Origin of the sequence: Streptomyces corynorhini, assembly GCF_003346515.1 — a bacterium.
Taxonomy (GTDB): Bacteria; Actinomycetota; Actinomycetes; order Streptomycetales; family Streptomycetaceae; genus Streptomyces; species Streptomyces corynorhini.
Genome location: NZ_QQNA01000080.1, coordinates 1 through 54504, shown reverse-complemented (window position 1 = coordinate 54504; position 54504 = coordinate 1). Strand labels below are relative to the sequence as shown.

Genomic DNA, 54504 nt, shown 5'->3' with positions numbered 1-54504 from the left:
TCTGGAATACCTGCGTAAGCGCAGGCGTGAGGTCTTCCCCGAGGGGGTGGTCACGCTCACGACGGGGTACATCGAGGGCTGGCTCCCCAATGGCCCTATCTCGCTCTTCTGAGGGGTTCTCCCCTACCAGGCCACGAGGATCCTCCCGGTACGAGACCAGGTGTAGCTCCGCAGATATCGTGCAGCGCTTGACCAGAGATCACGCAGAGTGGATTGTCAGTGCCCGCTTGCACCTTGGCCAGCATGACTAAACCTGAAGCCCGGGGCGATGCCTCGCGCCGGACCGCGGTCGAAGGCGAGCTGCGTCGCCTCGGAGAGAGCACCGTCTGCAGCGGACCCACCACCGGCCGCCCGCTCCCCGATCAGGTCAGCGAGATCCACTTCGAGAAGGTGACCTTCACGTACCCCGGCACCGCCTCGGAACCTGCCCTGTCCGGCGTCGACGTCACCATTCCCACCGGCTCGATCATCTCGACGACACCACCAGAGCCTTCCCTCACCAGGACGGCAGCCTCACACCGTCCAACAACGGCCAGCCGCAGGCGCGCTGACGCGGCGCCCCGCAAAACGACTGGGGCGGCTTGTAGATCATGATCTCCAAGCCGCCCCAACACCGCTGCGGTACCCACACGTCCCACCTGGCGAAGGCGGACTCGCCTACCGCCGACCGCTGCCGTTCTCCACGTCTGTCCACATGATCCGCCCCTCAAAGCCACCACGTTCGGCGGCCTTTTCCGCACGGCGGCGTTCAAGATCTTCCAGCGTCATGCCCAGATCCCGCGCAAGCGCGTGAACCACTTCGAGCACGTCGGCGAGCTCCTCCTTGGAATGCTCTTCCTCGGCCTCAAGGAACTCACCAACCTCCTCACTCAACTTGTCACGCAACCGCTTCCGATACTCCGGCGCACCGGCGACGTATGTGGCAGGCTCCTCCCCGTTCCGCCGGATGATCTCCGGAATCCTGTCCCGTACGAGCTTCACCATCGTACTCATCAGTGGCGCTCCGCCTTCTGGATCATCGAAACTCTCGCCCCGGCCTGATCTCCCAGGGCCCAGTCGAGACGATCCTGACCTCATCGAAATACTTCAGCCACTCAGCGATGTTCTCCGCCGCACGCTGAGCGACTTCCTCCCCGCAGCCGTCCGCTTCTAGGATCGACTGCTCAAGGTCCACCTGGTTGAGGCTGCCTTTCCTCGCGAGCGCGGCAACCTCTGGTAGCCCGTACAAACAGGTCCGTACGGCCCGTGAGAAGGCTGTCTCGTCAAGACCGGGCGGTACGTCGAGATGGGCAAGGTCCCGTACAACTCCAGCAAGAATCTCGCTCGGGAAGTCGCACTTCAGCCCGCGATAGACCCTGTAGAGACGTTGTGGCGTCCGAGTCTCTGGACGCCACAACGTGCGGATCGACTCCGCCTCATCTGCGATGACGACAACCTGAGGACGGTCTTCATCGCCAGCCAGCAGATTCGCCTGCTCACGAAGTCTCCGACCCATCTCGGCATCCGCAGGCACCGCCGATTGCTGGATCTGTTCGAGAACGGATTGCACCTCCGGGTGCTCGACAGGAACCTCTACGAGCAGCTCGAGGTTCTTCGGGATCCTCCGCCCTGTTGCACGTCCCGTGAGGTTGGCTGACCCCACGAGGCAGCGTTCGTCCGCCACATACACCTTCGCGTGTAGGTCGTGGCAAAGCACGATAGAGACTCGAGGATCCCGCTCTGCGATCTCCGCGATCTCCGGATCTGAGACGCCTGCCGCAATCTCCATGACCCCCCAGCGGGTCACACAAAGCAGTTCGACGTCTCGGTCACCGAGGGCGGCAACTGCCGCAGCGAACACTTCCTTCTTGATGAAGGGAGCTACCAGCACCACGCGTTCGCGTGCCGAGCTCAGCAACTCATGTAGCTGTCCCCAGACGTGGTCCGGTCTCACTCATCGTCCTCTTCATCAACAGTGAAGAACTCTCGGGCCATGCGACCCCAGTCCTGTCGGAAGCTCTTGATGCGATCCTTGGTGATCGGTTTCGTCGTCTCGTCCTCGAAGCGCGCCCAGGAGAACAGCAGCAGCTTGAAGGCGCTCGAGGCTCGCTCCAGACGGTCCTTGAGTTCGCTCGGGCTGGAGTCCTCCTGGTACTCGTCATCCAGGACTTCCACCAGGTCGTCATAGACGGGGTGATCCATGTTCAACGAGACCTGGAGTACGCCCCCGTAGTACTTGATGTTGAAGAACGCTGGCGAGTCAGGGGCGTGGCTAGTGATCAGGCGAACGTGTCGGTTCTGCGCCATAGTCTCGGCAACGATGCGCTCTGCATCGCGTGGCGTGTAGTCGTACTGCTTGACCAAGTCATCGATCTGTTCCCGCCGGCTTTCCTCGACCGTCTTCTGGTTCTCCAGCAAGTCCGTCTCGCTCGGTCCGGCTTCCTCTCGCCGACGCCGCACGGCCTGCTCAGCCTGTTTCTCAGCTGACTCATGGCGACTTCGGGCCTTACGCGTACCGCGCGTCTGCTGCTTGAGTTCATCCCTGAGCAGCTTGAGGAGCTTGTCCCGTACATGGAAGACGATCTCCATCAGCGGGACACGGCCGTCACCTTCCTCCTTCAGTAGCTCCTTGAACTCCAGCTGGGTGAGCCCCTCCCCTTCCTCCGTCCAGTCGAAGTGTGAGAGGGCCGTGAACTTTGTGGCTGACTGCTTGTTGTTCGTGACGCCGAAGATTTCGTCGAGCTGAGGCGGGAAGTCGATCTCGATCCCCCACCACCGTTCAACCGGGTCGTACGTACTGGTCCATCCGTTGTCTAGATCAAGCTCCCGGTCCGCCCGCATGAGCGAAATTCCGAGATTCCGCGCCGCGTGCTTGCCCCAGGAAGTTCGGCCGGGGTCCAGAGTGGGAGTCACGTCATCTGGCCAAGGCTCCTCCTCAATGTCCGAGCGCCGAGCCGCATCCCTAGCGATCGAGGCGCGGACCTTGACCGGGTACGTCTTCCCGTCCACCCCCTTGACCATGAACTGTTCGACGCCGATCTCCCCTGTCGACCCCGCGCCGATCGGCTGGAACATCGGCTTCACGTCGAAAGGTGCAGGGGCCGACGAGCGTGGGGTCAGGTACAGCGGATCATTAGGGAGGGCATCAGCTGCCCCAGGGAGTTCGTCCCAGCCGTGGACCGGCACGAGACGGATCCTGCACCGCCCATCCGTGATGTACCTGCGGTAGATGCGGCCAATGAGCCACTCAGTGTGCTTGAGGGTTGCGTCGGTCCCGATCCATTGGACTCGGTCGAGATCGGTCCAGAGAACCAAGGTGCCGGACGCCCCAAGCCCCTGGCTGAGCTTCTGCCATTCCTGAGGAACAGGGTTCTGCACCGGCTCCGGCACCTGTGCATCGGTGCCCTCGATCCGGTGCAGATCGAGGTATGTGTGCAGGGCGTTCTCGGGTCCGTTCTGCCACGACCAGACATCTACACGGGTGCACTGGGACATGCTGGAGTTGGGGAGGCCGACACCAAAACGCCCTATGCCCTTACGCTCCTGTCGGCTACCGACCCCGAAGCGCAGCGACTTCCGCAGGGTTTCCCTGTCCATCCCGGTGCCGTTGTCCATCACCGCGATCTTCGCGATTGGGTAGCGCGATCGCTCAGTGGGCCGCTTCGTCGCTTCAACGGCGAAGAGCTCGACGACGTCCCCCTGCGCTTCGATGCCGTTGTCGATGAGCTCGGCGATCGCATGCGCGGTGGATTTGTACCCGCTGTCACGCATCGCCTTGACCGTCATGTCCGCGCTGACAATCGGGTAGCTCTCGACATCGATCATCTGCTGCTCCACACGTCCTCCCAGTTGGTAAACGCATCTGCTACATCGCCAAACCCCGGAAGCTCAGGGTCAATTACGGTTACGACCTCGCACGTTGAGGTTCCGCCAGCCTTCGGCCCGCGGATCACCCTCCCCACCATCTGGCTATACAACACCAAGGACGTTGTAGGACGTGCGACTACGGCAGCACTGGCGGCCGGAGCATCAAATCCAGTAGTGAGTACGCCAAAGTTTGAGAGCACCATGGGGCGGTTCGACTTCCCCTTGAAGCGAGCGATCACCTTCGCCCTGTGCTGCTTCGATGAATCGGCGGTCACCTGCTCCGCGTCGAGGCCGAGCGCGGCCAACGTGGACACCAACAGCCGGCTGTGCTCCACCGATGCGGCGAAGAGAAGGATCCTCGTGTGCTCCTTCGAAAGCTCGAGGACGGTCCGCACGACTTGCAGGTTCCACTGCGCATTCGTTGACAGCTCCGTCAGAACCCCTTCGGGAACGTCGAACGCATCCGCGAGCGCATGCCGGTCGTTCCTGCTCAGTTTCATACCGGAGTTGGCAGCTACGGTGCGGAATGTGGGGCGCGCCAGGTAGCCGTCCTCGATCAAGGCGCTGACCGGGTTGTCATGCCCCTCTATCTCCAGCATGACCTTGTGCTGAGCGAAGTACTCCGAGAGTCGCCTGTCCTCGTCGATGTTCGCCCAGGTGCGCCCCGGGGTTGCGGTCAGCCCCAACAAACTCGAGTCACGGCGAAGGGTCAGCGCATCTGTGACCCTGCGGTACGTCGGCGCAATAGCCTGATGCGCCTCGTCGAAGACAGTCAAGGTCGCCTTGAGGGCCAACCGGTCGAGGAAGTCCCGGTCCCTCTTGATCGCTGCCACCGCCTTGTCGAGCCCAAGGACGACGATTCCGTCGGTGACGCCTGTCAGATCGGGTGTTGCGTCTCCCCACATGCGTGCCACGTGGACATCCCTGTTCCCCAAGGACGCCCATGCCCGTTCGAACTCCGAAGCAGCCTGCTCCAGAAGTTCACTTCCTCGCGCCAGCCATACGACGAGAGTGGGCTCGTGTGCACGCAAATGATCGCTGATCATATTCATCGCGGTCCGGGTCTTGCCCACCCCTGTTGGGAGGTGGAGTACGACCCTCCGTTCATCTGCGTACAGCCGCTCATGGGCCCGTGTAGCCGCGCGACGCTGATGAGAGAAGAGGGCGTAGCCCGCTTTCGCTGTGCCCCGGAACGCAGGAGGGGCCTTTGGCGCCCGCTCGACAATCAGGCCGAGAAATCCCAGAAGGATCTGCCTCTGCCCTGCCACCCATTCGCATTTTTCCAGAAACGCTGAAGCTGGGCCGCTTTTATTCCACCCCAGCCTCTCTGCAAGCTCACCCTCCTTACCCGCGGGCAAATATTCCAGAAAACTCTTTCGCCGATCAGAGTCGGACAACACTTGTTCGGGCGAGACCGCAGCCGCTGCTACGGATCGGAGCATGGGCTCGTCGGCGGTACCTCCGCTCAGGAGGTCAAGGAGCGTGCACGCCTCCTCGCCGAGGAGCCCGCGCACGTATCCAAGGGGGGCTACATCAAGGACGCGCGCGAACGCGACGCCGGGTGAGCTCATTCCGCCTCCGCCCTCTCGCACCTCAGGTGAGGCGCCTCAGCGCCTCGCACGTCCTCACCGCGCACTTTCCGTCCTTCCGTCACGTAACACTGTCAGATCTCCGCTGTTTCCGTGACTCCGATCACGACGTGCGGTTAACAGTAGGGCCGACCACTGACAACGGGCCGAAGAATGTGCATCCGTGGCTCGCTGAGTGTACGTACGCCCTGATCAGACGCCTGTGAACAAAGAGGAGCACTCTTCGGAAGGGGATGCTCACGCACCGCTCACGCCTGCCCTTCCTGCGGCGCGGCAATCCCACTCGGCTCGAAGATTCGCTAGGATCCCAGAGCACTCCTGGTGGAACATGAGCTACCGGTCGCGAAGACTCACCAGGAGCAACATAAGGAGCGAATCACGTCGAGTGGGGGCATTCAATGGAACTAGGCACAAATGAGACGCAGTCTGTGTACCTCGACTACAACGCCACCGCCCCCATGCGCCCGGCGGCACTCAAAGCCATGGAAGAGGCGCTCCACTCCGTGGGGAACGCCTCCAGCATCCACCATCAAGGCCGCGACGCCGCAGGCAGGGTCGACCAATCCCGCCGGTTTCTCGCAGACCTACTGAACTGCTCCGCCAGCGAGATCATCTTCACCTCCGGTGCCACAGAGGCCAATAATCTTGCCCTGCAAGCTGCTTACGCCGAGGGCGGGTTGATCGTCACTTCGGCCGTCGAGCATCCGGCTGTCCTGGAGGTGGCACGGGCACTGACGAGTGAGATTCCGGGCTCCTTGAGCGTCCTGCCAGTTGACCGTCTGGGGCAGATCGACTTGGAGGCGTTCACTGAGTCACTCCAGCGGTACGACGTGACTCTCGTCTCCCTCATGCTCGCTAACAACGAGACCGGCGTGATCACGGATTTGCGACCTGTAGTCGAGGCCGCCCACGCTGTCGGTGCACTGGTTCACACGGACGCGACGCAGTATGTCGGCAAGCTGCCCGTCGACCTGGAGGAGCTCGACGTAGACCTGCTGTCGCTGTCGGCCCACAAGTTCGGAGGGCCGCAAGGCGTCGGGGCGCTATTCATCCGTCGCGGCATCCGGCTTTCACAGCGCCCCCTGGTCTTCGGCGGCGGTCATGAGCGTGGATGGCGAGCAGGCACGCTCAATGTGCCCGGCATCGTCGGCCTGGGGGCGGCTGCCGAGGCCGCGAACCACCGTCTCCTCGACGAAGCCTCGCGCATCGCCAAGCTGCGCGACCTCCTGGAGGGAGAGCTGCTCGCCCGACTCCCCGGCAGCTACGTCAACAGTTCCCGAGCCCCTCGACTGCCCGGCGTCGCGAGCATCACGTTCCCCGGCGCCCCTGCCGACGCGATTCTGGCCTCAATGCCTGGCGTCGCCGCGTCCGACGGCAGCGCCTGCTCCGCAGGTGCTCCCAGTCCGAGTCATGTCCTCGTCGCCATGGGGCTCAGCCGGGAAGACGCCGACGCCACGATCCGATTCTCGTTGGGGCACTCCACCACAGAGCAGGAAATCCGCCGCGCCGTTGTCGCCGCAGTCCGAGCAGTAACACACGTACAAGCGCTCATGAACGCCACCGCCGGCCCTTGACCGGACCTCCAAAGACCTTTTACCCACTCCTTTAAATGAAGGGCTCGACCGTAATGCCAGAAGGACGCCTCTCCGACGTTGTCGGACTCAAATTCAACCGCCACGAAAGCTTCCCCCCTCGTTTCGGCTGGCTGCACAAGGCGTACCTTCAGGTCAAGAAGGATGAAATGCTCTTCCATGCTCCGGACGCGTTGGTGCGTCTCGGCGTCGGTAAGAACATGGTCTATTCAATGCGGTACTGGTCGCAGGCATTCAAACTCACTCATGAGTACAACAGCGCCGAGAACCAGTCGCGGTCGCTCGCGGCCGCGCCGACCTGGCGGGCCCGTTGGCTCCTGGACGAGGACGGTGCCGACCCCTATCTAGAGGACACCGGCAGTCTGTGGCTGTTGCACTGGTGGCTCGTCTCTGGTGACAAGGACGCCCGGTGCCTCGCGCCGAGTTGGTACGTGATGTTCCACCTCGCCCCGCTTGCCCGGGTCACCGTCGAGGAGATGACCACACTCATCACCCGCGAAGTGCACAGCAGCTTCCCGCGCGAGAAGTGGCCGGCAGCGGAGTCCATCACCCGTGACGCCGAGTGCTTCATCAAGATGTACGCCCCGGACCCCGACGCGAACCCGCTCTCTCCGGGCAGCTTCGAGGACTCTCTCCTCTGCCCCTTCCGTGAGCTCGGCCTGCTGGAGTACCAGGGAGGGCGCGGCAAAGAACGGACATACCGCTTCACCAGTGGAATCCGCCCCAGCCTCCCGCCCCGTGTCCTCGTACATGCCTGCCTGGACTACGCAGCGCGTTTCTCCCGCAAGCCGGACTCCATCTCACTGGCACGGCTCGCCAGCGAACCCGGAGCACCCGGACGCGCCTTCCACATGCGCGAGCCGGAGCTCTCCCGATCGATCGAAGCCTTTGTCGAGAGCCACCCGCAACTGGAGATCGTGGAGTCGCTCGGCCAGCGGAGCCTGCGCTTCGCGGACAACCCCGAGGCCCTCGCATGGGAAGTCCTCGATGAGCAGTACGGCCATGTGCGCGAGCGCGATGGTTTCCCGACGCCTGCAGAGTGGGCGCTGCAGAAGCCCGGCCTGAAGAAGACCACGGACGACGCTGAGGCCACGCAGGGGCTGTTCCCCCAGCGGGCTGACATGAACGAGGAGCTCGCGTGACCACGGCGACCCAGCCTTCCCCGCGCACCAAATCGCAGAGCACTGGTGCGCAGATCCCTTCGGGGATCAGCTTCGTTGGTACGGAGTTCCGCTCCACCAATCTGGAGCGCGATGTCCAGGACTCCGACCTGCACTCTCCGTATGTAGGCGTCCGCGCCCAGGACGTACTGGAGCGAGTGGGAAGCGCCCTGCGCGACCCCAAGCGTTCCCGCGCATGGTCCTTCACGGGACCGTACGGTTCCGGCAAGTCGACGCTCGCGAACCTGATCGACGCCTTCCTTGGGCACGATGCGAAGCGCGGCAGTGCTGCTTACGAGGCAGTCTCTGCGACTCACAACGCACTGGCGCAGGAAATCGCTGAGACCCGGAAGGCGCTCACCGGCGACGGCTTCCTGGGTGCGGTCACCACCGCGCGCCGTGAGCCCTTGGCTGTCACGATCCATCGGGCTCTGCAGACCGCGGTGGAACGCAAGTGGAAGAAGCGCGTTCCGAAGGACGTATCCGCCGTTATGAGCGCCTGCGCTGAGACGGACGTACCGACATCGGACAGCTTGCTAGACGCCGTCACCCTGCTGTGCGGCAAGGCGCCGCTGTTGCTGATCATCGACGAATTCGGCAAGACGCTGGAGCACCTGGTCTCGGCAGAAGAGAGCGGAGATGCAGGGAGCGATGTCTTCCTCCTCCAGCTGCTTGCGGAAAAGGGCGCTGGCGCCAGGGGTCTTCCGCTCTTCATCTTCACCCTCCAGCACCTGGCGTTCACTGACTACGCCTCACGGGCAAGCTCGGCCCAGACCCAAGAATGGGCCAAGATCCAGGGGCGTTTCGAGGACGTCACCTTCGCGCCCAACCTCGGCGACGCGGCCTATCTCCTCCAGCGAAAGCTGAACCACGCGGGGGTGTCGAAGCAGAACCGCAAGATGATCGAAGCCCAGGCGCAGGCCGCTCACGGCATCTGGCATGAGCAGTCGCTGCACTCGGTGGTCGACATCTCCGTCGAGTCGTTTGCCAACCTGTATCCCCTGCACCCGCTCACGGCCTTCGCCGCTCCGCTCATGGCATCGCAGATCGGTCAGAACGACCGTAGCCTCAGCGGCTTCCTGGTCAACGATGAGCCGTTCACTGTGCGGCGCAGTCTGGACACCTTCGCTGACGCATCGCCGGAGCGCGCCTCTACCCTCCGCATCCCCCAGCTGTACGACTTCTTCTTTTCTGCGGGGCGCACGACGATCCTCGCCTCATCGAAGGCGAGCCGGTGGCTGGAGATCGATGCTCGCTTGGAGGAGGCCCACGGTCTTCCGGAGGAGGACCAAGAGCTCCTCAAGGCCATCGGCGTCCTGAATCTCATCGATGCGGACGGTCTGCTCCGGGCTACCCCCGCGATGATCCAGTTCGCACTGAACGACCCCCTCGATGCCACCAATGTCGAGCGCTTCAAGCAGATGCAGAAGCGACTGGACAAGTTGGTGAAGGACGGGCTCGTCGTTCACCGGTCATACAGCAACGAGTACCGGATCTGGCAAGGCACCGATGTCGATATCGACGCCCGGGTACGTGAGATCGCCTCTCAGCTCCAGCCCGACGACGTTGTCCGCTACTTCAACAAGCACCTCGGCACCAACGTCCTTCCGAACGCGGTCGCAGCTGGCGCGCACAGTCAGCTCACCGGCATGCAGCGCCACTTCGTGACGGCGGTCAGCCACCAGACGGTGAAACTACGTGGCCCGAAGATCGTGCAGGACTCGGCGGACGGGATGCTCGTCTTCCACCTCGGCGACCTAACAAGCACGCCTCGAGTGGACTCCCCACTTCCGGTCGTGGTCGGACTGACCAAGAATCCGCAGACAGTGCTGGCCGCCGGCACCACTCTCGTCGCGCTTCAGGACCTGATGGGCGACGAAGAGCTTGATCACGTCGCCCGCCGCGAGATCAACGAACGAGCCGGAGAGTTCTCCCAGCAGATCACCGCGTTGCTTGCCGAGGCGTTCCGACCCGGTAGCGATGAGTCGAGCTGGTACCTCTGGACGAGCGGCGAGGAAACCGACGGCGAGCCCGCTCAGGAGCTCAGAGCGCGCAGTTACGCAGGGCTCGTCTCCGAGGCATGCAACGTGGTCTACCACCAGACCCCGCATGTCAGGAACGAGATGGTGGGGCGCCACCAGCTCACAAGCAACGCAGCTCGAACGCGTCGCGAAGTCCTCACAGCGATGATTGAGAAGACCGGGTTGCCGCGTCTCGGCTGGCCCGAGGACAAGTTCCCTGCGGAGCGCGCCCTTTACGACGGAGTCGTAGAGCATCTGGGCCTGCACCGCGCAGCCGGAGAGGTCAGCGGCGGAACGAGCTCCGGCGGTACCATCCACACCCACGGCATGGCACGCCCGACCGCCGAGGCGAACGCGAGCGTCATGCCTGTGTGGGAGGCGCTCGAGGAAGCCCTGAACGAGGCCACGGAGCCGACGCCTATCGTCGACATCTACGAGCGCCTCATGGCCGCTCCGTACGGTGTGAAGGCCGGTGTAGTTCCGATCTTGGTGGTCGCCGGGCTCATCCTGCGCGGCAACGATGTGGCGCTCTTCGAGGAGGGCAACTACTGCCCTCGCCTCACAGCCGCCCTTGTGGAACGCCTCAACGTTCCTTATCCGGAACGCTTCACCGTCAAGTCAACCCCCGTCGACCGCGGTCAGCGTCGCGCTGTGCTCGATGGCCTCGTGGAGTCGCTGGACGTCGACATTCCCCGCAGCCGCGCGAACCGTAACCCGGCCCTACTCGCGGTCACCCGTGGGATGCTGGAACGAGTCATGGTCCTGGACCAGTACTCGCTCAAGACGCGTCGGCTCAACGAGGACACCCTCGTAGTCCGGAACGTACTCTCCAGCGCTACCGACCCGGACATGCTCGTCTTCGAAGAACTGCCCGAGGCGCTCGGCTTCGAGCCGATCACTCCGGGAGCCAAGAAGGACCCGGAAGCAGCCGAGGCGTTCATTTCGCGTCTCACTTCTGCCCTGGGTGACCTCACTGACGCGAGTGAGAATCTGCGGCGGTACGTGGTGGAGACCTTGGCGAAGGAGTTCAGGCTTCCGGCAGCCAGCACACAGGAGCTCCGCACCGGACTCGCCGAACGTCTGCAAGGCTTCGCCGACGCTTCTCTCGAAGTCAGCCTCCACGGCTTCGTGACCCGCGTGACGAACGAGATGCTCCCTGACGACGACTGGCTCGGCACAGTTGTCGTGCAGCTCGTCAACCAGGCCCTCGGGGACTGGACCGACCGCGACATGGATCTCTTCCCCCGCGTCGTACGGGACAGGGCACGCGCTCTCGACCGGGTGAGCCACCTTTACAGCATCTCGGAATCCGAGGAGGCAGAGGAAGTGGAGACGGAAGAGTCGGTCGCCACACTTCCCGTGACGACCGCGAAGTGCGCGAAGCCGAAGCGGCGACAGATCGATACGCACCTGCTGACGCTCACCACACCTCAGGGGAACGAGGAGCGCACGCTCATCCACGTCCCCAAGAGCTCGCGGAATGCCGCAGACACGCTCGTTGTCAGTGTCATCAGGCAAGCTGAGGAAGCGTTGGGCCCGGACGGCGCGCGCATCCTGCTCGCCGCGCTGGCTGAGCGCCTGTCCGAACAGGACAGCGCCACATCCGAGAGGAAGAAGTAGCCGTGACAGACACCGACGGTACGAGCAGCAAGAAGCGCCACGTACTCGGGATCTCGGGGGGTAAGGATTCCTCGTCCCTCGCGATCTACATGCGCGACCGGGTACCGGAGATGGAGTACTTCTTCTGCGACACCGGGGCCGAGCTGCCCGAGACCTACGAATACCTGAACCGTCTCGAAGGCGCTCTCGGCAAGCCCATCGCACGGCTCAACTCCTCCCGCGACTTCGATCACTGGCTGGAGGTCTACCAAGGGACGCTGCCCAGCCCCCAGATGCGCTGGTGCACGAAGAACCTGAAGATCAGGCCCCTCGAAGAGTGGATCGGTGACGACGAGGCCATCTCGTACGTGGCGATCCGCGCCGACGAGAACCGTCTGGGTTACGTGAGCACCAAGCCCAACATCACGGCAGTCTTCCCCTTCCGCGAAGACGGGATCGACCGCGCGGGCGTTGACCGCATCCTCGAAGAGGCTGGCATCGGCCTCCCCGGCTATTACGAGTGGCGCACCCGGTCCGGCTGCTACTTCTGCTTCTTCCAGCGGAAGCACGAGTGGGTGGGTCTCAAGGACCGGCACCCTGAGCTCTACGAGAAGGCGGTCGCCTACGAGGACAAGCTCAAGCACCAGGACACGGCCATGCAGGGCCGTAAGTACACCTGGTCGCAGGGTGAGTCGCTGGGCGAACTGATAGAACGCCGCGACGAGATCGAGGCCAAGCACGAGGCGGCCCTTGACCGCGCGGCCAAGCGCGTGAAGCCGAACCGTCCGCTGCTGGAGATCCTCTCGGACGCACTGGATGAGGACGACGACTCGGCCGCCTGCGCGGTCTGTCACCTTTAATCATGTTTCATCCGATGCCTGGCTCGCAGGACTCCCTGCGGGTCAGGCATCTTTCGTTCGTTCGCGATCAATTGTCAGGCCCCCTGTCACACCGGTTCAGCCAAGGTTTCTGAGCGGGGGAGCTTCACCCCTCTTCTCCACCGGGGGACAGGTCCACGAGCGCGGCCAGATCCCAGTCCACGTGCCGGGGCCACAGCATGACACCGAGCGCGCCCTCTAGTTCGACCACGGTCATGATGTCGGCCCAGACCGCCCCCTTGAGCACATTGGTGATCACCTGGCGGTTGACGCCGCTCCTGCCGGCGAGGGCGTTCGCACTCATCCTCTGATCGACCATCGCGCGGGCCAGCCCGGCGGCGATGGCCTGGGCAACGAGCGCGCTGCGGTGCGGCCGCATCACTGCTTCGGGCCATTCGCCGCTGACCACGTATGCGTACGGACTCTGGGCACGTCTCGTTCCTCCAGCCACCGGGTAAGTGTGACGGATCAGTGCACCGGATGCCGCCGCACCCCGCACATGCTACTCATATAGCAAGCCTGAATAGCCACCACCGAGCGCAAGGACTTGAGAGTTGCCTGCCCGCGAACGCTTCGACGTTCCAGCTCAGCCCTGCATCAGACACCGGAGCGCTGGCCTCCCGCACCCCCGAGGGCTGGCGCAGCCACCCCGGCCCGCGCCAGGTTCCGCACCCCCAGTCCGGCTCCGCCAGGCCACCCAGGCCGTTCCTCCGATGTACCCAGAGGAGGGGTTACAACAAGCCTTGCGCATCAAAACAGCACTGCTGGCGCCGAGTTGACGGCTTGCAAGATCTCCCGTTCGCCTGCAGCGCTCGGATGCCGTGTTCTACGCTGCGCACGCGTCACCTGTCACACCGGCACCGCATCGGGAGGAAGTCATGGGGAGCACCCGCCAGCGCTCGACACGCGAGGAGCCCGCCAAGCACCTCCCGCACGACCGCGTCCCTCTGCCCGCCCATCTCCAGCTACTGCCAGCCATCGGGCGTTTCCCCGGCCGGTTCCCCGTCCAGGAACTGACGGAGGCGACGGGGCTGAGCTCGTGGGTCGTTGGGCTCGCGATGAAGTTCTACTGCGCGTGCGGACTGGCCCGGAAGGTTTCCTCCCGGGGCCTCTACGAGCCCTCTGAGACCGCCCGGGAGATCTCCGCCGCGTGGGACAAGGCCCCGGAAGAGGGTGCCCACGCCCTGCGAGATGCCTGGCGGAAGCAGTGGTTCGCTGGTGCGGCGCGCCAGCGCAGTCTTGAGCACCCGGCCACCCGGGCTGCACTGCGCCAGCGATTCCTCGCGCTCGCCAAGGTTCCCGGGTACGAGAAGAACGTCGACCGGCTCCTGGACCTGATGGTGGAGCTCGGGTTCCTGGTGGAGGAGCCGGAGGGCTTCTTCCAGTGGTACGAGGGAGCCAATTCCGCTTCCGCCAACGGGGAAGCTCCGACCACCGGTTCTGACGGCCACGAGGGCCGCGCTCCGCAGGAGGAGGGCCAGGAGCACGCTGCGTCCGAAGACGACGAGGAACAGTCCGTTCCCGGGCCCCGACAGAGCGAGGAGAACACGACCGGCGCGGGCTTCGGCCAGGACGCGGGACAGCTGCTGTCCCGCCGGCTCGGCATGGGCGAGGCTTGGCACTTGGACGCCGACGAAGCCACCGCCCTCCACCACCACGTGACCGGTCTGCTCACCGTGCTGTCCGCCCTACACACCCGCGCAGCCGCCGACGGCACTCCCTTGAAGCCCGAGCTGACCGCCCCGCTGTGGTCCCTGGCCGAGATCGCGGCCATGGACCGGGCCGAATGGCTCGACACCCACCGCCTCATCCAGCAGCTCGGCGCGACCACGCCGCTGCGGAAGGAGTCCACGACGAACTGAGAGACCAGGGGGCCCGGAGACGTTCTCTCCCGACCAAGGATCCGCGCCTCGGGCCCCCTTCCACCGCAACCCGACCGTTTCCCCGCGGGCTCACGCCCGCGAGAAAGGGGGCTTCGGTATGCCCTCACCCATGGCGAGAGCCACCGCCCACCGTAGCGCGGCCCACCCGCCGCCTTCACGCGTTTCCCCGAACCCGCTGATCATGACCCACACCGTCTGGCGCTCCCGGGCCGCCCGGGGAGGCTCCCGTGGCTAGGTTCACCCTGCGCACCGCCTTCCTCCGGGTCACCGTCGTATGGGAGGGCGCCGTCCGCTCCGGACAGCTGCGTTCACAGACGGCCGAGTCCTACATCCAGACCGGCGAGCGCCTCCTGCGGTTCGCCGCCGCGTACGGCGTCACCCGCCTGGACGATGTCACCGATGCCTTCGCCCAGTCCTTCGTGGACGCCCCGGGGAAGGACCGGCACGGGAGGATGGTGCCCATCCCCGCCGACAGCACCCGACGGGTCCGCAAGTCCGGCGTCGATGCCCTGTTCGCCGAGGCCCGGCGTCTCGGTATGACCACCGCCGCACCCACGCTCGACCTGCCGGCGATCGCGCGCTCCGCGCCCAGGCCCGCAGGGCGGCTCACCGACCAGGACATCGACACCCTGCGCTTTCACTCTGAGCGAGGCATGCCCAGCACTCGCAACGCCTCCGTTCTGGCCTTGCTCCTGGCTGGCCTGCACACCGGGGAGATCGGCTACACCGGCACCACCGACCTCACACCGGACCGCACCAGGGTCTGGGCCTGCGGGACCGTCTACGTCACCGCCCGCTACTGCCCGCTGGAAGACCCCTGGTCCCGCCGCGTCCTGGAACTGCGCGCCGGCCATCTGCAGCGGCACCGCTCCCCGAACGGTCTCGAAATCCTGGCCATCACCAAGGACATCCCCGCCCACCGGCGCCAGAGCAGCATCTGCACCGCCTTCGGCGAGACCGTGCGCGACAGCGGAATCGCGCCCGAGGGCCGCTCCGCCGCACCCCGAGACGTGACCGACTGGGTCGCCGCAAAGATCCTCGCCGAGTCCGGGCAGATCGCCGATGTCGCGCTGCGTCTCGGCCTGTCCTCGCTCGACGGCGCCGCCCGCCGAGCCGACTTCATCTGGCGCCCCATCGCCGAGGAGGACGCATGACCACTCACTCCTCCGGCGACTCCGACGCCGGCAAGTCGACGAAGAAGAAGGCGCCGGCGCCCAGAACGTCCCGCAAAAGGGCCCCGGCCAGGAAGCCCCGGACAAGGACCACCAAGAAGAAGCCCGACTGGATCATGGGCCCCACTCCTCAGGACATCTTCAGCCCCGCGGCTTTCCAGCCCGAACCCAAGAGCCCCGAAGCACCCGGCATCGCCGACAACGACCGGCTGAAACACCTCGTCGCCAACCCCGACCTCTACCGGGTCGCCCACGACGTCTTGCCCCACCGGGAAGAAGGATCCGCCGGACGACGCTCCCACTACCCGCCGTACATCCTCTTCATCTACCTCTGCGCGATCTCCATCTATCGCAGCGGCCGCAAGGCAGGCGTCACCCTGCACAGCGAGGACATCTGGAAGATCGTCCTGGACGGAGCACGCCACCACCTCGGCGACACCGAAGCCGACGCCCTCCCCGCCACCGGCCCCCAGCGCCACCACTGGACCGGATACCGCCCCAAGATGCTGGCCAGCCTGCCCCGGCTCCGCGAGGCATCCCGGGACGCCTGGATCGCCCAGGCCCTCGCCCACGGCTACCTCTCCACCGACCGTCCCCGCGGCTGCCGGCTCCGCCCCGACCGGAGCCAGGTCGTCAACGGCGACGCCACGGTCGTCAGACCGCCCTCGGACCAGACCGAGGAGACCACCGTCGACGAGAAGACCGGCGAGATCCGCCACCACCGGGTCGACCACGACGCCGGCCTCCAGATCGAGGGCGGTGACCGCACCGTCTACGGCAAGAAGATCGTCTCCCAGTCCGTCCGCAAGGCTGGCATCGCACACAGCCGCATCATCCTCAACGTCGACGCCGCCCGACACCGCTCCCCCGAGGAGGACCCCAACCGCGAGGAGGAAGCCTCCGTCGCCCTCCGCCTGTCCCACGAAATCCTCGACCGCGCCCCCGGTGTCCTCGCCTTCGTCCAGGACACCGTCTGGCGCGGCAAACACCGCACCCCGCTCATCGCACGCGGCGCCATCGTCTTCACCCGCCAGCACGACGGCGCCACGCCTCGGGCTCTGAAGCAGTACACGTACCGGCCGCACTGCAGCCACGACGTGTACTCCGCCACCGGACGCGCCTGCGAGCGTCTGATCACCGTCGACGGCCAGACCCTCTACAACCCCCTCCCCGTCCGCGACCTCCCCACCCGTAAAGGCACCAAGAGCTGGCGCTTCTACCACCTCGTTGAAATCCCCTGCCCGCACGGGCCCCACCACGAGCTCATCCCCGTCTACGAGACCCACGAGGACCGCGCACCCGACCCCCGCACCCAGCGCCCCCGCTTCAACCGCACCGAGCACCTCCGCCAGATCCCGCCCGCCACCGACTACGGCGCCCGCTACCTCGGCTTCCGCCAGGACAGCGAGTCGCTCCACTCCACCCTCGACTTCACCCACCACGACAAACGCGTCCCCGCCTACGGCACCGACGGAGCCCTCCTCGTCTTCATCGGACTGGCCTGGGTGATCAACTCCATCGCCCGCGCCAGAGCCCAGCCGCCACCCGAATAGCGCCCAGCTCTCCCTGCCGAATGCCCCCTCACGGACGCGCCGCCGCCAGTCATCCCTCACCAGCTACACTGACTGCGGCGCGCCGCTCCACTGGCGCCCACCCGGATCAGCTGGACAGATGCGTGGAACCCTCGGCACCCGCCGCGATTTCCGACACATTTGCCAACAGATCCCCGCCTTCGTAGCTCAGGGGATAGAGCACCGCTCTCCTAAAGCGGGTGTCGCAGGTTCGAATCCTGCCGGGGGCACGCTTGAACCCCGCATGACCTGGACGTTCTCACGAACGGTCAGGCATGCGGGGGGACGTTCAAGCATCGTGGAGCACGGCAGGGAATCAAGATCGGCTCCCATTTCGCTCCCAGTTGATCATGGCCTTTCGCCTGGTCAGCCAGGCCTGCAAGGCGAGAGCACTCCCGGGAGCACCTGCGCGTTTGGCGAGCAGCTCAATACGCACGAACGGCAGGTCGACTTCCGTCAGACAGAACCGCCGGTTCACCTTCATCCGAACGGCCCGGCGGAGAGGCACCCCCGCCTCCCTTAAGCAGCCGGAAATGCAGTCGGGTCTCCCGGGCCGCCCTGTGCTCCTGGTGATACACGGCGAAGGCCCGTTCCACCAGCAGCAGAAGATCGGCCCTACGCTCAGGCGTCGGCTCTTGCTGGGCCATCGCCAGTGTGTCGGTAATCGCTTCCAGCTGGAGGTCCAGCCGGGAGGATCGTCTCTGCTGTGCGCTCATGCTTCCCCCTGCGTGGTAATAGCGAGGCCCGGCAGCCGACTTCCGTGACCGCCGGGCCTCTGGTCGTGCTCGGGGCTCAGCCCCAGCCCAGATCACCGTCGGAGACGGTCGTGTCCGGCAGGGCGGCACCCCATCCCAGGTCTGCGGGCGTCGCGACGGGGGCAGGGCGAGGGCTCTCATCTGTTGCCGCAGTGGCCATCGGGGCGGCGGTGCCGGCAAGTGCGAGAGTGAGTGCGGCGAGCGCGGCAAGGGCATTCCTGCGCATGGCGGTTCATCCTCCGACTGAGGGGCCAGTGTGTCTAATGTGACTCAAAGTAGAGTTGCATGTGTGGTCAGTTAGGTCCAGGCCTGGGCGGGACCGAAACCGGCACGTGCAAGAATCTGCACGTGGCAGGCGCGGAGGACGCAGGGCGCGCGGCGAACTGGGGGAATCGTGAACGGCCTTGACGCAGAAGGGCTGCCGCTCAGCCCTCGCGACCTTGACGCCTACAGGGCCATCGCCGCAGGTGACGCGCCACACGACGGGCAGCCGGTCGATCGTCTGCTCGCGCTCGGGCTGATCAGCGCCGACCCAGGTGAATCCGGCCACTACCTCGCGGCCGAGCCCCGAGCTGCCGCCCAGAGACTGATGGCGGCTGCACAGGCGGACCTGACGCGCACGGTGCAGCGCATGGCGCACATCCCGGCGATCGAGGGACTGGCGCGCCATTTCGATGGACACAGAATGTACGGCGGCCCCGGCTCGGAACTCCTCGAGTCGCGCGAGGCGATGAACATTCGCATCGGGGAGGTCTCGCGCACCGCGACGACCGAGATCCTCACCGCACAGCCGGGCGAGCCCGCCGACCGGGATCCCGAGATACAGCGCCTCGGTGTCGACCGCACGCGACGGGCGCTTGAGCGGGGACTGACGGTCCAATCGCTCTACAACGTGATCGCCTGGGGGCATGACCAGACGCGCAATTACGTGGACGTGATCGTAGCGGCCGGCGCCGACGTCCGGGCATCAGAGAACGCGTTCCCCCGCATGATGATCATCGACGGGACACACGCGTTCGTCGACAACGTGATCGCTCCCGACGACCGCAGCGGCGGCTGGCACCTCATCGACCGCGCCGCAGTGATGTGGGTCCGCTCGGTCTACCTGCTCCTGTGGGGCCGGGCGACACCCTGGGGGGACCTCTCGCACGCAGTCAGCAGCGGACTGAGCGAGCGGCAGAGTGCCATCCTGCGCGAACTCGCCACCGGCGCGTCGCAGGCCCAGGCCGGCGGTCGACTCGGCCTGGCGGACCGCACGATCGGGAAAGAACTCTCAGCGATCAAGATCACCCTCGGCGCTCAATCCCTCTACCAGGTCATGGCCTGGTGGGGGCGTGAACAGCACCTCTGATCACTCCGGCCGTGACGCCAGAGCCGACTTGATTTCCGCCGGCGTTGCCAGCCGCACCGCGGACGCGGGGGCGCGCCACTCCACGCCGTCAGCGATGGACCTCAGCTGGACCATCTGCTGGCACGGGGAGAGCCGGATGCCCACCCTGCCGGTCCGTGTGTCGATCACGGGACGTTGTGGTGTGCGCGTACGCCAGTTCGCCATCGTTCCCACTCGCCCAATCAAGATCAATTTCGTGATGCATTGGCGACGGTTTGGGTACTGACTCATGATCGATAGCGCCAGAGCGTTTGTCGAGTGCCAGACCGCCGTATGCCACGCCCCGCCTGGGTCATCGCCGAGAGCGCAGCACTCGGCCACCGCATCGCCATCTCGCGCGCAGAGGCCGGGCTGTCCCAGGAGGCACTGGGCGATCTGGCGGGAGTGGAGCGGCGCACAATCCAGCGCTACGAGGTCGGCCTGCGCGACCCGCGCTACGCCGACCTTCTGCTGATCGCGAGTGCGCTGCAGGTGCCGCTGTCGCGGCTGGTGCCTGACGTGGAGCCCCGGCCGGTAGCTGGGGACGCGGACCGGCCGGGGCGGTAGACAGGCCGCGATCAGATGGCGGCGATGGTCACCACGATGGCGACGGCAGTCGCAGCCGCCAGGCACGCGAGGAACGTGAGCCCCATGCTGATCAGCGCCACCATCACGCGCCGCTGTCCCTGGTCTTCGTCCGTCACGGGGTACGGACCGCCAGGACCAGCCCGAGCACGATGAGGCCGCAGCACACCATCGCTCCGAGGCCCCAGCCGATATCGGCGACCGCGCGTCGTGTCGTTCTCTTCACGTGCTGCTCCTGATCTGGGAGGGGAGGAGCCCCGGCCGGTGTCCACGGGGGAAGACGACCGGCCGGGGCGGTAAGTGGGTGCCGTCAGCGGCGCGGTAGCTGGTAGTCGCGCGGCCGGGTGACCGGGCCCGGCCGCGCGCAGTCCGTGTGCCGGTGTACGGGAGGCGCGGCGCCGGACCCTGTCTCTACGGCCGAGGTCTGGTACGGCTGCCCAGGGAGGATCGGCTCGTCGCAGCGAGCGCAGAACATCTCAGGACCCCTCTCGCGCGCCGCCGGGCCCGTGGTGCTCCAGGAGCCATGCGCACGACCGGCGCAGCAGCTCGACGCGCACGTGGCCGGAGAGCGCCGTCGGGGGCGGCGCGGACGCGATCTCGCGCTGGATGGAGTCCAGCGTGGATCGGAGCCGGTACCACTCCGGGCTGCCGCGCCACAGGGTGGCGGCGTGCTCCTCTGCCGCGGGCAGCATCGCCTCGATGTGCGCTCGGAGCGCACCGGCGGCCTCGGCGAGTTCGCCCTCGCCGGCGCGCAGTCCGACGAGCGTGGCGGCCTCGGCAAGGGTTTCCTGGATATCCGTCTGGGCTGTTCTCACGATGGCCCCTGTCCTCCGGTGTGGTGCCATAACGGTGTCAAGGCCGGTCGCCGCACACGAGGGCGCCGGTGTCCAAATTCCGTGGCTCGTACGACAGGCCCTGATCTGCGAGAACGCAGCTCTCCGGGCGATCGGTTGGACAGATGTGGGCCTTCGGGCGAGGCGGATCCGCTCCTCAGCGCCCGCCCGGGTGGCTACCGTGAGCGCATCCCGCCGCACTGAGGGAGAGCGATGACGCCACCACCCAAAGCCGGGTCCAAAGCGGACCGGGACGCGCTGCGCCACGAGATGACCGCAGCCGGATGCACCACCGACCAGATCGCCACCGAGATGAGAGTTCGCCTCCGAGTGCGTCCCCGTGAGGCGTGGCGCCATGCCCTCGGGTGGACTCTCCAGGAGACTGCCGAGCGTGTCTCCTCGCGCCCGGGGCCAGCCGTTGCTGCGGACGCCTCCCTCGTTGGGAAGTGGGAGAAGTGGCCAGGCCCGTCCAGCCGCCGGCCCACGCTTCAGGTACTCGTCGCCCTGGCCGCGGTGTACGGCTGTGATGCCGAGGCCATCCTCGACATCGAGGATCGGCGCATGCTGCCGGAGAACGACCTGCGAGTCCTTCGGCACCGTGCTCCCGAACAGCCCTCCGCGCCCTTGCTCGTTGCCGTTGTACCTCCGTATGACCCAGACCCGGTACTTTCCGCCGCCGCAGAGTCTGCGACCTGGGCGCAGTGGGCGGAGGCGACCAACGTGGGGGCGATCGCGCTGGAGCAGCTGCTAGCCGACGTACGGACCCTCGCCTGGGACTACTTGACCGGTGACGCGCTGGCTCTCTTCGGCCGCACACGACAACTGCGCGACCGTGTCTTCGCGCTCCTCGAGGGCCATCAGCCGCCGCGCCAGTCCGCCGACCTGTATGTCGCGGCCGGGTACCTGTGCGGGCTCCTCGCCTGGATGACCTCCGACCTGGGCAACTTGCGCGCCGCCGACACCCACGGGCGTACGGCGTGGCTGTGCGCGGAGAACGCTGGCCATGACGGGCTGCGCGCCTGGGTGTGCTCAACCCGGTCGAAAGTCGCGCTCTGGGACGGGCGGCTCCGAGACGCGGTGACACACGCGCGGCGAGGTGCCCTCGTCTCTGTGGGCGGCACAGTCGGGGCGCTGCTGGCCTGTCAGGAGGCGGACGCCTGGTCGGTCCTGGGGGCGGCTGACGAAGCCGGAGCGGCCCTCGCGAGGGCAGAGCGCGCCCGGGAGAACATCGGCGGCGAGGACGACATCGGCGGCCTCTTCTCGTGCCCGCAGGCCCGCCAGGAGAACTATGTGTCGGCGGTACGCCTCCGCATCGGCCAGCCGCACGACGCCCTGCGCGCGACAGAAACCGCACTGGCTCTGCTGGCGACGCAGCCGGTCCGGGCCTACGGCACCGAAGCCCAGATCCACATCGCGCAAGCCGGGGCTCTCATCGACTGCGGTGAACCGGACGGCGTGATGTCCGCCCTGATGCCCGTACTCGCCATGCCCGCGGAACGGCGGATGGGCCCCGTGACGCAGCGGATGCGCGAGCTGGCGGCGACCATGGCACACGGTCCGGCGGGAACCTCGCGCGCCACGACCACGGCCAGGCGCAGCATCACCGAATGGTGCGCAGACTCGGCCCCGCGGCACCTGGCACTCTCGTCAGGAGAGGGCGTTGGCTGATTGGATCTCGGGTCATGACTCCTGAGCACACGAGCAACCACTGGTGGTGGCGACCCGCCTGGGGTATCAGCCGACGCTTCTACACCTGGCACCTGGTGTTCGACGGACAGGCGGACGTGCACCGGTTCGCGGCTCAGTACCGCGCTGCCCTCGCGGGCGCCGACGGGCTGGACCTGGTTCCGGACCAGTGGCTCCACCTGACCATGCAGGGCATCGCCTTCACCAACGAGGTCGACCAGGCCGACGTCGACGCCATCGTGGAGGCCGCTCGCGGCCGCCTGGCCGCTGTGCCCGCGTTCGACCTCACGCTCGCCGCGCCGATCCTCGACCCCGAGGCGGTCCTCGTCCCGGTGCAGCCCCACGACCCCGTCCACGCGGTACGCGACGCCATCCGCGCAGCCATCGGAGACGTGCTCCCCGAAGTACCTGAGGAAGCGGCGGGCTTCCGACCGCACGTCTCGCTGGCGTACAGCAACAGCGACGGGCCGGCCGACACCATCGCGACGGCCCTGGACGCGGCCGACGTCCCGCCAGCAAGCGCTCGCATCAATGCTGCTGAGCTGATCGTGATCCACCGAGACAACCAGATGTACGAATGGGAGCCGTACGCACGGGTGGCCCTCGGCTGATCGCCGCCGGACATGACGAAAGCGCCCCTCCGCCCCCGGCCGAAGCCAAGGACGGAGGGGCGTGTTCAGTCGAGCGAGTAGGGAATCAACTCGGTGGGGATCTCCTCGGGCGGCTCCTGGCGGGCGACCAGGCGGACGTTGGCGCGGCGGACGATGCGCATCGCCATCCGCAGCAGCCGCTCCAGCGCGGTGACCTTCTCCTTCTGGTGTTCCACGATCGAGGTCAGGTGGTCGACCTTCTGCTCCAGGACCTCGAACCGGCGCCAGATCTCAGGGCTGACGCGCAGCTCGTCGGCGTCGGCGTCGTCCTCGGGGGCGCCAGCCGCCGGGCGCGGGGTGGAGACTCGGGCCACCAGCACCGCCCCGATAACGCCCACCACCGCGATGATCACCCCGAGCACGGTGCCCTCACTGTCCATCCGACGCTCCTCTCTCACACCTGCAGATGCGCCTGCGACCCCCCGTCAGCGCGGCCACGATGGTCAGCAGGAGCAGCGGTGCGGCGTACAGCGGGACCGTGGCCCACGCCGCGGTGTAGGCGCCCGTCGCGGCGGCCGCGGCGAACGCCAGCCCCCACACGATCAGCGGCAGGGCGACGGCCGCGAATCCCCACATGTCCCGGCCGGGCCTCAGCATGCCGGCCACGGTGGCGAGCACGCCGCACGTGATCCAGACGCCCGCCCACGCCTCCAGGCACATCACCCGTGTCACGGGTGCGGTACCGGCGACGACGCCGTCCCGGTCCGTCGACAACAGCCCGACGCCGTACCAGACCCACAGGGCGCCGGTCCCGGCGAGGGCGAGGCCGCGCCAGCCCAGATGCGCCCAGAGCCGTGCTGGCGCGGCCCGCATCAGATGCTCCGGGGGCCGCGCGGTGTGTCTGCGGTCGCCACGGTCTCCATCACGCCGGGGCCTTCCGTGCCGCCGGAGGTGACGATGGCGGTGAGGAGCGCGGCGACGGCGGCCAGCCCGCCGACGGAGAGCGCGGCGCCCCAGTCGAGGTCGACCAGGCCCAGGCCATCACCGCCGAGGAGCGCCAGGACGGCCTGGGCGAACGTGCGGGCCATCCTCTCTCCGGTTGCCTTCCAGAACGCTGCTGTCATCACGGTTTCCTTTCATCGTTGCAGGTCAAAGCTCTGGCCTGAGTCCCGTGGTCATGAAACGACCAGGGGACTCAGACCGGGGGTGGTGCAGTTCGGGGCGTGGTCAGCCGGGGAGGGTCAGCTGGTCTTCGGCGATGAGGCGGTGGACGTTGACGCCGCCGCCCAGGCGCCGGTGGAGATAGGCCAGGCCCTCCGTCGTGATCCGTACCTGCGGGGCGGCTGCGGTCTCCTGGCCGGTGGCCGGGTTGGTGTACGAGCGGGGGCGCAGCCGTACGTGCGCGGCGTGCCGCTGGTAGGGGCGGTCGTGCTTGTCGATGAGTCCGTTGCCGCGCAGCACGGCGAAGAGGCGGCGTTCGCCGGTGTCGATGTGGGGGTCGCGGCCCAGGATGTGCGCTGCCTCCCGTACGGAGAAGTCCCCGGCGGCGGAAGCCAGGGTTTCCCATGCGCCGGCGGCGGGTTCGAGTGCGGCGACGCGGTGCTCGGCGTCGTCGGCGCGGACCCGTTCCCTCTTGGCGATCTCGATCGCCTGGGCGGTGCGGGTGACCATCTCCTCGAGGGCGAGCAGCGGATCGTCCAGGACCGGGGCCGGCTGGTAGCGGCCGGTGCGGCGGATCTCCCGGAGGATCGCCTTCACCTGGGCCTTGACGGCTTTCGCCCCGGGGAGGCTGCTGCGGAAGATCAGCTCCTACAGCCCGTCTTCGAAGATCACTTTCATCGCGCGGTTCTGCTCGCGCCCGTCGGAGAGGTTGACCCGCACAATCTGCGTACCAACCTCGTCGGAGTCGAGCAGCCTCACAGCGTCGCTCGCGTCGCGGTATCCGAGGGCCTTGGCGTAGTCGGAGGCGACCGCGTAGGGCCGGTCGTCGTCGGTGACGCCGAAGCGGATCTGTGTCCCCGCGACGTCGAATGGCATGATGTCCATGGCGTTCCAGTTCTTTCAGGTGGATGGAATGTCGAAGGGCCGCACCGGGGTGGGTGCGGCCCTTCGTTCGTGCGCTGGCGGGACTGGTGTTCTCAGGAGAAGAGGCGTCGCCAGGTCTCCGGGCCGGGGTATCCGTCCGCGTCGCCGCCGCTCCAGCCCTGCGCCCGCTGGAACGAGGCGACGTTCTTCCGGTCGTTCTCGGACCACCTCGGGCCGGGGCCCTGGGCGTAGTAGCGGCCGTAGCCCTTCTTGACGAGCTGCTGACCGAGCTGGGTGACGAACCGGTTGTCGGCGCCCGCCTTGAAGTACTGGCGGCCGGGGAACGCTGGCGGGGTGCTCGTCGCGGGCGGGGCGGGCAGGGTGCCGAGCAGCTTCCGCAGAGTCGTTTCCCCCGGCACGCCGTCGGCGTCCGACCCGCTGTATCCCAACGACCGCTGGTAGTCGGCGTAGTTCTCGGTGTCGGCATCCGACCAGGTCGGGCCGGGGCCATCGGCGTAGTGCTTCCCGAACCCCTTCGCGACCAGGGCGCGGCCGACCTTGGTCACGTGGTCGCCCTTCGCGCCGTATCCGTAGGCGAGGCCGCCGATGGTGACCTGGTAGCGGGCCACCCCAGCGCTACCGCCTCCGGGGAGCGCGCCGCCTGGGTCCGGCGCCGGCGTGTATCCCGTCGCGGGCATCCCCGCCCGCACCCAGGCGTACAGCCGCGCCCCGGGGCACAGAGTCGCGATGCCGTCCCGGTGGCCCTTCTTGGCCAGGGTCCGGCCGGTCCGGCGGCACGCCTCGTCGTACAGGGCGCGCGCTGCCGCGAGCGCGGCCGCGGTGGGCTCCTGGTCGCCGCCGACAGCTATCTGCACGGAGAGCCCGGTGACGTTGTGGCCGGGGCAGTGCGCGCCCTGCAGATCCCACCCGCGGCCCTCGTAGATGGTGCCGGCCTGGTCGACCACCCAGTTGTAGCCGACGCCCGACCAGCCGTTGCCCAGGTGCTCGGCCTCGATGGCGCGGGGGATCGCGTACCCGGTACGGGTGATGGGGGTGGCGCCGTCGTAGTGGACGAAGAACTCGCTGCGGCTCCCGAGAGGGACGCTGGCCGGGGTACCGGCCCAGGGACGCGCTCCCCACTCCGCTCGGGAAATGATCTTCAGATCAGGCATAGGGTCAGTCCTCCGGTGTCCAGTTGGGGCCGCGCAGCGCGGCAGGGATCGGCTCGGGCGGCGGCGGCATGGGCGGGTCCGGCAGCCCGAAGAACCTGTTCGGGAGGCGGTGGGCGAGCGGGTCGACCAGAAGGTCGGGGTGGTCCCAGATCGGGGCGCGGTCGACGGACATGTCAGCCCTCCCGGACGTGCCGCGCGACGGCGGCGTTGGCGAGCATCACGGCCTCGTCGACCGCGTTCACCGCGCGCGTCAGCTCCGGCGAGGAAGGGCACAGGTCGGCGAGCAGCTGCGCGAGGGCGAGGCCGCCGGCGCGGATCTGCTCGTAGGATTCGTCCTGGTCGCCGACGGGCGGGTGGTAGGTGAAGCGGTTCTCGAGATCGAGATCGAGGTCGTACGGCATCGGCCCTCCCGGGGCACGAGAAGAGCCCCGGCCGGTCGGCGCGGGGCTGGGTGGGGTGTGCGGGGCTGAGCGCGGGGTCGCACTCTGGTTCAGACGATGCCCGCCCAGTAGCAGGTCGTGGCTTCCGTGAACGACGCGGCGGTCAGTGTGCCGGAGGCGGGCAGGGCCGTCAGGTTCGTGGCGGAGGACTGCAGCCACCTGTGCACACCGCCCGTGGACACGGCGACGGCACCGGAGGTGGTGGAGGTTGCGCCCCAGTTCGTGGCCGCCAGATAGGGCGTTGCCGTCGTTGCCGAGACCTTCACCAGGATCGCCACGTAGTACAGGCCCGCTGAGAGGCTCACCCCTGTGGACAGGTTGAGTTTCACCATCTGCCCGCCGATGTTGTGGACCGCCGGCAGCTGCGCTTTCTGGTCACCGGCCGAGGACGCCCTGAGCGCGAAGCTGGCGTCGTAGATCCCGAAACGAACGTTCGTGGTCGTGCTGGCCGACTGGTCGTAGCCCATGACATGGATCGCCACCTGCGACACCGTTTTCGCGGTGCGCAGCGGGACGCCGATCAGGTACAGCCGTTGTGCCTGGCCCGGCATGTCGCCAGGGGTGCGGGAAGCGGCGTGGAGGTCGTAGGCCCACCCGGCCAGCCCGTAGTCGCTGGGAAGCCAAATCCCCGGGACAGCGGGGGGTGCCGGCAGCTGCTCGGCGGGGACCTTGCCGGTGGGGTCGAGGTCGGGGACACCTCCCGCTGCGCCTTTGGATGCTGCCGGAATGGCTCCCACATCGGTGGCGGTCAGGACGATGTCGCCGGTCTTGCCGTTGACCGACTCCACGTTGCCGGTTCCGGCCGGCCCCTCGGGGCCTCGCAGTCCGGTCTGGTACAGCCACTCGGTGCCGGTGTAGGAGTACAGGTTGCCGTTGCTGGTGTCGACGTACAGGTCCCCTGCTACGGGGGTGAGGTCGCTGTCTTCCGGCTCGCCGGTGCCGAAGTACCAGTGGGCGCCGGGGTCTCCGGGGAGACCCCGGCCGCCGCTCTGGGCGTAGAGCCAGGCGCGGCGTCCGCCGCCGGCGTCCGCCCACATGCCGAGGATCCCCTCGGGTCCCTGGACTGACGGTAGTGCCCCGTAGTCGTCGCTGGTGACGGCGGTGACGGGGGTGCCGTCGGGGTCGAGGAGGTCGGTGTACTGCTCGCCGTCGGTGCTGGAGTTCCAGAAGGTGACGGTGGTGCCGGCGGCGACGCCCCACAGGCCGTCGGTGGGCTGGACGACGAAGTCGGCGATGCCGTCTCCGAAGGTCTGGCGTGCCATCAGTCCACCACCCAGCTCATGCCCTGGCCCAGGATGTTCTGGCCGGTGGTGATGCCGGGGTGCTGGGTGAGCCAGAGCTGTCCGGCGCGGGTGTGGTTGGCGGAGTAGAGGGTGGCGCGGGCGATGCGGGGGCCGGTGCAGTAGAGGATGACGTACTGGTCGCGGTTGCGGTGGCGGTAGGCGGCGGGGATCAGGACGGGCAGTCGTGATTCCTCGCCGCTGGCGAGTGATCCGCCGGCGGTGCGGGTGAAGGATCCGACGCGGAAGTGGACGTTGCCGGAGCGCATTTCCAGGACGGAGGCGGTGCCGACGGTCCAGGGCGCGGCGGTGCCGTCGACGGTGACGGTGCCGCTGTCGTCGTAGAGGGTGCGGCGTTGGCTGCCGTCGTAGAAGCGCAGGCGGCCGCTGTCGGTCTCGTAGTGGATTTCGCCGAGGGCGGGCGTCGGGTTGGGGTGGCCGGAGGTGACGGGCCGGATCCGGGTGCCGACATACAGTTCGCCGCGGATGACCTGGACGCTGCTGGCGCCGGCGGGCACGGTGACTCCGGCGAGGAGGATCTCGTAGACCCCGGTGCCGCTCTGGTCCTGGGTGAGGGCGGGGGCGCCGGCGCCGGGGGTGCCCTGCTTGATCACGGCCCGGACGGTCCAGGTGGAGCGGTCCAGGCGTAGTACGACGCGGTCGGTGCGGGTGGAGCCGCTGGTGTTCGCGGGGACGGGCAGGGTTACGGCGGTGGTGCCGGAGGTCCAGGCGTGGCCGCGGACGCTGGCCCACAGGTCGGCGCGCAGGGTGACCTGGAGGCCGGTGGAGGTGGTGAGGGCTGCCGGGTCGGTGGGGTTGCCCCACAGTCCGTCGTCGGAGAAGCGGGCGGCGATGCGCTCGTATTCGGTGTCGGTGACGACGCGGTCGTTGTGGGCCGGGGAGGGCCAGGAGTCCTGCGCCACGGGGTTACCTCGCTTCCAGTCGGCCGAGCCTGCGGCTCAGATCGCGGATGAGCCGTACGGTCTGCGGGTCGGTGCTCGATTCCGGTGAGCCGATCAGGGTGCTGACGTATTCGCCGGAGGTCGGGGTGGCCTGCAGGTGGATGTTGCGGACGATGTCGGTGACCTCCAGTCCGGTGGGCAGTTCGACGGTGACGCGGTCGCCGAGGTCGAAGTCCCGGCCCGCCATCAGGTCGGGGGTGTCGACGGTGGTGGTGGACAGTTCGACCGGCGCCGATCCTTCGGCGAGCGCGGTGCGTCCGGCGACGGTGAGTTCGCCGGTGGTGTCGTTGTCGCCGCCGCCGTCCACGTGCTGCTCGACGCGCCACCAGGCGGCGGCCGCCGCGGCGTCGGCGGCCTGGACGAAGGCGCGGGACGCTGGGGGGTCGACTTCGTTTCCGGACACGAGGGCGTGGGTGACGGTCGGCGCGGACATTTTGAAGCCAACGGATCGGAGGTTGCCGAGGCCGGCGGAGAAGCGGGCTGTGGCGGTCTTGTCGGCCGGGGCGTAGACGTCGAACAGGATCTGGGCGGCGTCCTGGCGGGTGCGGAAGCCCAGGTTGCCGCCGTTGAGGGCAACGCGGCGGCAGGCGGCGAGGAGGCCCTCGAAGCGCGTGCTGAGGGTGGTGGTCGCGCCGACTCCGGCCGGTGGCGCGAGCGCGAAGTGCGGGATGCGCCGGGCGCTCTGGGCGCCGGGCCCGCACTGTTCGTTGACCAGGGTCCGGATGATCGTCTCCGCGTTGGCGGTGGCGATCTCCCGGGACGCGGACGCCGGTTGCGCGGACCAGGCGCTGGCGGGCAGCGGCCAGGTGAGGTATCCGGCGGGCACGGCCAGGTCGTCGGTGAACGCGACGCTGACTTTCCCGGGGTCGGGCTGTCCCTCGTCGCTGATCGACCAGATGAAGTCCTGCGGGATCTCGAGAGGGCCGGCCATCCAGATCGCGCCGTCGCGGATCACGATGATCCGGGTGCCGGGCTGCAGCTGGGCCATCACCTCGGGCCGGGCCGGCAGTTCCACTGTGCCGGAGGCCGGTTCGTTGAAGCGGCGCGTGCAGTCGAGGCTGGTCCAGCCGTCGATCGGGTCGCCCTGGATGACCATGTTCCGGTCGGTGACGAGAAGTTCGAGTGTCATGTCAGGCCGTTTCGTAGCGCGGGTTGAACACCAGGTCGACCGCTGATCCGGGGCCGGATCCGTTGAGCTGGAAGGTCACCGGATTCGCGCCCGGGCGCAGCGGCCACAGCTGTGCGCCGGGCCAGTTGAGCGCGCCGATCCAGTTCGCGCCGCTCTGGTAGCGGACGCGGGGCGGGTCGGTGCTGACCGTCACCCGCTGCCCGGCCTGGAGGTTGCCGTGGCCTACCGCCGGGGAGCTGGGGTTGAGGGTGAACGCCTGGCCGGTATGGGTGTGGGTGAAGGTGATCGACGCGGCGGGTCCGGTGATGACCCAGGTGGGCCATACGAGGACGTCGCCGGGGTTGTCGATGGTGGTGGCGCCGAGGACCTGGCCGCTGGAGATCGTCGGGTAGGGCTCGAAGAAGCTGCTGCCGACGGCGTGTTCACGGTGCACGGTGACCCCGACCGGGTCGACCCAGTAGGGATCTTCGCAGTACAGGGTGAGGACCGCGGTGTCGGAAACGATCCCCGAGCCCTGTGTGCCCCGTCCCTCGAACCCTTCCTGATAGATGACCTTGATCTGGCGGCGGGTGCCGTCGGGACGGGCGATCTCCAGGACGCCGGGGCCCTCGCGCAGCGTCCGCGTGAACGCTGCCGCGAGCGCGCGCCAGCGGGTCACGAACTCCATGTGCGTGCTGTCGCTGTAGACGTGCAGCGGCCACACGATGGTGCGTGACTGCGGCTGGACGTGCCGCAGCCGGGAGCCGCCGCGTGGGTGCGCGTCCGTGGTCAGGTCCACGGGCGCCGCACCGAGCCCGGAGACGCCGTCGGCGAGCGTGAACCATCCCCGCTGGTCGTCGCTCAACGGCCACACCTCGCCGTTCGGCGCGGTGTAGGTGGCGGTGGCGAACCCGATCTCCGGCAGTACGGGTGGTGGCTGGGGAGGGCGCGGCGGCGTGAGAACCGGGCTGGTGATGAGCGGCATGGGCGCCTCCGTCGTCGTCAGGGCTACGGCACGCCCGGCGCGCGGGCGCGGGCCGGGCGTGCCGTCTTATCGGGGGCGTCCCACGCGGGCCCGCGCTTCCTGCTGGCGCTGGAGGGTGTCGAGCTGCCGCACGGTGAAGTCGGCCGTACGGGCGTTGATCGTGTAGTGGGTGTCTCCGCCGGTGCCGCTGTGGGCTGCGGTGGACAGGGCGTCCCACTGCCGGTCGGTCAGGACCCGCTCGGGTCGGCGGGTGCCGTTGTAGACGGTGCTGTAGCCGGGCGGGAGCTGGCCGCCGTTGTCGTAGGTCTTCAGCGCGTACCGGTGGGTGAACAGCGGGTCCATGTAGCTGCGGGCCCTGCTGCCGATGACCACGCCGTCGCCGCCTCGGCTTTCGACGTTGGTGCCGTTGATCGTTCCGGCGGTGTGGCCGACGCCCCGGTTGGTGATGCCGATCATGTACGGGGACTTGGCGCCGAGGACCCAGCCGGGCGGTGCCGTTGCCCCGGAGAACGCGCCGGTGGCCCACCTGCGATGAGGCTTCTCGCCGCGGATGACGGACTCGATTGCGGAGACCAGACCGGAGCAGTCCCAGCTGGGGTTGCCGTTGCCGCCCCACTGGTATTTTTTCCCGGCCTGGGTGCGGGCCCAGGCGAGGCCGGCCCTGAAGCCCTTCCCCCCGATCCCCGCCTTCTCCAGCGCGGTGTCGGCCTTGCCGGAGAAGTCGAAGAGGCTGGTGAGCATCTTCTTCGGGACTCTCGTGACCATGTCCTTGTACAGCGACGCGGACCCGGAGATCTTGTCGATCAGCGGTTTCACGAGGGCGTTCATACCGGCCTGCGCGGACGCCTTGATGCCGTCCTTCAGCCAGCTGATGCCGGAAGAGGCGAGGTCCAGACCCTTGGAGGCGGTGTTCTTGACCCAGCCGAACAGGCCACCGCCCTGCGCGAACCCGGGAGCGTCGCCGGTGCCGCCGGCCGCCGCCCACTTCCGCAGCGCCAGGACCGCGCCGTGGCCGCCGGCACCCCGTACTTCCTTCGCCGCCCAGACGTGTTCGTCGCGGGACAGCCAGGCGGGTACGTCATCGGAGGTCTCGGTGCCTGCGCCGTAGACGGGACCGCCGCGCGCGAACCCTGCCGGCAGTTTCTGCTCACTGAGCGTCGGCGCTCCGAAGGCTTTCGCGACTCGGTTCCAGGTGGGGACGATGCCGCCGTTGTAGACGGTGCCGATGATGAATTTGACGGGTGTCCGGGAGATCCCTTCGAGCTTGTCCCAGGCCCGTTTGATGGCGTCCTTCGCCCTCTCGAAGGCTGCGCCCATCTTGCCCACTCCGGACTTGATGAGGTCGAAAGAGATTTTCAGGGCGCCGTTCCACAGCCATTTCGCCTTGTCGGCGATGGAGTCGAGGGACGGCCTGACGGCCTTGCTCCACAGCCACGTGGCGCCGTCGCCAACGGAGGTGATGCCCTTCTTCAGAAGGTCGAACGGCGGTTTGACGCCGCTGTTCCACAGCCATTTCGCTTTGCTGGCGATGGAGTCGAGGGACGGTTTGATGCCGTTGTTCCACAGCCACACGGCGGCGGAGCCCATGGCGCCAAAGGCTTTCGCGATGGCGTCGAGGGACGGCTTCAGCGCCGTGGTCCACAGCCACACGGCGAGCGCGCCGATGTTGGTGAAAAGCGGCTGCAGGACTGTTCCCCAGAGCCAGGCGGCGATGGCCCCCACGGCCTTGAACGCCGCGACGGCGGGCAGGACCAGGGCGACGACGATGATCGTGGCGAGGATCCGTGCGGCCATGCCGATGAACCCGAACGCCGGCGAGAGGGCGTTGTTCCACAGCCACATCGCGGCGGCGCCGATCGCGCGCAGCCCGGTCATGAAGCCGTCGAAGACGAGTTGGAGGAATCCCCAGGTCGCTGAGACTGCCGACTTGATGCCGTCCCAGGCACCCGTCACGATTGCGCGGAAGGTGTCGCTGTGCTTCCAGGCGATGACGAGCGCGGCTCCGAGGGCGACCAGCGCGATCACGATCAGGGTGATCGGGTTGAGGGCCATCACCGCGGTCAGGGTGCCCTGGGCGACGGCGAAGCCGTTGGTGACGGCGGTGCCCAGGAGGATCGCTGTGCGGTAGAGGGCGAACACGGCGGTCACAGTGCCGGTCGCGATGGCCTGCGCGGACATCGCCAGGGCGACGCCGCCGATCAGGATCGCGAGCGGCGTGAGCCACACGCCCATGTCCCGCAGCCACGTCACCACGCCGATACCGGCCATGACGACGGCGACGAGGGCGGTCAGCAGTACACCGCCGACGACGTCTGCGACGGTGAGAGCGGGCGGCAGTACGTAGGCCAGGAGCCAGCGGCCGATGTCGATGAGGACGGGGCCGAGGGTGCCGACGATGACCACGGCCAGGGCCCGCAGGACGGGCATCACCTTGGAGCCCAGCGTTGTCGCCAGCGCCATCAGGGGCGGCAGGGCCTTCGCGCCGAACGTCTGCCACAGCCGGGCCAGGGCAGGCAGCAGCTGGTCCAGGGCCGCCGCCTTGACGGCCTGGAACGTGTCGATCAGGCCGCGCAGCGCCCGGCCCGCGAGGTCGTTGACGAAGTCGCGGAAGGGCCGGCTGGTGGCGTAGGCGGCGGCGAGCGCGCCGCCGAGCAGCACAGCGGCGCCGATGAGCGCGCCGACCGGGGACAGCAGGAAGGTGAGCGCGGTGCCGGCGCCGGTCAGGCCGATCCCGAGCAGGACCAGGGCCGGGCCGATGATCGCGGCGACCAGGGCGACGACGGTGCCGAGCTTGAAGATCTGGGGTGAGCCGGCCGACACCTGGCGCACCAGGCCGGTGACGACGGTGGCGAACTGGGTGGCCCAGTCGAGGATCCCCGCGTCCGCGATTTCGATGGCCAGACCCTCGAGCGCAGACTTGAGGCCGATCAGCGCGCCGTTGAAGCCTTCCATCTGGACGGTCGCGATGTGCTCGGCGGTGCCGCCGGAGTCGCGCAGGTCCTGGGTGAGGGTGCGCATCGCCTTGGAGCCCTGGGAGACGAGGGCCTGCATGCCGGGCCCGGCCTCGATCCCGAAGATCGCCATCATCTGGCTCGTGTCGGCGCCGGCCTTCTCCAACTGCCCGATGATGTCGACCAGCGGCAGCATCTTGCCGCTGCTGTCCTTGACCTGGATGCCGAGCTTGTTCAGGGCGGCGGCCGCGCGCTTGGGGGGCGCGGCCAGCCGGGCCAGCGACATACGCAGCGTCGTACCGGCCTGGCTCCCCTGGATGCCGGCGTTGCCGAGCAGGCCGATGGCCGCCGAGGTCTCCTCGAACTCGACTCCCAGGGCGGAGGCGACCGGCGCGACGTACTTCATCGACTCGCCGAGCATCGTCATGTCGACGTTCGAGCTGGTGAAAGTTCTGGCCATGACGTCGTTCACCCGGCTGATCTCGTCGGCCTTCATGGCGTAGCCGGACAGGACGTTGGAGGCGATGTCGGCGGCCTGCGCGAGGTCGATGTTCCCGGCGGCCGCCAGGTTCAGCACGCCGGGCAGCGCGGTCATGATGTCTTTGGTCTTGAACCCAGCCATAGCCAAAAAGCCCATGGCATCAGCCGCTTCACCCGCCGAGTACTGGGTGGTGGCGCCGAGGTCCTTGGCCTGGTTGCGCAGGGCCTCGAACTCGTCGCCCGTCGCGCCGCTCACGGCTTTGACCTTGTTCATCGACTTCTGGAAGTCGCCGGCGGTCTTGATGACGCCGATGCCGATCGCGGCGATCGGCGCGGTCACGAAGCTGGTGAGTTTGGCGCCGGTGTCCTTGACGGCCTTGCCGCCGGCGGACAGGCCGTCGGAGAACCGGCCGCCGACGTCGCGGCCCGCCGCCGTCGCCGCGCTGCGTACGGCGGGGGCGCCGAGCTGCCGGCGGATCGCGCCCTCGATGCCGCGCATCGAGGGGATGATCTGCAGGACCCCGTATCCAGCAGTCGCCACGCCGCCACCTCCTTGTGTTCAGGTCGGGTGACGGCGCGGTGGCCGCTGTTCAGTTGAGGGGCCGGGGTGCTGCTGGTGGTTCAGGAGGGGAGCGGGTTGCCGTCCTCGTCCAGGCCGCAGTGCTCCAGCCAGCCCTTGAACAGGGCCTTCAGCTTGTACTGGGGCAGCGGGATCTTCTCGAACTCTGCGAACTCGGCCTTGCCCATTCCGGTCTGGAAGGAGCCGAGCATCGCGCCGACCTCCCCCTTGCGGGCGGAGGCCAGCAGCTCCCAGCAGTCGAGCGACTGCATGTGCGCGAAGGTCCAACGGCGCGAGTTCCACTGGACGACCCAGGGGGTCAGTTCGGCGTCGGGCTGGGCTGCGTCGAGGTTGAAGTCGAACGGCTGGTCGTCGGGACGACGCTTGGTGGTGGTCATGGGCGGGCCTTTCTGCATGGGCGGGTGCTGGGGTCAGCGGTGTTCGTGGACCTGGAGCCCGGCGGCGCGCGCCGCGCCGATCAGCTCGGCGCGGCCGTCGGCACGGCGGTCCTGGACCATCACGGTGGCCCGGTGTCGGTCGGTGACCTGGGAGGCGACCGTGACGGTGGCATCAGGGAGGCGGGAGCGTGCGCCCTGGGCGACGGCCTGGGCCGCGGTGTCGACCGCGCGGCCCATCGCCTCGTGTTTCAGGAGGTCGGCCAGACCACGGTGGTCGAGCCGGAAGCTGATGAACATGGGTCAGCCTCTCGTGTTCGTGTGTGTGCGGTGTGCGGCGTGCCGGGCGTCGGCAGCCGGGGCCGCGGCCATGGTGGGGCGGCCCCGTGTGGATGCCTCCAGCAGCCGGTCCTTGATGAGCTGGTGGCTCGCCCGGCGGCGCCGCCGGGCGAGCCGGTCGTGGGCGGTCTGCGGGCGAGGCAGCGGCGGAGGCGGCTTTCCCGGCTTCTTCGCGGTGGTGTTGTGGATCGCGGTGACGACCTCGCCGAGCCGGTCAGCGATCAGCGTGAGCGTGGCGATCTCCGGGGACCACCCGGCCAGCGGCGGGGGCCCGGGCTCCGGCTCGGGTATCTGTGCGGCCAGCTCGTCGTCGTCGGCCATCGCGGTGAGCGTGTGCGATGCGGACGGCAGATGCTCCACGATGTTGAGGATGAACCGCCAGCGCCGCCGGGCCCACAGCTGGGCGAGGTCCCATCCCCGGTCGGCCAGGTCGGCGTCGATCGCCTCGCTGTACCGGTCGAGGAGGGAGAGGAGCCGGTCGGGGTTGCCCAGGCCGTGGTGCTCGCGCCACGCGGCGACCATGCGGGTCATCTTCCAGGCGGGCATGGGCGTGCACCGGAACATGTCCGCCTGGTCGCCGAGCAGCACACGGGTGTCGTGGTCGACGTCCGCGCCCAGGCGGGCGATCGTTCGCCAGTGAAGATCGCACGGATCAGCCAGCGTGTAAGTCCGGCCGCCGTGGCGCACGGTGAACGGGCCCGCGCTCCGGCCGCCTTCACGCTCGAGGGCGTCAAGGTCCATGGGCTCTCGGCTACGTGGACTTACGGCCGCGCGGCGGGCGGGCGTCGTCCTCGTCGGCGGCCGCCGCGGCGTGGTTGTCGTCGCCGGGGGCAGGCACGATCCGCCGGGTGCTGTCGGCGACGGGGGCGGAAACGCCGAACCTGGCTTCGCGCTCGGCCTGTTCGGCGTCGCGCCGCTGCTGGTAGGCGGCGGCTCGTGCGAGGTGGGCCCGGGCCGTGGGGTCCTGCCGCGCGGCGAGCGCCTCCAGCTCGGTGCGCGGCCGCCATCCCGCCGCGCGCAGCCTGACCTGTGCAACCGGGGACTGGACACTCTGCGTGGCGCCACCGGGCGCCACGAACACGATCTCGGCCGGGGCCTGGTCATCGTGGGACATCGCGGGTCTCCCTCGCGGTAGGGGGCAGGCGGGCCGGGGTGTCCGTGACGGCCGGCGCCCGCCCGGCCCGGCCGTCACGGAGATCAGAAGCCCATCGCGGACAGCAGCGCCGACCAGCCCGGCCCGGCGAAGAAGAACCGCTCGCTGTAGCCGAGGGTGGAGTCCATGTAGCCGGTCAGGGTCACCGGCCAGGTGGTGGGGTCGTCCTGGTTGTTGAAGGACTGGCCGTCCTTGTCCGTCACGGACGCGCGCGGCAGGAAGCGGGCGGTGTAGATCTCGCCGCCGTCGGACAGGTCGACGCCGATGGTCAGCACGCGCCAGTAGCGCAGCGGTGGCCGGTCCGGCTTGGCCACCGCGACCTCACCGGACGCGGCATCGGGCACCACGGCGGACATGTCGACACCGGTGTACAGGCCGATGGTCTGCTTGTTGGTCTCCTGCAGGTTGACCTGCAGCGTGGTGACATCCGAGGTGATGTCGCGGCGGGTCGGCTCGACCGCCCCCCAGCTGGTGACGTCCGAGGTGGAGACGTCGGCGGAGTACTGGGCTCCGTCGTCCGACATCCACCCGAGGTCGGCGTAGCCGTCCGGCAGCGCCAGGAGCGCCATGTCCGGCCCGGTCAGCGCCGTGATCGCCTGGCTGGTGGACGGCGCGATGAACGTCGACCCTTCCAGCTGCTTGCGGATCAGCTGATTCTGGTGGTTCTTCAGGGACTCCCATGCGGGCATGCCTGTACACCCCTTTCCTGCGGGGACTCGTGGCGAGGCCCCGCAGGCAGCGGGGCGGTGGGCCGGGCGGGCCTAGGTGAAGCGGCGGGCGGAGACGCGGTAGGTCGCGGCCACGCAGCGCACCGCCGGGTTGTCGTGGAGAACCCCGTGGGGTCCGTCCTCGGTCACCGCGCGGTCGATCAGTCCGGCCCCGGGGACGAGCAACGGCCCCGACAGCAGAAGCTGCTGGACACTGCGGGCGATCTCCCACGCCTGCGCGCGGGTCGCGGCCGCCGTCTCGATCTCGATACGGGCCGCGTCCGTACGGCCGTCGTCGGCGCCGCCGAGGCGCACGACGCGCACCATGGGCAGACGCTGCTCCAGATCCGGCGGATAGACCGTGACCGCCGCGGGGAGAGCGGGGACGGCGAGGGCCTGGACGAGGAGGTACTCGAGGTCCGGGTAGGGCGCGAGGTCACCCATGTCGCCTCCCTGGTGTGTCAGCCGGTGACGCGGCGCAGCCGCACTTCGAGATGCCGAGTGCGGCCGGCCAGGTCGTCCTGGGGCTGCGGGTCGCCGTCGACCTCATAGAGGTCATCCCGCCACCGGACCTGGTCGGTGGCGCGGATATCAGTGGACGGCGGCAGGAACACCTGCCAGCCGCTCACCACAGTGTCGCGGCCGTCCAGGCGCTCGGTGGTGGTGACGGGCTGCATGAACGCGCCGGACACCTCACGTTCGGCCGGCGGCCCGGTCGGGTCGCCGAACTGGTCGGCCGGAGGCGGTCGCAGGATAGTGATGGTGTGCGCGCCGAAACGGGTCCTCACCGGCGCTCACCCGACCCGCAGCTGAATCGTGCCGAAGCGGCGCGGCCCCCACCGGGCCAGCGCCTTCTCGTCGGCGCCGGACAGAGTGACGGTGGCGCCGGTCGCGGACGTGCCGGGCTGGATCTGGTACGAGTACTGGCCGATCCGCTCGCCCGCCACCCCTGACGACATCGACGGCGCCAGCAGCGTACGCAGCACCATCGCGCACACCGTGGCGACCACCGCTTCGGGCACCGGCAGCACGCCGTGCGAATAGGTGACCTGGTAAGTGTCCGGCGATCCGCGGCCCCACGTATCGAGGCGTGTGCCATCGATGCCGTACGCGGCGCCCGACAGGTCGACCTTGTCGATCCCGTCCCACACCCACCCCGTCATACCGGCCGTCGCCACCCCGTCCCCTCGTACGGCCTTGACCGCGCTCACCGCGGTGACGGGGCGCTGCGGCAGGCGCAACTGCACGCCGACGGGCCGCAGCACGATCACGTCGTCGGTGACCGGGGTGAAGTGGCGGCGGGTGAAGTCCCGCACCAGGGCGGAGGCGTCCGCCAGCAGGGCGGCCGATCGGGCGCTCTCCTCCTCGATGAGCTGGCGGCCGAGCCGGGCTTCGAGATCGGCCGGGGTGGCGAGCGGATCCATGTCACCCCCCGTACGTGGCGATCAACTGCGCCTTGGTCATGGCGGTGTGGTCGCCCGGGTCCTGGTGGTCGGCGTAGGCGAGCCACGACTCCTTGGAATCGCGAGGCCCTGGGCGGCCCGGGCCGCCCCCATCGCCGGACGGCGGCGAGGGATCCGGCTCTCCCTCGTGGTCCGGCTCGGCCGGCTCGGGGCCGGGATCCTCGCCGCTCCCCCCTTCGTCGTCGGGCGCGGGCGCCCCCTGCTCGCTGCCGGCGTCGTCCGGCACCGTGCTCGGGGCCAGGCGTACGCCGTCGATGCCCCGGGCGAGGATCCGCTCGGCGGTCTCCTCTCCCACCTCGGCGTGCCCGTCACGGAACTTGATGCGGAGGGTGGGCAGCCACAGCTGCGGATACGTCTCGCTCAGGAGCTGGACCATCAGGCACCGCCCCCGGTGGCGGGCCCGGACGCGAGGCCGGTGATCTTGCCGTGGGCCTTCTCGTTGCCGTACTTCAGGCCGACCTCGCCGTAGATCTGCGCCCGCTCCGAGGCGCCGGTCTTGGCGAGCGGCTCGATGAACAGGAAGCCCTTGCCCGGCACGAGGAGGAACCGCGGGGCGCACTGCTCCAGCGACACCACCGAGATGGTGGAGTTGGGCATGTACCGGTTGAGCATGACGTTCAGCTCACCGAAGTCGGTGATGATCGTGGACACGGAGACACCGCCGATGTTGCGCGTGGTCTCCTGGTAGTTCGCGTCGCTGACGAAGATCTTCGTCAGCATGCGCTTCTGGTAGCCGTTGCACATCAGCGTCGCCGTGCCGGACTGCTGGATACCGCCGGCCTCCCACACCATCTGCAGCAGGTCGATGACCATGTCGTGGTCCAGCGGCTCACCCGCCGCATCGATGACGTTCGTGGCGATGGCCTGGAGGATGCCCCTCGTACGCCGCGGCTGCGCGTTCGTCGTGGGCTGCGCGAACGTACCCGTGATGAACGTCTGCTCGATGTCCCGCGCCATCTGGATGAGGGCCTGGCGGATCTGCCAGTCCGACTCGTCCGACACCGGATTCACGCCGTCGATCCCCACCGCGCCGGGGTGCGCCGAGCCGGTCGACGCGTACTGGCCGGTCGCCGCGAGCTTCGTGTACGACAGCTCGATGGCCTCCTGGTGGATCTCCGCCACGTTGTACACGTTGAACCGGGCGCGCTCCTCCCCGCTGGGCGCGGGCGCGCCTTCGGTGCGCTGGCGGACATCGGAGGCGTCCCGCAGGTCGTAGCCCTGCCACTGGAACAGCGTGCTGTTGACGGCCTCGCCGCCGGTCAGCCCGCCGATCGCGGACAGGAACGGAGTGTCCTGGGGCGACTCGGAGAACAGTTCACCAACGTAGTTCGGCAGGTTGAACGTTGTCCCCTGCCCTGTGATGCCAGGCATCAGTTACCTCCATATGCGGGCAGGGACAACGCCCTGCCGCTCTAGGTGTTCGGGTTCATCAGGCCCAGCAGCTGCGCCGACTTCAGGCGCCGCGCCTTGGTCCAGTCGCCGGCCTGCTCCGCCGCGGTGATCTGCTCGGGCAGCGTCGGTTCCGGAGGGTTGGGCAGCGCGCCGGGCCGCAGCGCCTCCACCGGCGCATGCGACTGCGGCTGCGGCGTGGTGTCCTGCGCTGCGGGCGCCGGGGTGCGCAACGCGACCAGGCGCTCGGCCTGCCGCGTCAGTGCCTCTTCGCTCGTGCCGGTCAGGAAGATCTCGGCATCCTGGTCAGAGATGCCGGCGCGCGCGGCGATCCGCCACCGCAGCGCCTCCGCCTGCGCGGCCGTGGCGCTCTGTTCGGCCGCCGCCGCGCGCTCGGCCAGGCGCTGGGCCTCGGTCTTGTTCGCGTCCTCCAGCTCGGCGAGCCGTGCGGCGGCCGTGCTGTTCTCCTTCGCGCGCACCTCCCACTTGCGTGCCTCCGCCTTCCAGTCCGTCGGTTCCGGCGCCGCGGGCTGCGCGGCGGGCGGAACAGCCGGGACGGGCGGAACGGGGCCCGGGTCTGCCGGCACCGGTGGCGGCACCTGCGGGGTGGGCGGGGTCTGGGACGGGTCCGGCGCCTGTGCAGGCGGCGGAACCGGTACGGGTGTTGCCATGTGTGGTTCTCCCATGCGGGATAGCCCCGCCGGCCGTGCGGCACCGGGGCAGTCGGATAAAGGGATGGGTGCGGTCCGTGCCGTGCGGCTCGGTCCCGCGAACCCCCGGGCAGGCCGGGGGAAGTCAGAGGTTGTTCTCACGGACGTAGGAGCGCCAGGCCGCGATTGCCTCCGTGCCGGAGGTCCCGGCGGTGGCCTCCTGCCACTGCTGCTGCAGACGGCGCACGTCCGGCGGCTCAGCAGCGCGCCGGTACACCAGCTCGGCAGTGCACCGGCAGTGGTTGTGGGTCCGGAAGTTCACGGTCCCCTTGGAGTAGACGACGCCGCGGCCGCGCAGCATCAAGCAGAACGGGCAGCCCTTGCCGCGGATGACGCGCCGCCAGCCCATGACCGCCGGGCGGGCCCGGAACGTCTGCATCGTCGTCTGCCGGCCCCCGGCCAGTGTCAGCCGCGCGACGGTGCCTTCCAGCTCTCTGCTCATGGACCGGGCCGCGGCCACCTCGCTGCCCGTCTGGGTCATGCCGTCCTTGAACGCCACCGGGCCACTGACCCGCAGCGAGATGTCGATCTGGTCAGACGGCAGGCTCACGATGACCGGGGAGAGGTCCACGCCCTGCAGGGCGGCGTGCTCGCGCAGGTAGCGGCGGGTCAGGAACGCGGTCGCGGACTGCCCGAGCTGGATCTCCTGGCGGATCTGCGGGGAGACCCGGGCCCACCACGCGTCGATGTCCGCGAGATCGGCCTGCGTCGCCGCCTTGCGGATCCGGATCGCCAGCAGCGTCGCCACCCGCGACACTTCAGCCTGCAACCGGCTCGTCAACACCTCCGCCGCCGCCTGAGCGGCCTCCGATACCGCCATCGGGCACCTCCTCGGCCGGCGCCCCGGCGGGTCCGTCGTCGGCGAGCATCTCCCCCAGCCGCTTCATGACGTCCTGGTCGTCGGCCATCTCCAGCCACCGTGAGATGTCCTGGTCGGTGGTGCCCGGGATCTTCTCCCACAGCGCCCGCGCCGGCACCCCGAGCTGCGTGGCGATCTTGCCGAGCGCGTCGGCAACCTGAGCGAGCGAACGCGGGGTGGTGTCGCGCCACACCACCTGCGCCGACTGGTCCTCCCACGTCGCCATGTCACCCATCGCCAGACCGGCCAGCCGCAGCAGCTGCTCGTGACTCTCCCCGAAGCTGACCTTGTGCTCGCCGATGTCAAGCTGGTGACCGTCGTTCAGCGCCGCCAGCGCCTCCGCCGAAACATTGGAGACGCTGTTGCCGATGACCAACTTGTGCGGCGGGATCTGCCGCACGCTGGACACGTACAGCAGCGTCTTGTCCCGCGAGTCCAGATAGCCGGACAGGTTCGACTCGGCGAAGTCCCCGAACTTCGTATCCGGAGAATCGCTTTGCCAGACCCGGTTCACCGCGGCGTTCCACGGCTCGACCGGGTTCCCGTCGTCGTCCTCGGCGATCGCCATACCGGTCACCCACCGCTGCCGGAACGCGGCGACCTGCTGCGTCATCAGCAGACTGAAAGTCGCCTGATTCAGCTGCCGCTGCGCCGGGAGCATCGGGTAGACGATGCCCTGCGGCCCGTCGTCCAGGTCGTCGTAGGACTCCAGGTAGCGCACGACCGGGCACACCCCGAGCCCGTGCCGGCGGACCAGCACCGTGCGGGTGTCCAGGGCCAGGCCCTCGAACGGCAACGGGTCCGTGCGCTGCCCGCTGGCCTCCGGCGTCACCACCGAGGCGGGCACTTCCGCCGTGTAGGTGTGCTGGTCGTCGTAGACGGTGATCTCGGTGACCATCTCCGGCGCGTTGGTCTCGATCTTCGGGCGGGGGATGCCCACCGAGATCGCGTAGCGGGGCCACTCGTCATGGATCGGATCGGCATACAGCGCGGTCATCCGACGCGGCGACCACGGAGTGATCACCGGCGTCTTCTTCCCGCCGAGCATCCCGGGGAGCACCGTGGCGTAGGACACGCCGTACCCGAGCGAGGCCCGGTACAGGCCGGCCTGGCGGGCATCCATCCGGTTGGGCTGCCACACCGCATCCCACACCGGACTGTTCTTGGACTGCCGGGCCGGCCGGTAGCCGTCCACGAACAGGCCCTGCGCCACGCTGCTCACCAAGAGGGGCAGGACGTTGAACCTCGCCTGGTCGACCAGCTTGCGGTACTCGGCGGTCGCCGACTGCGGCACGTAGATGTCCACGACCCGGTTCTTCAGGTAGGCGTGGATCTCGTTGAGCCGGCCCGCCTCGGCGCGCCGCCCGGCCAGCAGCCACTGCACCGCCGTCGTCAGAGTCGCGCTGTCCATCGCCTCCGGATGCTTGGCCATCACGCGTGCTCCTCCCGGTGGCTGATCAGCCCGGCCATGCTGATCCACGAATCGGCCAGACCTTCCAGGCGCTCCATCAGCGCCAGGTTCGTCTCCAGCTCCGCAGCCTCCAGGAGGCGGGCAGCGTTCCCGAGGGCTTTCTCGACCGTCACCGACTCACCCCCATGCCACGACGCGCCCGGGGCGCTTCTTCGGTGCCTGCTTGCGTTTCGCCCAGGCCGGAGAGGCCAGAAGCATCCGACGGGCGAGGCGCGCGCCGACCGCGCACACCGCCAGGTCGATCTTCTTCGGCGATTCCCGGCCCTCCTTGGCGATCGATGTTCCATAACGGGTCGGGCGCCGACGGGCGTTGAGGACATGGCGCCGCAGTCTGGGATCACCGTCGTGCGTCAACTCGCGTTCGCCGATGTCGATGAGCATGCGGTCACAGCCCTCGGTGAAGTCGCGGCCGTGGCCGCGCATGTCCCAAGCCACGGCGTGGGCGGACCGGCCGATGGTGGCCTGGATGAGCAGCTGTTCACCGAAGTCCGCGCCCCACGCGTCGATGTAGGACTCGAAGTCCTTGACGTCGCCGAAGAACGCGAGCACGGTCCGCTCTTCGAAGGTCTGGCGGACGACCCGGTCGACGTCCGCGCGGTCCACGCGCCAGTGCTCACCTTGTGGTCCGCGCGGCTTCTCCCAGCACCCGAGGACGAACACATGCCCGTCGCTCACGCGGCAGCCCACCAGGCCGGTCGCGTCGTCGCTGGTCGATCCGTCGAAGAACATGACGATCGGCTCGTCCAGGGCGACGGTGACGTCGGGCCGTGCGCACGCGGCCCAGTCCGGATGCGTCGTCCACGCGTCGCGGGCCGCGGTCGGCTGGTTGAAGAAGTACCGACGCGACTCCTCCGGGTCTTTCTCCACGTTCCAGAACTCCGACTCCACGATCCCGCGCAGGTCCAGCACGTCGCCGAACGGCCCGTACACCTCCCGCAGCGCGCCCACCACCGCGTCCAGGTCCGTCATGTCGACGTCCGCCGGCGCCTCCCGGTGGTCCCAGAGCAGACGTGACTCGCGGGTCTTGCCCTCCGCGATCAGCCGGGCCCGCTCGTGGATCTTCTCCAGGACACTGTTCTCGCCGGGCTGGTACATCGTGGACGTCAGCAGCGCCCAGCCGGTCGACTTCGGCCGCTTGCGCAGGTTCCGGTCCACGGTGCGGTACATCTGCCGCAGCTCAGGGACCACGTACAGGTGCGGCTCATCGAAAACGGCCAGGGATTCCTTGCCGCCGTCCCGGGAGGCCGCCGCGGCGGTGGAGGGCCGCACCTCGCCGCCACCCGGCAGGATGACGCGGGTCAGCCCGGCCGCGCCCGAGGGAAGGTCCTCGGAGAGCGGGCCGTGCTCCAGGTTGTAGTTGATGTTGTCGTAGGTGTTCCCGGCCTGGGACTCCTCGGTGGCCAGGCACCGGATGAACGGATACGTCACCGGGCGGCCCATGGGCTCGCCCGGCTCGTACTCGTAGACGAAATCCTTCCACCGGTACCGCTCGCCCCCCTTCGCCCACCCGCGGAAACGCGTCGGCGCGAACGCCTCAGCCAGCGAGATGAACCCCGCCAGCTCCGACTTCGCGCGGCCCTTGCCCCGGGAGATGGCCACCGTGTCATACAGGCGCCGCCCGGTCTCGTCGTGCGCGTAGCAGTCCAGGATCAGGCCGGCGAACTCGTCGTCCAGGGGCAGCGCGTCCGCCCCGTGGCGTGCGTGCAGTCCGCGGCCCTGGACGTCGCCCGGACCGTGGACACAGAACCACTCGACCCACGCCAGGACCACACCGAGGGACCGCGCCCGGTCATGGGCAGGCGCCCGTACGAGTTCACGAGGCATCGGTCAGCTTCCTCCGGCGTGAGGTCAGATCGGTCACGCCGTCAGCCCCGGCGCCGGCGTCCTGCTGAACGGGATCGGGCACGATCGTCCAGCGCAGCGCGGCCATGCCCTTGGGGGTGAGGCCGAGCCGGTCGTCCAGCTCGCGCATCTCCCGGAAGATCGCGAGGCGCCCGGTGGCGAGTGCGGCCAGGCGGCCGACGAGGTCGCGGACCGTACGAAACTCATCGTCGTCCAGGGCGGACAGCAGCTCCGTCGCGTCCAGGGAGTCCACCGTGGCGAGGGCGGCGAGGTCGTCTTCGAGGGCGGCGCGGCGGGCGAGCATCGACTCGTGTCCCGGCGCCCAGGCGCACGCCTGCGGGGTGGCCCAGGCCCACTTCCACCAGGCCCGGCCGGCCTTGCCGAGCTTCACCCAGGCCGGGACCCGCGGCGCGGGCTCGGTGCGGCCGGAGACCGGGAGTTTGGTGGTGGGGATCGTGGGGGCGTTGCGCCGGCGTCGGTCCTCGGAGGGCAGCGGTCCGGGCACGGCGCCTCACCCCCTCCCGGCCCCGGTTCAGTAACCGGGGTCGTCCGGCCACCTCACGGCGTACTCGCCGGGTGCATCGTCCGTGGCGGGCCGCCAGTCCATGTCGATGACGTGACCGCACACGGTCACTCCGGCGGTGGAGTACCGGTCGATCCGCACGCCCGTCGTGGTCGTCGCCGCACTGAACTGCTCCAGTGCGTCCGCGAGCTGGCGCAGGCCGGCCGCGTTGAACAGGTGACTCATCGGTCCGTCCTCACGTTGTCAGGGAGGTGATGACCTCGGAGATGTCGGCGAGTTCGGCGGGCGCCTGGCCGTAGCGGCGGCCGAGCGCGATGTAGCGGCCGGTGCCGTAGACCTCGATGTGCGCGCCGTCCTCGCGGCGGATCCGGCGGCCGCGTACGACGTGCCCGTGGCCCCACAGGTGCAGGCCGGTGCCGCTCGGGGAGACCTCGGTGTAGGTGGGCGGGCAGGCATTCAGGATGGCCGCGGCCCAGGGTGCGAGCTGTCCGTCGGCGGTGAGGCAGTGGTCCAGGTCGACGCAGACGATGCCGTCGCCGTTCAGGACGAAGCCCAGTCCCGCGCCGTGGGGTGAGCGGGCCGCGGTGCCGTGGTCGGTCCAGGTCCGCGGGTCGGTCGAGGAGGCGGCGCGGCCCGTGTCGGCCCGCAGCGGCGTCTTGTCCGCACCGTGCCTGATCCACCGCTTCTGGCCCCGGATCTCGGCCGGAACCGCCTCTCCGGCGCGCTTTTTGCGGTGCGCGGCGACCCGGCAGCGCCCGCTGCAGAAGCGTTGCGGGCGGCCGAGGCCGGCCCTCCTCAGCTCTGCGTCGCAGTACTCGCACGTCGTCCGGATCATGCCACCAGTCTACCCTGCCCGTAACGTAATAGGGCTCTGAACTGCGATGATATCCACGACCGTGTGGGGTGTGGCCCTGTGTGGCGATCTGCCGGACAGGGGGTCGGATCACCCCGGCACCCTGCCCGCGCGCCGCTGGCGGCCCCGCCGCGGTCCGGGCCGGGCCCGGAGCGCGGAACCCGTACACACCGCGAGGCGCTATGCCGCTCCGTGGGCCACAGGGGCGGGGGGCCGGGGGTACCCGCCACCTCAGCCGGGCCCCCGGACTCCGAATCCCGGGTCGCGCCCGGGGCCGACCGGGTCAGAAGGGCGGCGGGTCGTCGGGGGTGCCCGGGTGTGCCGGGCGTGAAGGGTTCGGCCGACGTCGTTGGTGCGGGGACGAGGGTGTGGTGCTGTCCTGGCCTGTGACGCTGCTGGTCTCGATCAGTCCTGGGTGCCGGGGCGCGGGGCGCTGGCGGCTGGGCAGCGGTCCGCGCGCCTGGTTGGCCTGGAGCGCGGTGCGCTTGCGGTGGTGGTAGCCGCACAGCGTGCGCAGGTTGCCGGTGCTGTGATCGTCCGGGGCGCCGATGTGGTCGGCGTCGGTGCCCTCCTCGGCGCAGCGCTCGCCGTCCTCGATCCATGTGCACTGGTGTCCGTCGCGGGCCAGGACCTCGGCGCGGATCGTCTTCCAGCCGGTGGGCCGGGGTGCGGTTCGCCGGGACGAGGCTCCCTCGGTCCAGTGGTCCCCCGGCTGAGGCTGAGTCACGGTTCGAAGGCGAGCAGCTTGAGGTCGGCGCCGGCGTTGATGGCCAGGCTGGTGCCGTAGAGGGCGGGGGGCAGGGAGCCGAATGTGCGGGTGGTCCCGGCCGGGATCTCGGCGTCGGTGTCCTCAACGGCTTTGCCGCCGACGGTGATCGGGGTGACCAGCGTCAGGGTGAGGGTGTCGGTGCTGTCGTTGCGGACTCGCAGCACGGTCTTGCCGGTGTTGGCCATGCTGTGGCCGTTGACCGGATCACCGTCGGTCTCGACGGGGTCCGCGACGCCGGCGTCGGAGAGTCGGGTCACGGGAAGTCTCGCGCGGGGCATGGCGCCTCCAGGTCGAGTGGGGCGGCGGGAATGACGAAGGCCCCGACCGGATACCGGTGGGGCCTTGTCTGTCACGTTCTGCGTCCGGGCATGGCGGACTTGCGAGGAGTATGTGATCGGTGGTGACAGAAAGTCAAGTTGCTCTTGTCTGTGACGGGCCGGGCCTACTGTTCGATGCTGATGGCGGCGGTGTTCCCGGCCGTGTCCATACGGATCGAGGCCGTGTCCAGGTCGAGGTCCTCGACCTGGATGCCGTCCTTGTTCAGCATCGCTGGCAGCTTGTCCTTGACCCAGCTGGTGACCTTGGCGGTGTCGACGCCGTCGAGTCCGGCAGCTGTGATGCAGTCGCTGAACAGCGAGATCTGCTCGCCCTTGGGGATGCCGGCGGTGTTGCAGGAGAGGCTGAGGATGCCTCGGCGGGTATCGGTCGTGGCTTCGGCGGTGAACGACGGGGAGCTGAACGTGGCCCCCTTGTGCTCGCCGACCCAGGTGAGCATCGGGGGCAGCCCGCTGATCGTCTTCTTGGCGCCCTCCTTCTCCCAGGTGACGCCGTGGCCAGCCATGGCGGTGGCCCACTGGCTGATGCTGCCGCCGAGGCTCACGGTCGGCTCCTCCTCGTCGTCCGGCGCGGCACTCTTGCTCGCGTCGGGCGTCGGTGTCGTGGCGGGCTTGGAGTTCTCCTTGGAGTCGGCGGTGGACGTCTCGCCGGCGGACTCCTTCGCGGCTTCTTCCGGGTCGCAGCCGGTGAGTGCGAGCAGTGCGGCGCAGGCGACTGCCGCCGTGGTGATGGTGCGCATGGTCCCCCCAAGAACGGATGTGGCGGGGCCCATGATGCGCATATCTCCACACATCGCGCGCACAGAGTGTTCACTGTGTGTCGCTTCCGTTACATAGTGGGAGGGGTTGCCTCAGCGCCGGTGGCCGTGTCGATGACGATGCCGATCTTCTGGAGCTTCCCGCCGAAGCTCACCCGCGCGGCAACCGTCTCCGTTCCCGACGCACCGGAGCGCATCGCGTCCTGGACCCACGCGGCTACCTCGTCCAGGGTCAGCAAGTGCTTCGGCGCAGCGGCGTGTTCGACGGATTTCAGAGCCATGGCGACATCATGCCGACGGGGCCGTGTATCCGTCGAGTCACCGCGGAGGCGGGCACGGGGCGGTGGCCCTGCCGGGCTGGAGCGTCTTCGTGCTGCGTCACCCGAAGGGGTTGCCGCCCTGCGCCTGCACGGCGGCCGTCGCGGCGGCGAGGTACGCGGTGTACGTCTCGCGCTGGTTCCAGGTGAACAGGATGGTGCGGGGGTTGCCGGCGATCGAGCGTTCGGCTTCGGTCGTGGCGATGACGAGGAGCCCACGGTCGTCTTCGGTGGCCAGTTGCACGTAGCCGTTGACGAGCCGGGTGGGCTCTTTCGAGAGGACCTTGATGACGGAGGCGAGGGGAATCACCGCGTCCTTGTTGCCCGTGATCTTGCCCATGAGCTTGCGCTTGATCTCGGCTCGGTCCTGGTGGACTGTCACGGTGGCGACGTAGCCCTTGAACGCACGGGGTGCCTGTGCGGGAACGGCGCCTTTGCTGAAGTTGAGTGACATCGAGCCAGTATGTCGTTCTCACGTACAGGCGTCCCTGAAAAGGGGAAACGCCCACCGGCTGCCATGCGAGGTAACACGAGTACGGCCCCGCCGGGGGGTCGGCGAGGCCGTACGGGCGGCGGCGCAGCGGCGGGAAGATGCTCGCGCGCGGGGGTCGTGCGATCACCGCCGCACTGCCGGTTGCGTCACGCTACGCCCGGGGATGACCGGATTGTCTGTAAGCACTTCCGTGGGGACCACCGCGTCAAGATCTTTTGGTACCACTCTCGAACCGGCGGACGACCGTTCACCCGAGGCACAGACGGCCTCTTCTCGCTGGCTGCGCCTGTGCAGCAGCCCAGGACAAGCCCGGAGGCCGAACGCCTGTCGGAGCCAAATGACCTTGACGCGCTGGTACCAACGAACCTCCGTACAAACACCGGATGTCACCGCTCGTGCGAGGCCTGGTCGTTCACTCAGCTCAGGCCGCTGGTCAGCTTCGTCCAGTCCATCTCGGGCCGCGGCCCCATGGCGTGGGTGATCATCATGCTGCGTGCGTCGGTGTACAGCTCGTCGTGGGTCCGGTCGGGTGCTGCGGTGATCGTGGCGTCGAGGATCTGCTCGGCGACGGTCTCGGGTACCTGGAGGGCGCGCGCGTGGTACAGGTAGCGACTGTGCTGTACGGCGTCGGCCAGCGCCGTGGTCGCGGCGGCTGTCAGGGGTGCGAGGAGTAGCCCAGTGCTTGCGGCGCGCAGGTTGGCGGTGCTCGGGAGCGTCATGGGGTCAGTCTCTCGTGTCGTGGTCCTCGTCCAGGGCGACCAGGTCGGGATGGCCGTTGAACGTGTTCATCGTCTCGATGGACTCCTGGATGGGCACGATGGCGCTGCCGGGGTGGATGACCTGGAGCAGCGTGGTGTGGTGGGAGCAGCCCGCCGTGCCGCCGAAGTCCTCGGGCTGGTAACGGAGTACGAGGCCCATGGGGTCTCCGTCGCACGGGGTGGGGTCGTAGCGGACAGCAGCGGCCGCGCAGGAGTAGGTGTCTGCTATGGGCCCATGGTGGCGCAGCTGCGGGCGCTACGGGCGGGTATGGGTGAGTCCCCACCGTCGGGTGATGGTGGGGGCTCGGGTGTCCAGCAGCGCTTACGAGCTGGCGAGCCGGTCGGCGATCCAGTCGGGCAGGGGCGCCACGGGTGCGTCCTGGACGATCAGATACGGCAGGCCGCCCACGATTGAACCGGGTCCGACGAGGTACCCGCCGCTGCGGCGGCCGGGGCCTCGGACGTCGATCCCGGGCCCGAGCGCCGTACGCCCGCCCGACACGCTGCCGATGGTGCAGCCCATGGGCGCCCGGAAGTACAGGTGACGGCCGCCGGACGGGGTGGCCACGGTGAAGGTGCCGGGCAGCGTCTCCCCGAGCTGGTCGGCCAGGGAGGCGAGCGTCCCGAGGACATCCTCGCCGCCGTGGACGTCGAGATCCAGGACGACGGCATGGGAGGCCCGGCAGCCGATGCCGATGTTGCAGGCGGCACTGAGGAGTTCGGGCAGTTCAGCCGGGTTCAGAGTGGCAAGGTGCTGCCACCCTGGCTCGGGAACCCGCGCTCCGGCGGGGATCGGGAACAGGGCCAGGCCCCGCGCAACGGCGCGGAGCCTGGCCTCGGTGTCGGTAGCGCTCACGCTGTCTCGCAGACGCATGTGCCGTAGGGGTCGGTGCGCCCGCCGGCCCCGCACTCCCCGCAGTCCGCGTTCGGGTCGTCGTACGGGTCGTCGTCGTAACCGTCGTCGTCGTACATCTCAGCTCTCCTCGTCGTCGGGTGCCGGGTTGCCCACGTCGGCCTGGAGGTAGGTGCGTCCGCCCGTGTAGCCGCCGCGCGGGTCGGTGATCGTGAACTCTTGCCGGAGTACGGCCAGGACGGCGGCGGTGGTGGGGGCATCGGCAGTGATTCGGATGTCCGCGATGCCGGGCAGGGTGGTCCGCTCGGGCCGCTCGCGCGACGTGCGTCGGGTAGGCATGTGCCTATCGTCCCGTCTTGGGGGCGGGCGGCGTGGGGGTTTTCGGGGGTTTGACCCAGCCGCCTCGGCTGGCGCCGTACGTGGTCTCGTGGCCGGGGTTCTTCGCGGCCCAGTCGGGGTCGCGGGTGGGCATGTCCTTGCGAAGTGGTGCCATGATGCGGGTCCTGTCTCCTGATGGGGGCCCGGGGCGGCCGGTCTGCTTGCCGGCGTGACGGCCGTCCCGGGGGTCAGCGGGTGCGGCGGGTTACCACTGGAGGTCGGCGACGGCGGCCTTGTCCCGGGCGCAGAGGGCGGCCAGGTCCTGGGTGGTGAGGCCGCGGCGCTGGGCGCCCTCCCATACGAGCTGGGGGGATACGGCTCCGGCGAGGGTCTGGAGGGGTCCGGCGCAGAACAGGGCCATCTCCTGCTCGTCGCGGGCGTGTGCGGCGCCCACCGTGCGGGCGGCGGCCAATGCCTCGGTGTAGGTGCTCATCGGGGTCTCCTGGTGAGGGGGTCAGCGGTTGTCGTCGGTCTCGGTGACGACCAGGTCGGGGCTCTCTGGTGTGTCCGGTGCGGGCTGCCTCACTCGGGCGGATCGGGCAGCCGTCAGGCCGTGATGCGGGTGAGGGCGGCGACGATGAGGCAGCCGATGAGGATCGCGAGGAGCAGCCCGCCGGTGTCCAGGGCGTTGTGGTCGTCGGGGGCGATGGACTCGCCGTCGGGGATCATGCCGCCGTGTTCGCGGGCGCGGTGCCAGCGGCGTTCGCTGCGGGCGGCGCGCCGGGTCGCGACGGGTTCGGAGGTGCTGCGGCACTGCTCGCAGCGATAGATGTAGGGCACAGGTGACCCCTTTCGGAAGAGGTGCGGAAAGCGGCGCGGAGAGGGGTAGTCGGGCCGGTAGCCCGTGGGTAGTTGACAGGTAGTTTTCGCAGGTCAGACTGGAACTACCCGGTGCGACTACCGGTCTCAAGAGAGGGGCTCAGCTCGGCCTCGGGAGAGGGCTCGGGCGGGGTGCTGGCGAGGGCCTGGAGCGCGGCCCGGAAGTCGTCCCGGTGGACCCCCGGAGAGACTCCCCAGGGGGTCTTGAGGGTGGGCCTGATGGGGATGCCCAGAGCGGCGCACTGGGCGCGCACGTCGGGGATGCCGTACGCGGGGTCGACGTCGGCCTGATGCCAGTGCTCGGCGACGGTCCGCAGGAGGACCCCGTTACGGGTGCCGATCAGCTGCGCCAGGTCGAGGACGAACTCGTCACCGGCGGGCGCCGGACGCTGCCCGGCCGGGGCCTCCTGGACGTCGTCGGCGGTGCACTCCGGGGATGCCGTGCTGCCACCGGCGGACGGCGCTTCGTCCTCGCTGTCGCTCTCCTTGGGGAGGGCCGCGCGGAGGGCCGCGACGGCCCAGATCAGGAGCAGCACGGGGAGCAGCCACAGGGCGTGAAGGACGATCCATCCGCCGGCGGCGAGGAACCATAGGGCGCCGAGGCCGCGCCAGACCTTGTCCATGCCCTCGCCCTGCATGGCCCACCGCCAGGGCCAGGTCAGGAGGGTGCGGGTGCCGGTGGCGAGCGCGTGGAACGTGGCTGCCTGCTCCCGCAGCGGGGCTCCGCCTTCGGCGCGGGCGGCCCGTAGGGCCTCGCCGGTCCGGGCGCTGGCGCGTCGGAGGCGGGTGCGGGGCGTCATGCGGCGAGTCCGACGAAGAAGGAGCCGACGGTGCCGGCGACCATAGCCCAGCCGCCGCCCGCGGCCGCGAACACAGTGGCCATCAGGACGCCGGTCACGCCGGAGGCGCGGGGCTTCAGCTTCATCATGTAGACGATGACGACCAGGACGATCGCGATCGCGGGGAACCCGACCGTTCCGAGGGGGCCGTTGGTGCCGACGCCTGCGGAGGCGAGGCCGCTGAGAACAAGGTCGTTGGGCATGCCCCAGACCTGGCCGGCCCCGGCCCAGACGATCCCGGCGGCGAGTCCGACGAACAGCGCCATCCCCTTGCTGAACGTGTGTTCGCTGCTGCTGCGGGTGCCGAGGACCAGCAGGACGGTCAGGACGAGAGCCAGACCGCCGGTACCGAGTCCCCCGAGGAACGTCGCGCCGCCGTCGGCGGCCAGCGTGGTGGTGCTCATGATCCGTTTCTGTCCTTCTGTCAGTGGAGGGGCGCGTCGTACAGGGCGAGCGCGAGGGCGGCGGTGGCCAGCGGGACGCGGGCGAGCCAGCCGAACAGCCAGGCCAGCGCCGGGCGGCCGGGCCGGCGCCAGTGGTGGGTGCGCCACTCGATGACCAGGCAGACGGCGATCAGCCCGAGCCCGATGACGACACCGTTGCGGGGGTCGGCGGCGCCGTAGTGCGCGATGCGCCCCGTGGCCCAGGGCAGCGCCCCCGTCCACCAGCCGACCCCCGCCGCGGCGCCGTTGTACGCGACGTTGGCGATCCGGCGGCGCTGCTCCTGATCGGCGATCAGCTCGGCGGCGGCCTCGTCCGCGCCCTCGCGGATCTCCACCACCACCGACAACGGCTCCGTGGCCTGCGGCTGTGCGTCGCCGTCGGCGGCCTGGGCCGCAGGCTCCTCGTCCTCCTCGTCCTGCGGTTCGTCGCTGGGCTGCTCCGGCTCTTGGCCGTCCTCGTCGGGCGACGGAGCGGCGGGCGCCGGGGCCGGGGGCGCGGGTTTCGCCGGTACGGACGCGGTGGTGGGCTGGCGGTCGGCGCGGGACGCGGCGAGGATCTGGTCCACCCAGTCCGTGGCGCCGATCGCGTCGGGCACGGTCGGGGCGTAGGCAGGCATGGGCGGGATGACCGGCGGCTGGGTGGCGTCCGGGCCGACGCCGAGGCGGCGCAGCTGGTGCGCGACGCGGCGCTCGTCGGCCCCCTGGTCGGTGGTCATGCGTAGCCGCCTTCCATCTGCGACGGCGTGGCGGGGGGTGTTGCGGTGGGGGTGTCGAGGGCTGCGACGGCGGTGGGGTGGAACACGTTGCGGCCGTCGTCGTCGCGGGTGGCGGGGGTGAGCTTGCCGCGGTTGACCCAGGAGCGGACGGTGCCGGGGGTGACACCTCGGAGGCGTGCGACGTCCGCGACGGTGAGGAGCGTTTCGGTGTCGCGGACGTCGCACGCCTCC

The 54504-nt window shown here is 69.0% G+C and carries 66 protein-coding genes and 1 tRNA gene (1 of these 67 only partly in view); 13 read left to right on the top strand and 54 right to left on the bottom strand.

Features of this window, described 5'->3' with window-relative positions:
- A protein-coding gene (locus tag DVH02_RS11790; protein WP_158575866.1) for a hypothetical protein crosses the window boundary here: on the top strand, positions 1-112 show its 3' end. 299 nt of this gene lie to the left of the window's left edge; the window shows 112 of its 411 coding nt (coding positions 300-411); its start codon lies beyond the left edge, outside the window; it ends in the stop codon at positions 110-112.
- A gap of 545 nt (positions 113-657) precedes the next feature.
- Here the strand turns inward: DVH02_RS11790 and DVH02_RS11785 are convergent.
- From DVH02_RS11785 to DVH02_RS11770, 4 genes are read right to left on the bottom strand one after another with little or no spacing between them, the layout of a single operon-like run.
- The gene (locus DVH02_RS11785) at positions 658-993 is read right to left on the bottom strand and encodes a nucleoside triphosphate pyrophosphohydrolase (protein WP_114623732.1); all 336 of its coding nucleotides are present in this window, start codon (positions 991-993) and stop codon (positions 658-660) included.
- A gap of 22 nt (positions 994-1015) precedes the next feature.
- The gene (locus tag DVH02_RS11780) at positions 1016-1933 is read right to left on the bottom strand and encodes a phospholipase D family protein (RefSeq protein WP_114623731.1); all 918 of its coding nucleotides are present in this window, start codon (positions 1931-1933) and stop codon (positions 1016-1018) included.
- Positions 1930-3816 (bottom strand): ATP-binding protein, encoded by a 1887-nt coding sequence (locus DVH02_RS11775; RefSeq protein ID WP_233518168.1) that lies wholly within the window; start codon positions 3814-3816, stop codon positions 1930-1932. Before DVH02_RS11775 ends, DVH02_RS11780 begins: the two co-directional genes overlap by 4 nt.
- Positions 3801-5417: a DEAD/DEAH box helicase gene (locus tag DVH02_RS11770; protein ID WP_114623730.1), complete on the bottom strand. Its 1617-nt coding sequence runs from the start codon at positions 5415-5417 to the stop codon at positions 3801-3803. The genes DVH02_RS11775 and DVH02_RS11770 overlap by 16 nt, the downstream gene beginning before the upstream one ends.
- 446 nt (positions 5418-5863) lie before the next feature.
- Here DVH02_RS11770 and DVH02_RS11765 point away from each other — a divergent pair, with 446 nt between their 5' ends.
- From DVH02_RS11765 to DVH02_RS11750, 4 genes are read left to right on the top strand one after another with little or no spacing between them, the layout of a single operon-like run.
- On the top strand, positions 5864-7009 hold the full coding sequence (locus DVH02_RS11765; RefSeq protein WP_233518167.1) for a cysteine desulfurase family protein: 1146 nt from the start codon (positions 5864-5866) through the stop codon (positions 7007-7009).
- A 35-nt stretch (positions 7010-7044) separates the two neighbouring features.
- Positions 7045-8169 (top strand): DUF4007 family protein, encoded by a 1125-nt coding sequence (locus DVH02_RS11760; RefSeq protein ID WP_233518166.1) that lies wholly within the window; start codon positions 7045-7047, stop codon positions 8167-8169.
- Positions 8166-11828 carry an ATP-binding protein gene (locus DVH02_RS11755; RefSeq protein WP_114623727.1) on the top strand — a complete coding sequence of 1221 codons (3663 nt, stop codon included), beginning with the start codon at positions 8166-8168 and terminating at the stop codon, positions 11826-11828. Before DVH02_RS11760 ends, DVH02_RS11755 begins: the two co-directional genes overlap by 4 nt.
- Before the next feature lie 2 nt (positions 11829-11830).
- Positions 11831-12667 (top strand): phosphoadenosine phosphosulfate reductase family protein, encoded by an 837-nt coding sequence (locus DVH02_RS11750; protein ID WP_114623726.1) that lies wholly within the window; start codon positions 11831-11833, stop codon positions 12665-12667.
- Positions 12668-12791: 124 nt separating this feature from the next.
- On the opposite strand, the gene DVH02_RS11745 is transcribed toward DVH02_RS11750, so the two are convergent.
- Positions 12792-12989, bottom strand: coding sequence for a helix-turn-helix domain-containing protein (locus tag DVH02_RS11745; RefSeq protein ID WP_147286042.1), 198 nt, complete (start codon positions 12987-12989; stop codon positions 12792-12794).
- A gap of 574 nt (positions 12990-13563) precedes the next feature.
- Between DVH02_RS11745 and DVH02_RS11740 the strand changes: the two genes are divergently transcribed.
- From DVH02_RS11740 to DVH02_RS11710, 6 genes are all read left to right on the top strand, one after another.
- A complete protein-coding gene (locus tag DVH02_RS11740; protein ID WP_114623724.1) occupies positions 13564-14547 on the top strand; it encodes a hypothetical protein in 984 nt (327 codons plus the stop codon).
- A 248-nt stretch (positions 14548-14795) separates the two neighbouring features.
- Positions 14796-15722, top strand: coding sequence for a hypothetical protein (locus DVH02_RS11735; protein WP_114623723.1), 927 nt, complete (start codon positions 14796-14798; stop codon positions 15720-15722).
- A complete protein-coding gene (locus DVH02_RS36030) occupies positions 15719-17293 on the top strand; it encodes a hypothetical protein (RefSeq protein WP_233518165.1) in 1575 nt (524 codons plus the stop codon). The genes DVH02_RS11735 and DVH02_RS36030 overlap by 4 nt, the downstream gene beginning before the upstream one ends.
- 175 nt (positions 17294-17468) lie before the next feature.
- Positions 17469-17541, top strand: a tRNA-Arg gene (locus DVH02_RS11725).
- Positions 17542-18460: 919 nt separating this feature from the next.
- Complete coding sequence (locus tag DVH02_RS11720; protein WP_233518164.1) at positions 18461-19417, top strand: helix-turn-helix domain-containing protein; 957 nt, start codon at positions 18461-18463, stop codon at positions 19415-19417.
- 312 nt (positions 19418-19729) lie between these two features.
- Complete coding sequence (locus DVH02_RS11710; RefSeq protein WP_233518163.1) at positions 19730-20002, top strand: helix-turn-helix domain-containing protein; 273 nt, start codon at positions 19730-19732, stop codon at positions 20000-20002.
- Positions 20003-20013: 11 nt separating this feature from the next.
- Here DVH02_RS11710 and DVH02_RS36730 read toward each other — a convergent pair whose 3' ends face one another.
- Complete coding sequence (locus DVH02_RS36730; RefSeq protein WP_267899055.1) at positions 20014-20139, bottom strand: hypothetical protein; 126 nt, start codon at positions 20137-20139, stop codon at positions 20014-20016.
- A 357-nt stretch (positions 20140-20496) separates the two neighbouring features.
- The gene (locus DVH02_RS11705; protein ID WP_114623720.1) at positions 20497-20835 is read right to left on the bottom strand and encodes a DUF6415 family natural product biosynthesis protein; all 339 of its coding nucleotides are present in this window, start codon (positions 20833-20835) and stop codon (positions 20497-20499) included.
- 738 nt (positions 20836-21573) lie between these two features.
- Between DVH02_RS11705 and DVH02_RS11700 the strand changes: the two genes are divergently transcribed.
- On the top strand, positions 21574-22521 hold the full coding sequence (locus DVH02_RS11700; RefSeq protein ID WP_233518162.1) for an XRE family transcriptional regulator: 948 nt from the start codon (positions 21574-21576) through the stop codon (positions 22519-22521).
- A gap of 14 nt (positions 22522-22535) precedes the next feature.
- Positions 22536-23150, top strand: a complete 615-nt coding sequence (locus DVH02_RS11695) for a 2'-5' RNA ligase family protein (protein ID WP_114623719.1) — start codon at positions 22536-22538, stop codon at positions 23148-23150.
- A 65-nt stretch (positions 23151-23215) separates the two neighbouring features.
- Here DVH02_RS11695 and DVH02_RS11690 read toward each other — a convergent pair whose 3' ends face one another.
- The 47 genes from DVH02_RS11690 to DVH02_RS11475 form a co-directional block, all read right to left on the bottom strand.
- Positions 23216-23569, bottom strand: coding sequence for a hypothetical protein (locus tag DVH02_RS11690; RefSeq protein WP_114623718.1), 354 nt, complete (start codon positions 23567-23569; stop codon positions 23216-23218).
- On the bottom strand, positions 23559-24002 hold the full coding sequence (locus tag DVH02_RS11685; RefSeq protein WP_114623717.1) for a hypothetical protein: 444 nt from the start codon (positions 24000-24002) through the stop codon (positions 23559-23561). The genes DVH02_RS11690 and DVH02_RS11685 overlap by 11 nt, the downstream gene beginning before the upstream one ends.
- Positions 24002-24253: a holin gene (locus tag DVH02_RS11680; RefSeq protein WP_114623716.1), complete on the bottom strand. Its 252-nt coding sequence runs from the start codon at positions 24251-24253 to the stop codon at positions 24002-24004. The genes DVH02_RS11685 and DVH02_RS11680 overlap by 1 nt, the downstream gene beginning before the upstream one ends.
- A gap of 103 nt (positions 24254-24356) precedes the next feature.
- Entirely contained in the window at positions 24357-24887 is a 531-nt protein-coding gene (locus DVH02_RS11675; RefSeq protein ID WP_114623715.1) for a phage antirepressor KilAC domain-containing protein, read from the bottom strand.
- A 51-nt stretch (positions 24888-24938) separates the two neighbouring features.
- Positions 24939-25175, bottom strand: a complete 237-nt coding sequence (locus DVH02_RS11670) for a BRO family protein (protein WP_114623714.1) — start codon at positions 25173-25175, stop codon at positions 24939-24941.
- A 92-nt stretch (positions 25176-25267) separates the two neighbouring features.
- Complete coding sequence (locus DVH02_RS11665; RefSeq protein ID WP_114623713.1) at positions 25268-26326, bottom strand: peptidoglycan-binding protein; 1059 nt, start codon at positions 26324-26326, stop codon at positions 25268-25270.
- A gap of 4 nt (positions 26327-26330) precedes the next feature.
- The gene (locus DVH02_RS35105; RefSeq protein ID WP_158575865.1) at positions 26331-26498 is read right to left on the bottom strand and encodes a hypothetical protein; all 168 of its coding nucleotides are present in this window, start codon (positions 26496-26498) and stop codon (positions 26331-26333) included.
- A gap of 1 nt (position 26499) precedes the next feature.
- Positions 26500-26727, bottom strand: coding sequence for an Acb2/Tad1 domain-containing protein (locus tag DVH02_RS11660; RefSeq protein ID WP_114623712.1), 228 nt, complete (start codon positions 26725-26727; stop codon positions 26500-26502).
- A gap of 89 nt (positions 26728-26816) precedes the next feature.
- Positions 26817-28028, bottom strand: coding sequence for a hypothetical protein (locus DVH02_RS11655; protein ID WP_114623711.1), 1212 nt, complete (start codon positions 28026-28028; stop codon positions 26817-26819).
- The gene (locus DVH02_RS11650) at positions 28028-28969 is read right to left on the bottom strand and encodes a hypothetical protein (protein WP_114623710.1); all 942 of its coding nucleotides are present in this window, start codon (positions 28967-28969) and stop codon (positions 28028-28030) included. Before DVH02_RS11650 ends, DVH02_RS11655 begins: the two co-directional genes overlap by 1 nt.
- A gap of 4 nt (positions 28970-28973) precedes the next feature.
- The gene (locus DVH02_RS11645; RefSeq protein ID WP_114623709.1) at positions 28974-30137 is read right to left on the bottom strand and encodes a siphovirus ReqiPepy6 Gp37-like family protein; all 1164 of its coding nucleotides are present in this window, start codon (positions 30135-30137) and stop codon (positions 28974-28976) included.
- A gap of 1 nt (position 30138) precedes the next feature.
- Complete coding sequence (locus DVH02_RS11640; RefSeq protein WP_114623708.1) at positions 30139-31101, bottom strand: phage tail family protein; 963 nt, start codon at positions 31099-31101, stop codon at positions 30139-30141.
- Positions 31102-31167: 66 nt separating this feature from the next.
- On the bottom strand, positions 31168-35073 hold the full coding sequence (locus DVH02_RS11635; protein WP_114623707.1) for a phage tail tape measure protein: 3906 nt from the start codon (positions 35071-35073) through the stop codon (positions 31168-31170).
- Positions 35074-35153: 80 nt separating this feature from the next.
- Complete coding sequence (locus DVH02_RS11630; protein ID WP_114623706.1) at positions 35154-35489, bottom strand: hypothetical protein; 336 nt, start codon at positions 35487-35489, stop codon at positions 35154-35156.
- A 33-nt stretch (positions 35490-35522) separates the two neighbouring features.
- A complete protein-coding gene (locus DVH02_RS11625) occupies positions 35523-35786 on the bottom strand; it encodes a hypothetical protein (RefSeq protein WP_114623705.1) in 264 nt (87 codons plus the stop codon).
- 3 nt (positions 35787-35789) lie between these two features.
- Positions 35790-36566, bottom strand: coding sequence for a hypothetical protein (locus DVH02_RS11620; RefSeq protein WP_114623704.1), 777 nt, complete (start codon positions 36564-36566; stop codon positions 35790-35792).
- 10 nt (positions 36567-36576) lie between these two features.
- On the bottom strand, positions 36577-36939 hold the full coding sequence (locus DVH02_RS11615) for a hypothetical protein (RefSeq protein ID WP_114623703.1): 363 nt from the start codon (positions 36937-36939) through the stop codon (positions 36577-36579).
- Positions 36940-37022: 83 nt separating this feature from the next.
- Entirely contained in the window at positions 37023-37667 is a 645-nt protein-coding gene (locus DVH02_RS11610; protein WP_114623702.1) for a phage tail tube protein, read from the bottom strand.
- Positions 37668-37739: 72 nt separating this feature from the next.
- Complete coding sequence (locus tag DVH02_RS11605) at positions 37740-38129, bottom strand: phage tail termination protein (RefSeq protein WP_114623701.1); 390 nt, start codon at positions 38127-38129, stop codon at positions 37740-37742.
- 17 nt (positions 38130-38146) lie between these two features.
- A complete protein-coding gene (locus DVH02_RS11600) occupies positions 38147-38473 on the bottom strand; it encodes a hypothetical protein (protein WP_114623700.1) in 327 nt (108 codons plus the stop codon).
- Between the two features lie 6 nt (positions 38474-38479).
- On the bottom strand, positions 38480-39109 hold the full coding sequence (locus DVH02_RS11595; RefSeq protein WP_114623699.1) for a hypothetical protein: 630 nt from the start codon (positions 39107-39109) through the stop codon (positions 38480-38482).
- Position 39110: 1 nt separating this feature from the next.
- Entirely contained in the window at positions 39111-39524 is a 414-nt protein-coding gene (locus tag DVH02_RS11590; protein WP_114623698.1) for a hypothetical protein, read from the bottom strand.
- Entirely contained in the window at positions 39524-40519 is a 996-nt protein-coding gene (locus DVH02_RS11585) for an SU10 major capsid protein (RefSeq protein WP_114623697.1), read from the bottom strand. The genes DVH02_RS11590 and DVH02_RS11585 overlap by 1 nt, the downstream gene beginning before the upstream one ends.
- 41 nt (positions 40520-40560) lie before the next feature.
- Complete coding sequence (locus DVH02_RS11580; RefSeq protein WP_114623696.1) at positions 40561-41124, bottom strand: hypothetical protein; 564 nt, start codon at positions 41122-41124, stop codon at positions 40561-40563.
- Positions 41125-41332: 208 nt separating this feature from the next.
- Entirely contained in the window at positions 41333-42067 is a 735-nt protein-coding gene (locus tag DVH02_RS11575; protein ID WP_147286041.1) for a VG15 protein, read from the bottom strand.
- Positions 42006-43538, bottom strand: a complete 1533-nt coding sequence (locus DVH02_RS11570) for a phage portal protein (protein ID WP_114623694.1) — start codon at positions 43536-43538, stop codon at positions 42006-42008. The genes DVH02_RS11575 and DVH02_RS11570 overlap by 62 nt, the downstream gene beginning before the upstream one ends.
- Positions 43538-43690 carry a hypothetical protein gene (locus DVH02_RS35535; protein ID WP_199566243.1) on the bottom strand — a complete coding sequence of 51 codons (153 nt, stop codon included), beginning with the start codon at positions 43688-43690 and terminating at the stop codon, positions 43538-43540. The genes DVH02_RS11570 and DVH02_RS35535 overlap by 1 nt, the downstream gene beginning before the upstream one ends.
- Positions 43691-43694: 4 nt before the next feature.
- Positions 43695-45401 (bottom strand): Terminase, encoded by a 1707-nt coding sequence (locus tag DVH02_RS11565; protein WP_114623693.1) that lies wholly within the window; start codon positions 45399-45401, stop codon positions 43695-43697.
- Positions 45391-45924: a hypothetical protein gene (locus tag DVH02_RS11560; protein ID WP_114623692.1), complete on the bottom strand. Its 534-nt coding sequence runs from the start codon at positions 45922-45924 to the stop codon at positions 45391-45393. The genes DVH02_RS11565 and DVH02_RS11560 overlap by 11 nt, the downstream gene beginning before the upstream one ends.
- A gap of 27 nt (positions 45925-45951) precedes the next feature.
- Complete coding sequence (locus DVH02_RS11555) at positions 45952-46167, bottom strand: hypothetical protein (RefSeq protein ID WP_114623691.1); 216 nt, start codon at positions 46165-46167, stop codon at positions 45952-45954.
- Between the two features lie 10 nt (positions 46168-46177).
- The gene (locus DVH02_RS11550; RefSeq protein ID WP_114623690.1) at positions 46178-46777 is read right to left on the bottom strand and encodes a bifunctional DNA primase/polymerase; all 600 of its coding nucleotides are present in this window, start codon (positions 46775-46777) and stop codon (positions 46178-46180) included.
- Positions 46778-47078: 301 nt separating this feature from the next.
- Entirely contained in the window at positions 47079-47522 is a 444-nt protein-coding gene (locus DVH02_RS11545; RefSeq protein ID WP_114623689.1) for an HNH endonuclease, read from the bottom strand.
- Positions 47519-47821: a hypothetical protein gene (locus DVH02_RS11540; protein WP_114623688.1), complete on the bottom strand. Its 303-nt coding sequence runs from the start codon at positions 47819-47821 to the stop codon at positions 47519-47521. Before DVH02_RS11540 ends, DVH02_RS11545 begins: the two co-directional genes overlap by 4 nt.
- Before the next feature lie 185 nt (positions 47822-48006).
- A complete protein-coding gene (locus DVH02_RS11535) occupies positions 48007-48639 on the bottom strand; it encodes a hypothetical protein (protein WP_114623687.1) in 633 nt (210 codons plus the stop codon).
- Positions 48640-48728: 89 nt separating this feature from the next.
- The gene (locus DVH02_RS11530; RefSeq protein ID WP_114623686.1) at positions 48729-48938 is read right to left on the bottom strand and encodes a hypothetical protein; all 210 of its coding nucleotides are present in this window, start codon (positions 48936-48938) and stop codon (positions 48729-48731) included.
- 97 nt (positions 48939-49035) lie between these two features.
- On the bottom strand, positions 49036-49428 hold the full coding sequence (locus tag DVH02_RS11525) for a hypothetical protein (protein WP_114623685.1): 393 nt from the start codon (positions 49426-49428) through the stop codon (positions 49036-49038).
- A gap of 455 nt (positions 49429-49883) precedes the next feature.
- Positions 49884-50186 (bottom strand): hypothetical protein, encoded by a 303-nt coding sequence (locus DVH02_RS11520; protein ID WP_114623684.1) that lies wholly within the window; start codon positions 50184-50186, stop codon positions 49884-49886.
- A gap of 4 nt (positions 50187-50190) precedes the next feature.
- The gene (locus DVH02_RS11515) at positions 50191-50385 is read right to left on the bottom strand and encodes a hypothetical protein (protein ID WP_114623683.1); all 195 of its coding nucleotides are present in this window, start codon (positions 50383-50385) and stop codon (positions 50191-50193) included.
- Positions 50386-50547: 162 nt separating this feature from the next.
- Positions 50548-51081, bottom strand: coding sequence for a bifunctional DNA primase/polymerase (locus DVH02_RS11510; protein ID WP_158575863.1), 534 nt, complete (start codon positions 51079-51081; stop codon positions 50548-50550).
- 117 nt (positions 51082-51198) lie between these two features.
- Positions 51199-51417, bottom strand: a complete 219-nt coding sequence (locus DVH02_RS11505) for a hypothetical protein (protein ID WP_114623681.1) — start codon at positions 51415-51417, stop codon at positions 51199-51201.
- Between the two features lie 4 nt (positions 51418-51421).
- On the bottom strand, positions 51422-51571 hold the full coding sequence (locus DVH02_RS35100; RefSeq protein ID WP_158575862.1) for a hypothetical protein: 150 nt from the start codon (positions 51569-51571) through the stop codon (positions 51422-51424).
- Between the two features lie 90 nt (positions 51572-51661).
- Positions 51662-51889, bottom strand: a complete 228-nt coding sequence (locus DVH02_RS11500; protein WP_114623680.1) for a hypothetical protein — start codon at positions 51887-51889, stop codon at positions 51662-51664.
- A gap of 113 nt (positions 51890-52002) precedes the next feature.
- Complete coding sequence (locus tag DVH02_RS11495; protein ID WP_114623679.1) at positions 52003-52236, bottom strand: hypothetical protein; 234 nt, start codon at positions 52234-52236, stop codon at positions 52003-52005.
- Between the two features lie 104 nt (positions 52237-52340).
- Positions 52341-53075, bottom strand: a complete 735-nt coding sequence (locus tag DVH02_RS11490; RefSeq protein ID WP_114623678.1) for a hypothetical protein — start codon at positions 53073-53075, stop codon at positions 52341-52343.
- Positions 53072-53518, bottom strand: a complete 447-nt coding sequence (locus DVH02_RS11485) for a hypothetical protein (protein ID WP_114623677.1) — start codon at positions 53516-53518, stop codon at positions 53072-53074. Before DVH02_RS11485 ends, DVH02_RS11490 begins: the two co-directional genes overlap by 4 nt.
- Before the next feature lie 20 nt (positions 53519-53538).
- Positions 53539-54273: a hypothetical protein gene (locus DVH02_RS11480; RefSeq protein WP_114623676.1), complete on the bottom strand. Its 735-nt coding sequence runs from the start codon at positions 54271-54273 to the stop codon at positions 53539-53541.
- On the bottom strand, positions 54270-54504 hold a 235-nt coding region (locus DVH02_RS11475), incomplete at its 5' end, for a helix-turn-helix domain-containing protein (protein WP_114623675.1). The genes DVH02_RS11480 and DVH02_RS11475, both read right to left, overlap by 4 nt.

Excerpts from the sequence above, each read along its gene's own strand:
- DVH02_RS35100 (WP_158575862.1), bottom strand. The coding sequence starts at position 51,571 with ATGGCACCACTTCGCAAGGACATGCCCACCCGCGACCCCGACTGGGCC.
- DVH02_RS11690 (WP_114623718.1), bottom strand. The coding sequence starts at position 23,569 with ATGGACAGTGAGGGCACCGTGCTCGGGGTGATCATCGCGGTGGTGGGC.
- DVH02_RS11605 (WP_114623701.1), bottom strand. The coding sequence starts at position 38,129 with ATGGGTGACCTCGCGCCCTACCCGGACCTCGAGTACCTCCTCGTCCAG.
- DVH02_RS11515 (WP_114623683.1), bottom strand. The coding sequence starts at position 50,385 with ATGGGCCTCGTACTCCGTTACCAGCCCGAGGACTTCGGCGGCACGGCG.
- DVH02_RS11595 (WP_114623699.1), bottom strand. The coding sequence starts at position 39,109 with ATGGATCCGCTCGCCACCCCGGCCGATCTCGAAGCCCGGCTCGGCCGC.
- DVH02_RS11660 (WP_114623712.1), bottom strand. The coding sequence starts at position 26,727 with ATGCCGTACGACCTCGATCTCGATCTCGAGAACCGCTTCACCTACCAC.
- DVH02_RS11630 (WP_114623706.1), bottom strand. The coding sequence starts at position 35,489 with ATGACCACCACCAAGCGTCGTCCCGACGACCAGCCGTTCGACTTCAAC.
- DVH02_RS11740 (WP_114623724.1), top strand. The coding sequence starts at position 13,564 with ATGGGGAGCACCCGCCAGCGCTCGACACGCGAGGAGCCCGCCAAGCAC.
- DVH02_RS11785 (WP_114623732.1), bottom strand. The coding sequence starts at position 993 with ATGAGTACGATGGTGAAGCTCGTACGGGACAGGATTCCGGAGATCATC.
- DVH02_RS11680 (WP_114623716.1), bottom strand. The coding sequence starts at position 24,253 with ATGACAGCAGCGTTCTGGAAGGCAACCGGAGAGAGGATGGCCCGCACG.
- DVH02_RS11570 (WP_114623694.1), bottom strand. The coding sequence starts at position 43,538 with ATGGCCAAGCATCCGGAGGCGATGGACAGCGCGACTCTGACGACGGCG.
- DVH02_RS11550 (WP_114623690.1), bottom strand. The coding sequence starts at position 46,777 with ATGATCCGGACGACGTGCGAGTACTGCGACGCAGAGCTGAGGAGGGCC.
- DVH02_RS11500 (WP_114623680.1), bottom strand. The coding sequence starts at position 51,889 with ATGAGCACCTACACCGAGGCATTGGCCGCCGCCCGCACGGTGGGCGCC.
- DVH02_RS11505 (WP_114623681.1), bottom strand. The coding sequence starts at position 51,417 with ATGCCTACCCGACGCACGTCGCGCGAGCGGCCCGAGCGGACCACCCTG.
- DVH02_RS11480 (WP_114623676.1), bottom strand. The coding sequence starts at position 54,273 with ATGACCACCGACCAGGGGGCCGACGAGCGCCGCGTCGCGCACCAGCTG.
- DVH02_RS11490 (WP_114623678.1), bottom strand. The coding sequence starts at position 53,075 with ATGACGCCCCGCACCCGCCTCCGACGCGCCAGCGCCCGGACCGGCGAG.
- DVH02_RS11485 (WP_114623677.1), bottom strand. The coding sequence starts at position 53,518 with ATGAGCACCACCACGCTGGCCGCCGACGGCGGCGCGACGTTCCTCGGG.
- DVH02_RS11655 (WP_114623711.1), bottom strand. The coding sequence starts at position 28,028 with ATGGCACGCCAGACCTTCGGAGACGGCATCGCCGACTTCGTCGTCCAG.
- DVH02_RS11610 (WP_114623702.1), bottom strand. The coding sequence starts at position 37,667 with ATGCCCGCATGGGAGTCCCTGAAGAACCACCAGAATCAGCTGATCCGC.
- DVH02_RS36030 (WP_233518165.1), top strand. The coding sequence starts at position 15,719 with ATGACCACTCACTCCTCCGGCGACTCCGACGCCGGCAAGTCGACGAAG.
- DVH02_RS11665 (WP_114623713.1), bottom strand. The coding sequence starts at position 26,326 with ATGCCTGATCTGAAGATCATTTCCCGAGCGGAGTGGGGAGCGCGTCCC.
- DVH02_RS11590 (WP_114623698.1), bottom strand. The coding sequence starts at position 39,524 with ATGGTCCAGCTCCTGAGCGAGACGTATCCGCAGCTGTGGCTGCCCACC.
- DVH02_RS11530 (WP_114623686.1), bottom strand. The coding sequence starts at position 48,938 with ATGGCTCTGAAATCCGTCGAACACGCCGCTGCGCCGAAGCACTTGCTG.
- DVH02_RS11615 (WP_114623703.1), bottom strand. The coding sequence starts at position 36,939 with ATGTCCCACGATGACCAGGCCCCGGCCGAGATCGTGTTCGTGGCGCCC.
- DVH02_RS11770 (WP_114623730.1), bottom strand. The coding sequence starts at position 5,417 with ATGAGCTCACCCGGCGTCGCGTTCGCGCGCGTCCTTGATGTAGCCCCC.
- DVH02_RS11640 (WP_114623708.1), bottom strand. The coding sequence starts at position 31,101 with ATGCCGCTCATCACCAGCCCGGTTCTCACGCCGCCGCGCCCTCCCCAG.
- DVH02_RS11710 (WP_233518163.1), top strand. The coding sequence starts at position 19,730 with ATGCCACGCCCCGCCTGGGTCATCGCCGAGAGCGCAGCACTCGGCCAC.
- DVH02_RS11670 (WP_114623714.1), bottom strand. The coding sequence starts at position 25,175 with ATGGACATCATGCCATTCGACGTCGCGGGGACACAGATCCGCTTCGGC.
- DVH02_RS11745 (WP_147286042.1), bottom strand. The coding sequence starts at position 12,989 with ATGAGTGCGAACGCCCTCGCCGGCAGGAGCGGCGTCAACCGCCAGGTG.
- DVH02_RS11520 (WP_114623684.1), bottom strand. The coding sequence starts at position 50,186 with ATGACGCTCCCGAGCACCGCCAACCTGCGCGCCGCAAGCACTGGGCTA.
- DVH02_RS11565 (WP_114623693.1), bottom strand. The coding sequence starts at position 45,401 with ATGCCTCGTGAACTCGTACGGGCGCCTGCCCATGACCGGGCGCGGTCC.
- DVH02_RS35105 (WP_158575865.1), bottom strand. The coding sequence starts at position 26,498 with ATGTCCGTCGACCGCGCCCCGATCTGGGACCACCCCGACCTTCTGGTC.
- DVH02_RS11620 (WP_114623704.1), bottom strand. The coding sequence starts at position 36,566 with ATGGACCTTGACGCCCTCGAGCGTGAAGGCGGCCGGAGCGCGGGCCCG.
- DVH02_RS11555 (WP_114623691.1), bottom strand. The coding sequence starts at position 46,167 with ATGAGTCACCTGTTCAACGCGGCCGGCCTGCGCCAGCTCGCGGACGCA.
- DVH02_RS11760 (WP_233518166.1), top strand. The coding sequence starts at position 7,045 with ATGAAGGGCTCGACCGTAATGCCAGAAGGACGCCTCTCCGACGTTGTC.
- DVH02_RS11535 (WP_114623687.1), bottom strand. The coding sequence starts at position 48,639 with ATGCGCACCATCACCACGGCGGCAGTCGCCTGCGCCGCACTGCTCGCA.
- DVH02_RS11525 (WP_114623685.1), bottom strand. The coding sequence starts at position 49,428 with ATGTCACTCAACTTCAGCAAAGGCGCCGTTCCCGCACAGGCACCCCGT.
- DVH02_RS11585 (WP_114623697.1), bottom strand. The coding sequence starts at position 40,519 with ATGCCTGGCATCACAGGGCAGGGGACAACGTTCAACCTGCCGAACTAC.
- DVH02_RS11625 (WP_114623705.1), bottom strand. The coding sequence starts at position 35,786 with ATGTTCATCAGCTTCCGGCTCGACCACCGTGGTCTGGCCGACCTCCTG.
- DVH02_RS11645 (WP_114623709.1), bottom strand. The coding sequence starts at position 30,137 with ATGACACTCGAACTTCTCGTCACCGACCGGAACATGGTCATCCAGGGC.
- DVH02_RS11575 (WP_147286041.1), bottom strand. The coding sequence starts at position 42,067 with ATGGCGGTATCGGAGGCCGCTCAGGCGGCGGCGGAGGTGTTGACGAGC.
- DVH02_RS11685 (WP_114623717.1), bottom strand. The coding sequence starts at position 24,002 with ATGCGGGCCGCGCCAGCACGGCTCTGGGCGCATCTGGGCTGGCGCGGC.
- DVH02_RS11695 (WP_114623719.1), top strand. The coding sequence starts at position 22,536 with ATGACTCCTGAGCACACGAGCAACCACTGGTGGTGGCGACCCGCCTGG.